Source organism: Cypionkella sp. (assembly GCF_036782355.1).
Taxonomy (GTDB): Bacteria; Pseudomonadota; Alphaproteobacteria; order Rhodobacterales; family Rhodobacteraceae; genus Cypionkella.
Window position 1 is genome coordinate 1 of record NZ_DAIPZF010000016.1, and the last position, 57,376, is coordinate 57,376.

Here is a 57,376-nt window from a genome sequence, read left to right on the forward strand (position 1 = left end):
ACTACAGTTATTGTTGAGGGCAGCTTCTCTTGTGTTCGGGACAGCAGCAACAAACCTATCCGCTTTATGTTGCTGGGCCGTGACATCACGCTTCAACTCGCAGAAATGCAAAGCACCCGCACAGCCAGAGAGGCTTTGGAGCATGAGCAATCTCAGGTTGTCGATGCACTGCGCGTAGGCTTGCGACAGCTCAGTGGGGGCGACCTAACTTCGCTAATCGAAAAGCCCTTCGCAGGTGCTTACGAAGACTTGCGGCTGGATTATAACCAGACGGTTGAGACGCTTGGTTCTGCAATGCGCGAAATCGCCGAAAATGCCGAGAATATCAAAAATGAGTCTGGCGATATCTCGAACACAGCGGATGGCCTATCACGGCGGACCGAGAATACCGCCTCGACCCTCGAGCAAACAGCAGCAGCCCTTGACGAGTTGACTTCCTCCGTAAAAATCGCAGCTCAGGGCGCGGCCGAAGCGGATATGGCCGTCAGAGATGCCAAGCAAAATGCCGAACAAAGCGGCGATGTGGTTCTGGAAACCGTATCTGCGATGGATCAAATCTCTGAAAGTTCTGAGAAGATCACGTCAATCATTAAAGTCATTGATGATATCGCATTCCAAACCAACCTTCTTGCTCTGAACGCAGGCGTTGAGGCTGCGCGTGCAGGCGATGCGGGTCGCGGCTTTGCCGTGGTCGCCTCCGAGGTGCGGGCCTTGGCTCAAAGGTCTTCAGACGCCGCACGCGAGATCAACGAATTGATCGCCAAAAGTGGCGGGCAAGTAAAAAAGGGCGTCGATCTGGTCGGAAGGACCGGCAATGCGTTGCGCTCGATCGTGAGTTCTGTGTCGCAAATCTCTGGGCTCGTCTCCAAAATTGCCGAATCCTCGCAACAACAGTCGCTAAATTTGGCTGAAATCAACCAATCAGTAAATCAGCTCGATCAATCGACACAGCAAAACGCCGCGCGTCTAGAAGAGACAACGGCCGCCAGTGAAAGCCTGCGTAAAGATGCCGTTGCACTTGTAGAAACAGTTTCCCATTTCAAACTGGTCTCAGAAGGTGGCAGAAATCTCAGCGTCGTGCCGATGCGGGCAAAAGCCCCAACAGTTGTGCCGCAGCAATCGCACCCGAATTCCGCGCGACCTGCAAAAATTGCAGCACAATCAGTGGCAGCAGGGTGGGAAGATTTCTAGATGACCACGCCCCACCCTGCGCAAAATGCCTCCATCTGAATGACAGGACCTATCCCAGTGCCCTCTCCACCACCGCCACATGACCCGTCTAAGGCCAACACAATACATGTAATCCAGGGGTCATTCAAAACCTCGGGCGATCCCGATGCCATCATGATGACGATCTTGGGCTCTTGTGTCTCAGCCTGTATTTGGGATGATGTTGCGCAAGTTGGCGGGATGAACCACTTTTTGCTGGCAAATGAACCAGACAAATGTGCAGAGGGCTATCGCCATGGCTTGCATGCGATGGAACTGCTGATCAACGATCTTCTGAAAATTGGCGCACAAAGACATCGGCTAAAGGCAAAAATCTTTGGCGGCGCTATGATGCAAAATAGATTTGGGCGCATTGGGAAAGCGAATGCAGAGTTCGCGCTGCATTTCCTAAAGGCAGAAGACATTCCAGTTCTTGCCCAAAGCCTAGGCGGCACAATGGCGCGGCGGGTCCGATTTTGGCCAACAACCGGCTTTGCCCAACAAAGGCTTTTACCAGAGGACGACGCACCACAAGTCTCGCAATCGCCTCAATTTTCGCAAGATATCACATTGTTCAAGGATTAGATCCATGCGTTCAAATATAATCCTGCCGGCCAAGGCCGATACCGCTGCGGCAAGCACTCTGCTGGAGCAGATCCGCAGTCTTCAGGGCAGCGCACTGAACATCGATGCGCAGCATTGTCAAAGCATCGGGGCGCTTTGCGCCAATATTCTGGTCTCGGCACAACAATCCTGGATGCGCTCTGGCCTTGGCTTCGAAATCATCGGCAGCGGCGAAATTGCCAATGACCTGATGCTTTTGGGGGTCAGTGACCTTCTTATGAAAATGGAACCTCTGCAATGACGCTGAAAATCCTTGCTATCGACGACTCTCGTACCATCAGAGAAATGCTTAGGCACGCATTGGGCAATGCAGGGTTTGAGGTCCACCTCGCAGACGATGGCGTCGCAGGGATAGAGGCCCTAGATCACTGCCACCCCGATCTGGTGATCACTGATATCAATATGCCGCGCCTTGACGGTTTTGGCGTTCTGGAATCGATCCGACAAAGCGAGGCCTTCAAAACGCTTCCTGTTCTGATTTTAACAACGGAAAGCGCCCAAGACTTGAAAAACAGGGCGCGCGAAGCTGGGGCAACTGGCTGGATCGTAAAGCCCTTTGACGATGGCAAATTGGTCAGCGCCATTCGTAGAATCGCAGCCATTTGAGGGAAGCATGAGTACACTCGATGATATCCGGCAAACATTCTTTCAGGAATGTGATGACCTTCTGGAATCGCTGGATGACGGCCTCCAAAACTTAAGCGAGGCTCTGGAAGCAGGGGAGCCGCAAGACAGTGAAACCGTCAATGCGGTTTTTCGCGCCGTCCATTCCATCAAAGGTGGTGCTGCGGCATTTGGCCTTGAAACATTGGTGCGTTTTGCCCATCGGTTCGAAACCGCGCTGGATGATGTACGCTCGAACAGGTTGGAAATGACCACCGATGTGGCAACGGTCTTCTTGCGCGCGGCAGATCAGCTTGCCGATCTGGTTGGCGCCGCGCGCGAAAACCGGCCACCCGCAAGTGAGAGTGTTGCACAGATTCTCTCTAGGCTCGAAGCTTTGGATATGTCTCGACAGCGCGCCGCAGTTACGACGACGCCCGACCCTGAGCCAGATGGAGATCTGGCTTTCGCTCCGATGGCGATGTCCTTCGATTTTGCAGTGCCCTCTGATCCGGCGGGCGAAGTCACCTATCTGATCCAATTTTTGGCACAGGACCAACTTTTCGCAAATGGCAGCGATCCGGTGCATCTTTTTCGCGAATTGTCAGATTTGGGCGAACTACACGTCAGCGCAGACAAAAGTAAAATTGAAGGCATTGAGAGCCTTGATGCCAGCCATTGCCAGCTTTCCTGGGCGATCGAGTTAACCACTGCAGAACCCGAAGCCGCGATCTGGGAGATTTTTGAATTCGTCGATGGGCTTTGCCAGTTGAGCATCACGCTGCGCGAAAGCGAAACAGAATACGACCCAATTGCCGTTCCAGGGCTGTTCAATCTTACAGAAGCCGCCGCCGAGACCAATGCCGAGCCAGACCCTCAGGATCAACCGCCCCCAGCCCCAAAGACCAAGCAGACCGAAGCAAATGCAGAGGGCACTGGCGCGAAAGCGACGGTCCGCGTTGACCTTGATCATGTCGATCGCATGATCAATGTGGTTGGCGAATTGGTGATCAATCAAGCAGTGCTGACCCAGGGTATCAAGGCCGCAAATATTCCGCTGACCAGCGCGCTAAGTTCAAGTCTGGATGAATTCATGTCGCTCGCGCGGGAAATTCAGGAAGGCGTGATGGCGATCAGAGCGCAATCGGTCAAACCTCTGTTTCAACGGATGGCGCGGATCGCACGCGAAGCAGGCGATCTCGCTGGAAAAGCCGTGCGCTTTGATACCGAAGGCGAAGCGACCGAAGTTGACAAGACGGTTATCGAGCGTTTGGTCTCTCCGCTGACCCATATCATCCGAAACTCGGTGGATCATGGGATTGAACCCCCCGAAGCGCGTAAAGCCGCCGGCAAAACCGAAGTGGGAAATCTGCTGTTGCGCGCGGCCCATCGCTCTGGACGGGTGATCATCGAGGTTGTCGATGATGGCGCAGGAATTAACCGCCCAAAAGTTCTTGAAATCGCAATAAAAAAGGGGCTGGTTGCGCATGATGCTGTGCTGTCCAATTCAGACATCGACAAGCTTTTGTTCATGCCCGGCTTCTCAACCGCACCAAAAGTTACAGATCTTTCTGGCCGAGGCGTCGGCATGGATGTGGTGCGCAGTTCCGTGCAAAAGCTGGGTGGCCGGATTGCAATCACTTCTGAACCAGGCAGTGGCACGACAATCTCGATCAGCCTACCGCTGACACTTGCGGTCTTAGATGGCATGGTCGTGGATGTCTCAGGCCATACGATGGTGGTTCCGATCGCGACAATCGTGGAGACGATCCGGCCCAAGGCCAGTGATGTTCATCGGATGAGCGGCGGACGACATGTCTTATCGGTGCGCGATCGCTTTATCCCGATCATCGATTTGGGCCAGGTCTTTGGCTATCGCGACCAACCCAGCGACCTGGCCGATCTGGTATATTTGCTGGTCGAAAATGATCATGACAAGCTTTGGGCTTTGGCTGTCGACCATATCCATGACCAAAGACAGGTCGTTATTAAAGGCTTGGAAAACAATTACGGGCAAGTTCGCGGCGTTGCGGCAGCCACAATCCTTGGCGATGGCAAAGTTGCGCTCATCATCGATCCAGAGGAAGCGGCGTTGCACAGCGGCACCGCCTCCGATCTCACACCCTTTGCTGAGGAGATTTAATCCATGCAGCCCGCCGCTATACAAAACCAAGATGAAGAGCTTGAACTCGTGGCATTTCGGGCAGGTGCACAGGATTTTTGCTTGGACATCAGCTATGTCCGCGAGATCAGAAGCTGGTCACCCGCAACCATCTTGCCGCATGCCCCTGACTTTGTCTTGGGGGTGATCAATCTACGCGGTGCGATTGTGCCTATTGTAGATTTTGCCAGCCGATTGGGTCTGGGCGCCACGCTGCCAAGCGATCGACATGTCATCGTCATCGCCGTTGTGGGCCTGCAAACCGTTGGTTTTTTGGTAGAATCTGTTGCAGATATCATCGGTGTTGCCCCAAGCTCGATACAGCCCACACCCGAAGTGACGTCAAAATCGACAATTATGTTCATCAAAGGGGTCATCGCAATCGATGACCGGATGCTGCGCCTGATTGATATTTCAACGATTCTCCCCCCGATTCTGAAGGACGACTCCGAATGAGCCCTGCCTCTAAGTCGCAGGTACATATGAAATCGGCACCAAGCTGTGCGCCGGAGACTTATGCAGAAATTGCCCGCATCCTCTATGCGAAAACCGGAATTAATCTGCCCGCCGATAACGGCTCTTTGGTGGTGTCGCGGCTGGTCAAGCATCTCAGAGCCTTGCACCTGTCCGATTTTGAAAGCTACCTCAGATGGGTTGGTCAGCCAGAGCACAGTGACGATCTCAACACGATGATTTCGTCGCTGACCACAAACACCACGCGATTTTATCGCGAGCCCTATCACTTTGATATTTTCGTAGAGCAACAGCTGCCAGAGTTGATGCGCAAAGCGAAGAATGGCGAAAGAATTCGACTTTGGTCTGCGGGCTGCTCTTCGGGGGAAGAACCCTACAGCCTTGCCGCGACATTGCTCTACCACTGGCCCGATGTTGCCAATTATGATGTGCGCATCTTGGCAACCGATATCTGCGCCCCAGCACTGCAAACGGCTGAGTCTGGCCGCTATCCAAAGGGCAGGCTTGACGCCGTTCCCGAACCGATCCGCAAACTGATGCTGGCAGAAGCTCATGAGAACGACGAGATGTTCACCATGCCGCAGGCGGTTCGCCAGCTGATCACCGTGCGCTATTTGAATTTTATGGAGCCCTGGCCGACGAAAGGCCCTTTCCAGACAATTTTCTGTCGCAATGTCGCAATCTACATGGATGACAAAGTCCAGCTGACGATCTGGAGCGGGCTGATCGACCTTTTGCCGCCGCAAGGGCTGCTGTTTATCGGCCATTCCGAACGCCTGCCCCCCAGCCAAACTGATCGGGTCAAATTGATCGATCGCACCACGTTCCGGCGCGGCTAACCCACCCTGCCCCTTACCTGAAAGAATTGCCATGTCTCTTAAAGAAACCCTATCAATCATGGTCGTCGATGATATGTCGACCAGCAGAGGCTTGATCACCATGGCCCTGGAAGAAATTGGTCTTAAAAAGGTTGATTTTCAAAGCAATGGCCAAGATGCGCTTAAGGCTATTTCAAGCCGCCCAGTGCACTTGGTGATTTCAGATTACAACATGCCTGGTTTGGATGGCCTGCAATTGCTGCAAGCCTTAAGGGCGAATAAATTGACCTCGCGCATTGGTTTTATTCTGGTCAGCGGCAGGCTAGACGAGACGATCATCGCCACCGGCCGCAAACTTGGGATGAACAACTTTCTGCGCAAACCCTTTTCGACGCCACAGATCCGCCAATGTATCGAAGCCGTCGTAGGTCGCCTATGAAAGATATGCTTGGGGAGGTTCTTGCCCGCATCGGGCAGGAAATGGCCACGATTGCCGAGACGAGCGCCGCGCTAGAGGCGATTATTCAGCACACGATGGCCGCCTCGCAATCACCACTGGATCTTGAAACCTTCCATTCTTTGCAGGGCATGGATTTGATGACCCAGAAAATCGGCGACCTAGGCCGGTTCTTAGCGCATATCTCCTCGGCCTATTGCGATGTTCCCATCGAAATGTCCGAGGCTTTGGCAGTGCTGCATCTGCAAGATGTGGCCAATAGCATTTCTGGAGAAGGATCGGGGCAACCGCCCGAGACGGGGACTATCGAAATTTTTCTTTAACCTAAAAGGCGTCGTGTAAAATCTCTAACAACTCCGCCTGCGACAGCACGAAAGGATTGCCCTTCATTGAAGAGGCATTTGCCGCAGCCGTTGCAATCTGCGGGCCGTCAGACAGGGCAAGACCGATTTCGCGCAACCCCGGTAACCCCATATTTTTCGTCCAAAGCTGCAAAGTGGCCAGGCCGTCATCTGCGGGTGTTTGCGAAAACTGGGCGTTAATATGCTGCAAAATCCAGTGCAGACGCTGCGCCACCTCGCTACGGGGCTCGGCTTTGCGGAAATGCGAGCGTAAAACTGCGGGCAAAAGCGCGCCGCAAATCTCGCCATGCGGCGCTTTGGTTTTGCCGCCGATCACCCCCGCCAGACCGTGCACGGCCCCCAATCCGGCATTTGCCAAGGCAAGACCGCCGCAGGTGCTGACCCAAGCCATTTTGTCCCAAGCCAGTGGCGCATCTTTTTCAACCAGATCACGCAGAGCCCCAAGAGCGGTTGGTATCGCTGCATGACACAAGGCATCGGTCATCGGATTTGCGCGCAGACAAAGATAGGGCTCGATCACCTGCGTCAGCGCATCCAATCCGGCCGCCAAAGCCACGCGCTTTGGGGCACCTTGCATCAGATCTGGATCGACAATCGCGATCTGCGGCACCATCCGCGGATCACGCAGGCTGACCTTGATGCCGAATTCAGGCACCAAAATCACCGCATTTTTGGTCACCTCGGCCCCCGTACCCGCCGTGGTTGGCAGCGCGATGAGCGGGATTGGCGCCACATCAAGCGGACGCCCAAGCCCCACCACCTCGAGATAGTCGCGCGGCGCGCCGGTGCAGCCGATCAGCGCAGCCAGAGCCTTGGCAAAATCCAAGACCGAGCCGCCACCAAGCCCGATCACCACATCTGGCGAAAACCCAGCGATCTGCTTCAGCGCCAGTTCCACATCAGGCAGGCTAGGCTCTGCCGCGCAGCTAAGCGTTTTCATCGTCAAGCCCGCGTCACGCCCAGATTGCAGCAGCCATTCGGCCCGCGCGGGTCGAGAGCCGTGAACCAATAAGACATTGGTGCCAAAAGATTTTGCCAAAGCTGCGGTTTGCTGGCTTTGGCCGCGACCGAAATGAAGCACTTGCGGGCTGAAAAAAGAAAACATTGGCGCGCTCACCCCGCGACCAAGGCGACATAGCGCTTGGCCATTTGGGACAGTGGCAAGGGCACGATTTTGCTGGCCATTCCGGCTGCGCCAAAACGTTCAAACCGATCTCGGCAGACCGCAGCCATCGCCTCGACGCCGGGCGCCAGATATTTACGCGGATCAAATTCAGCAGGATTTTCAGCAAAAACCTTGCGGATCGCGCCCGTCAGCGCCATGCGCAAATCGGTGTCGATGTTCACTTTGCGCACGCCAAACTTGATGCCACGCTCAATTTCCTCGACTGGCACGCCCCAAGTGGGCGCGATTTTGCCGCCATAAGCGTTGATCTTATCCTGCAACTCTTGCGGCACCGAGGACGAGCCATGCATCACCAGATGCGTGTCGGGAATGCGGGCGTGAATTTGCTTCAACGCCTCCATCGCCAAAATCTCGCCATCAGGGCGGCGCGAAAACTTATAGGCGCCATGCGAGGTGCCAATCGCCACCGCCAAAGCGTCAACCCGCGTCAGCCGCACGAATTCGGCCGCCTCCTCGGGATCGGTCACGAGCGAGGCGCGATCAAAGCTGCCCTCATATCCGTGGCCATCTTCGACCTCGCCCTTGCCAGTTTCAAGCGAGCCAAGATGGCCAAGCTCGCCTTCGACCGAGACGCCGACCAGATGCGCCATCTCGGTGACTTTGGCAGTGATCGCGACGTTATAGGCAAAATCGGCAGGGGTCTTGCCGTCGGCTTGCAGCGACCCATCCATCATAACCGAAGAAAAACCGTTTGTTATCGCAGACATACAGGTGGCCGGCGAATTGCCGTGATCTTGATGCATACAAACGGGGATCTGCGGGTAAAGCTCGATCGCGGCGCGGATCAGATGCGACAGCACGATGTCATTGGCAAAGGCGCGCGCGCCGCGACTGGCCTGCATGATCACAGGACTGTCGGTTGCCGCAGCAGCAGCCATAATCGCCAGCATTTGTTCCATATTGTTGACGTTGAAAGCCGGCAGCGCATAGCCGTGCTCTGCCGCATGATCAAGAAGCTGACGCAGCGAAATAAGGGCCATGGGTTACGCCTTTTCGGTTTCGTGATAGGCAATCAGCCGCGCGACTTCGGCCTTCGAGCCCAAGATAACCGGCACGCGCTGGTGCGGCCCAGTGGGGGCGATGTCCAATATCGGCGCAAGGCCAGTCGTCGCCGCCCCGCCCGCCTGCTCGATGATCATCGCCATCGGGTTGGCCTCATACATCAGCCGCAATTTGCCGCCTGCTTTGCGATTTTCGCGGTCAGCCGGATACAAAAACACCCCGCCGCGCGTCAAAATCCGGTGAATTTCCGCAACCATCGACGCCGTCCAGCGCATGTTGAAAGACCGCCCACGCGGCCCCTCTTCGCCCGCCACGCATTCATCGACATAGCGGCGAATGGAGGCATCCCAGTGGCGGTAGCGCGAGGTGTTGATCGCGAATTCCGACGTTTCTTCAGGCACTTGCATCTTTGGATGCGTCAGCAAAAAGTCGCCCGTGCCATGTTGGCAGGTAAAGCCTGACACCTCGGTGCCATCGGTCAGCACCAGCATGGTCGAGGGGCCATAAAGCGCATAGCCCGCGCAAAGCTGCCGCCTGCCCGCGTGCAAAACATTGCGATCACCGTCTTTTTCCACCTGCATCACCGCAAAGATCGAGCCGACCGACAGGTTCACATCCAGATTGGACGAGCCATCCAAAGGGTCGAAATAGAGCAGATAATCGCCGGCCTCGGGCTCTTTCAACCAGGTCACTTCCTCGACCTCTTCCGAGACCAGCGCTGCCAGACGCGGGCTGTTTGAACAGATCCGCTCAAAGGCGTCATTGGCCAAAATATCCAGCGTTTTCTGGGTCTCGCCCTGCACATTGACCGCGCCAGCCGAGCCAAGATTGCCGGCAAAAGCCCCCTCTCGCACCAGCGTTGCGATCACGCGACAGGCGCTTGCGATGTCTTCCAGCAGAAAGATCAGGTTGGCGGGTTGCTCGCTTGCCGTCAAATAGCGGCGCAGTGTCATATCGGTCATGGTCGTCCTTTAGACGCTGAGGGTGGCCTGCACGGCTTTTTTCCACGCAGCGTATTTTGATTGGCGCAGGGCATCGTCCATTTGCGGAGTAAATTGAGTCTCGCGCGCCCAAGTTTGCGCAAAGCCCTGCTGATCGGGGTAAATCCCCGCCCGCATCCCCGCAAGCCACGCCACGCCAAGCGCTGTGGTCTCGTGGATATTCGGGCGGTCAACTGGCGCTGCGATGATGTCGGATAAAAACTGCATCGCCCAATCGCTGGCCGCCATGCCGCCATCGACGCGCAACACCGGCTGCACGCCCTCGGCCTGCCAATCGGCCGACATCGCATCCAGCAGATCGCGGGTCTGATAGCCGACACTTTCCAGCGCCGCCTTGGCCATTTCCGCGGGCCCAGTGCCACGGGTCAAACCAAACATCGCGCCGCGACAATCGGGGTTCCAATAGGGCGCACCAAGGCCGACAAAGGCCGGCACCAGAATGACATTTTGCTGCGGGTCGGCCTGATCGGCCAGCACCTGCGTCTCGGCTGCGGCCTTGATCAGGCCAAGCCCGTCGCGCAGCCATTGCACCGCAGCCCCCGCCACAAAGATCGAGCCTTCCAGCGCATAGGTCGGCTTGCCGTCCAGCTGATAGGCGATGGTGGTCAATAGCCGATGCGTCGAGGTCACCGGCGTGTCGCCGGTGTTCAGCAGCGCAAAGCAGCCCGTGCCATAGGTCGATTTCAACATGCCGGGCTGAAAGCAAGCCTGCCCAACCGTCGCCGCTTGCTGATCGCCCGCCACCCCGTGGATCGGGATCGCAGCGCCAAAATACGCAGGCAGAGTTTCGCCAAAATCATCGGCGCAATCTTTGACCACCGGCAGCATTTGCATCGGAATGCCCAAAAGATCGCAGATTGTCTGGCTCCAGCGGCCCTTGCGAATGTCGTAAAGCATGGTGCGCGCGGCATTGGTGGCGTCGGTGGCATGCACGGCCCCGCCGGTTAGTTTCCAGATCAGAAAGCTGTCAACGGTGCCGAACAACAGCTCGCCCTTGGCGGCACGGTCGCGCGCGCCGGGGGTGTGATCAAGGATCCATTTCAGCTTGCTGGCCGAGAAATAGGGGTCCAGCAGCAGGCCAGTGCGGTGGGTGATCATCGGCTCGTGGCCAGCCTCGCGCAGATCACGGCACAGATCCGCAGTGCGGCGGTCTTGCCAGACAATTGCGTTATGCAGCGGCGCGCCGGTGGCTTTGTCCCAGACGATCACGGTCTCGCGTTGATTGGTGATGCCGATGGCCGCAATGTCTTGTGGGCCAATCCCGGCCTGAGCAATCGCGGCGCGACAGGTGGCCAGCGTGGTCGCCCAAAGGTCGGCGGGATCATGTTCAACCCAGCCAGACTGCGGGAAATGTTGGGTGAATTCTTCTTGAGCTTGGGCCGTCGCACGCATCTCGGCATCGAATAAAATCGCGCGGGTCGAGGTGGTGCCTTGGTCTATTGCAAGGACGTAACGCATGCAAATTCCCCATCTTGGGCTGAAAGAGGCGGCCACACCGGGGTGCAGCCGCTGTATCGAATACCGAAAATCCGATCTTAACTTAAGCAGAATTTCGCATTTGGTGTTCGCATTTGGTGTCTGGGGCCAAGATCTGGCCCCAGACGTCAGGCTTATTGCCAGGACTTGATCAGGTCTTCATAGGCGATGGTCTGCCCCTGTTCCTTTTCATTTTCCAGCATCATCTGCGGCGCAAGCGAGCCGTTTTTGACAGACTCGGCATTCCACCAAGCCAGATCATGCTCTTCGGCCATTTTCGGGCCGATATCACCCTGCACGCCCGAAGCCTCGATGCGGCTCATGACCTTTTCCTGTTCAGCACAAAGGCTGTCCATCGCTTCTTGCACCGACTTTGCCCCCGAAGACGCATCGCCGATGTTCTGCCACCACAGCTGTGCCAGCTTTGGATAGTCAGGCACGTTGGTGCCGGTTGGCGTCCACTGCACGCGCGCCGGCGAGCGGTAGAATTCGATCAGGCCACCCAGCTTTGGCGCACGCTCGGTAAAGCTTTTGTCGCGGATGGTGGATTCGCGCACGAAGGTCAGACCGACTTGCGATTTCTTGACGTCAACCGTCTTCGACACGATGAACTGGCCATAAAGCCAAGCGGCTTTTGCCCGATCTTCTGGGGTGGATTTCATCAAAGTGAAGGAACCCACATCTTGGTAGCCCAGCTTCATGCCGTCTTTCCAATATGGCCCGTGTGGCGAAGGTGCCATCCGCCATTTTGGCGTGCCGTCTGCGTTCACGACTGGCAAGCCATCCTTCACCATATCAGCGGTGAAAGCGGTGTACCAAAAGATCTGCTGAGCGATTTCACCCTGCGCAGGCACGGGGCCTGCTTCACCAAACACCATGCCAGCGGCGGCAGGTGGCGCATAGGCTTTCAGCCAATCGACGTATTTCTGCACCGCATAGACCGAAGCCGGCCCGTTGGTGTCCCCCCCGCGCGAGGTGCAAGACCCGACAGGGCGATCATTGGCATCAACGCGAATGCCCCATTCGTCAACCGGCTTGCCGTTTGGCAGGCCCTTGTCGCCGTTCCCAGCCATCGAAAGCCACGCATCGGTGAAACGCCAGCCCAGCGATGGGTCTTTTTTGCCATAGTCCATATGACCATAGACAGCCTTGCCGTCCTGCTCGCGCCCGGTAAAGAAGGCCGCGATGTCTTCATAGGCCGACCAGTTGATTGGAACGCCCAGATCATAGCCGTATTGGGCTTTGAAATCGGCCATATTTTTCGGATCGGTGAACCAGTCTTGACGGAACCAGTAAAGGTTGGCGAATTGCTGAACCGGCAGCTGGTAAAGCTTGCCATCTGGCGCCGTGGTGAACGAGGTGCCGATAAAGTCCGCAAGATCAAGGCCCGGATTGGTGACGTCTTTGCCCTCATTCGCCATCCAGTCGGTCAGGTTGCGCACCTGCTGATAGCGCCAATGGGTGCCGATGAAGTCCGAGTCGTTGATATATCCGTCATAGATATTCTCGCCCGACTGCATCTGGGTTTGCAGCTTTTCAACCACATCGCCTTCGCCAATTAGATCATGGGTGATCTTGATGCCGGTGATCTTGGTGAAGGCATCCGCCAAGACTTTGGATTCGTATTCATGCGTGGTCAGCGTTTCCGAGGCCACCTTGATTTCCATGCCCGCAAAGGGCTTGGCAGCGTCCATAAACCACTGCATTTCCGCTTCTTGATCAGCGCGGCTGAGGGTGGACAGATCGCCGATTTCCGCATCTAGAAATGTCTTGGCAGAGTCCATATCGGCCATGGCCGGGCCCGCCAGCAGACCCAGCGCAAGCGCCAGAGCTGTTGAGGATTTTAGAGTAAGGTTCACTTGGTTTCCTCCCGTTAGAACCGTAGCTATACGGCCGGTGCAGATGCACCTGCCGCGGCGAAACTGATTACACCCAGCGAAAGACCGCTGCGGCGTAGATCAGGCAGGCAAGCATCGCATAGGGTTGCGGTGCTATCTCGAGCCCCAGCCATGCCAGATTGATAAAGGCAGAGCCGAGAAGTGTGATGAACAGACGATCCCCCCGTGTGGTCTCGATCCGCAGCACCCCTATGCGCGGCGTCTCGGGGTATTTGATCGCAAGCGTCGTAAAGATCACCAAAAGGCAAGCGATACAGACGAAAAAGGCAGCGGTCGCGGTGGTCCAAGCCATCCAGTCGAGCATGATAAATCCCTTTTATACGCGGCCCAGGGCAAAGCCCTTGGCGATGTAATTGCGGACAAAGTAGATGACCAAGGCGCCGGGCAAGATCGTCAGCACGCCAGCCGCCGCCAGCACGCCCCAATCCATGCCACTTGCAGACACCGTGCGCGTCATCGTCGAGGCAATTGACTTGGCCGCCACCGCCGTCAGCGTGCGCGACAACAGCAGCTCCACCCAAGAAAACATAAAGCAGAAGAAGGCTGCCACCCCGATGCCACTGGCGATCAGCGGCATAAAGATCTGGATGAAGAAGCGGCCAAAGGAATAGCCATCGATATAGGCGGTCTCGTCGATCTCTTTGGGCACGCCGCGCATAAAGCCTTCCAAGATCCAAACCGCCAAAGGCACGTTGAACAGGCAATGCGCCAGCGCCACGGCGATATGGGTGTCAAACAGGCCGATGCTGGAATAAAGCTGAAAGAACGGCAGCGCAAAGACCGCAGGCGGCGCCATCCGGTTGGTCAGCAGCCAAAAGAACAGATGCTTGTCGCCCATAAACGAATAGCGGCTAAAGGCATAGGCGGCCGGCAGCGCCACGGTCAGGCTGATCGCCATGTTCATGACCACATAGATCAGGCTGTTGACATAGCCCATATACCAGCTTGGGTCTGTCAGAATGGTGGCGTAATTGGCAAAGGTCAGATCACGCGGCCACAGTGAGAATTCGCCCAAAATCTCGGTATTGCTCTTCAGGCTCATGTTCACCAACCAATAGATCGGCAGCATCAGAAACAGGATATAAACCGCCATCACCACGGCTGCGCCATTGATCTTGAAGCCGCGGGTTTGGGCTTTGGCGCTTGGCTTGAAGGCAATTGTGCTGTCGGTCATCACAGGCCATCCCTTTTGTCGATATTGGTCATAACGGTGTAGAACACCCATGAAATCAGCAAGATAACCAAGAAATACATCAGGCTGAACGCAGCTGCTGGGCCAAGGTCAAACTGGCCAAGCGCCATCTTCACAAGGTCAATCGACAGGAAGGTGGTGGCATTGCCAGGCCCGCCGCCGGTCACCACAAAGGGCTCGGTGTAGATCATAAAGCTGTCCATGAAGCGCAGCAGAATGGCGATCATCAGCACGCCCATCATCTTTGGCAGCTCGATAAAGCGAAACACGTTCCAGCGGCTGGCTTGGTCGATCTTGGCGGCTTGATAATAGGCGTTGGGAATGGATTGCAGCCCGGCATAGGCCAGCAAAGCGACAAGCGAGGTCCAGTGCCAAACATCCATCGCAATCACCGTGACCCAAGCGGCAAAACTGTCTTGGGTGTAGTTATAGGCGATCCCCAGCTTGGTCAGCGTATAGCCCAAAAGCCCAATATCGACGCGGCCAAAGATTTGCCAAATCGTGCCAACAACGTTCCAAGGGATCAGCAGCGGCAGCGACATCAGCACCAGACAGACCGAGGCCCAAAAGCCCTTTTTCGGCATGTTCAGGGCAACGAAGATCCCCAAAGGCACCTCGATCGCCAAAATGATTGCCGAGAACAGCACCTGCCGCCCCAGCGCATCCCACATCCGTTGCGATTGCAGCATGTCGCGAAACCACTCGAGCCCCGCCCAAAAGAATTTGTTCTGGCCAAAGGTGTCTTGCACCGAATAATTCACCACTGTCATCAAGGGGATAACAGCAGAAAACGCCACCAGCAGCAGCACCGGCAGTACCAAGAACCACGCTTTTTGATTGACTGTCTTATTCATCATGCGGCCTTGTCTTGCGGCGCGACGCGCCAATCATTGCGATAGACATTGATCCCAGCCGGATCAAAAACGACGCGGTTCATGTCGGCTGAAATCTCGGCACCCTCGGCGGCGATCAGATTGATCTCTTGGCCGTTCAGGCTGGCCCGCACGATCTTGTGGCGGCCCACATCCTCGACGCGGCGGATCTGCACCGGCAGGCCCGCGCTGCCCGTGCCCAAGTGAATGAACTCGGGCCGCACGCCGATCTGCACTTTGCCATCAAGCGGCGCGTAGCCCGCCGCCAGATCCATCTGCACCCCCGCCACCAAAGCCAAAGTGCCGTTGATCTGCGCGTCAATCACATTCATCCCCGGCGAGCCGATGAAATAGCCAACAAAGGTATGCGCGGGGCGTTCAAACAGCTCTTGCGGCGTGCCGATTTGCACAACACGGCCATCATACATCACCACCACCTTATCGGCGAAGGTCAGCGCCTCGGTCTGATCATGCGTGACGTAAATCATCGTATGGCCAAACTCGTGGTGCAGCGATTTCAACTGCGTGCGCAATTCCCACTTCATATGCGGGTCGATCACGGTCAGCGGCTCGTCAAACAGCAAGGCGTTGACATCCTCGCGCACCATGCCGCGGCCAAGGCTGATCTTTTGCTTGATATCCGCGGTCAACCCGCGGGCCTTTTTGGTCAGCATGTCTTCCATGCCGATCATCTTGGCAATCTGCTGCACCCGCGCGGCGATATAGGCCGGTTCGGCCCCCCGGTTGCGCAGCGGAAACGCCAGATTGTCATGCACCGTCATCGTGTCATAAACCACTGGAAATTGAAACACTTGCGCGATGTTGCGCTCGGCTGTGGGCTGATTGGTGACGTCTTGGCCATTGAACAAAATCCGCCCCTGCGAAGGCTGCAACAGGCCCGAGATGATGTTCAGCAAGGTAGATTTGCCGCAGCCCGAGGCCCCCAAAAGCGCATAGGCCTCGCCATCGGTCCAATCGTTGTTCAGCTCTTTCAGCGCAAAATCATCTTCGGATTGCGGGTTTTTGACATAGGAATGCGCCAGATTATCAAGCGTGATTTTCGCCATGTTACGCGGCCTCCGCATAGGGCGCAGCGGCGACCAATTGGCCATCCTGCGCGAAAATATAGATATGAGCGGGGTCGAGATAGACTTTGATATCTTGCCCAAGCGCCAAATTCCGCACGCCGTGGATCAGCCCGACCCAGCGCGCACCCATATGTTCCAGATGCACAAAGGTCTCGGACCCGGTGATCTCGGTCACCGAAAGCCGCGCGGTAAACTCTAGACTGGCCTTGGATTGCGGTTCTAGCGCCAGATGGTTCGGGCGAAAGCCTGCCAGATATTGGCCATTTGGCAGGCCAGCATTGGCCGCCGTCACGCCATTGCCGAAATCCATGCGCCCCCCCGATGCCACCATCTGCACAAAGTTCATCGGCGGATCGCTGAACACCCGCGCGGTCACAGCGTTGACGGGCTTGCGGTACACCTGCGGCGTCAGGCCAAATTGGGTGACGCGGCCTTCCCAAAGCGTGGCAGTATTGCCGCCCAGCAACAGCGCCTCTTCAGGTTCGGTTGTGGCATAGACAAAGATCGAGCCTGCTTCTTCAAAGATCTTCGGAATCTCGGCGCGCAATTCTTCGCGCAGCTTATAGTCAAGGTTCGCCAAGGGTTCGTCCAACAAAACAAGGCCCGCGTCCTTCACCAAGGCCCGCGCCAAAGCGCAGCGTTGCTGCTGGCCGCCCGATAATTCCAGCGGTTTGCGCTGCAACATCGGGCCCAGCTGCATCAGATCGGCGGCCTTGTGAACGGCGGCGTCAATCTCGGCCTTGGTCTTGCCCATCAGCCGCAAGGGCGAGGCGATATTGTCGTAAACGCTCATGCTGGGATAGTTGATGAACTGCTGATAGACCATCGCCACCTTGCGATCTTGCACCCGCATGCCGGTGACATCCTTGCCGTTCCAAAACACCCGGCCGGTGTTTGGCACATCCAGCCCCGCCATCAGCCGCATCAGCGAGGTCTTGCCCGAAGAGGTTTGCCCCAGCAGCACGTTCATCGTGCCGTTTTGCAGCGTCAAATCGGTTTTATAGATATGCGTCTGGCCGTTTACGACCTTCGAGACGCCCTCGAATACCAGTGTCATTCTGTCTCTCCCCGCCCTATTCCGCTGCCGAAATCTGGCGTTTGACCCCTTGGGCCTTCATCCAAGCATCCAATGTCGCGATCTGCTCGGGGCTTAAGCGCAGCCCCAGTTTTGTGCGCCGCCACACAACATCTTCGGCCACGCGCGCGAATTCCTTTTGCATCAGCCAATCGACTTCGCGCGCAGTTAGCGTCGCGCCAAAGTCTTGCCCCAGATCGGCGGCTGTCTTGGCATCGCCCAAAATCTGCACCGCCTCAGTGCCATAGCCGCGGATCAGGCGCTGCGCCCAAGCCTCTGACAGAAAACCATATTTCGCCTGCACTTCGGCAATCAACCGCGCGACATCTCCCACAAGGAAATCGCCACCCGGCAAAGCCACGCCAGCGGTCCAAGCCTTGGAGGGCGCACCGAAAAACGGCATGATCTTATCCAAGGCATGCTCGGCCAGCCGCCGATAGGTGGTGATTTTACCGCCAAAGACGTTCAGCATCGGCGCGCCACCGGTGGTATCGACCTTCAGCGTATAGTCGCGGGTCGCAGCCGTCGCCGAACTTGCGCCGTCATCATAAAGCGGGCGCACGCCGGAATAGCTCCAGACGATATCAGCCGGAGTGATCGGCTTTTTGAAATACTGCGAGGCAAAGGCACAAAGATAGTCCTCCTCCTCGGGCGTGCAGATAGGCTTGATCGAGGGATCGGCCTGTTCGGCATCTGTGGTGCCGATCAGGGTAAAATCGGTCTCATAGGGAATGGCGAAAATGATGCGCCCGTCAGTGCCTTGAAAGAAATAGCATTTGTCGTGATCGAACAGCTTTTTCGTCACGATATGGCTGCCGCGCACCAGACGCACGCCTTCGGTTGAATTCAGCCGCACCGTGTTGTGAATGATGTCGCCAACCCAAGGCCCACCGGCATTCACCAACATTTTGGCGCGGATCACCCGGCTGGCTTCGGTCTCGCGGTCCTGAACTGTCACTTCCCAATGGTCAGCCGCGCGGTGGGCCGAGATCACTTTGGTTTGCACATTGATCTGCGCGCCGCGCGCCTCTGCGTCGCGGGCATTCAGCACAACCAGCCGCGAATCCTCGATCCAGCAATCGGAATATTCAAAGGCATGCTTGAACTTGTCTTGCAGCGCCCGCCCTGCGGGATCTGTGGTCAGATCCAGCGTACGGGTCGGCGGCAGAATTTTCCGCCCGCCCAGATGGTCATACAAAAACAGGCCAAAGCGGATCAGCCAAGCCGGCCTGCGCCCGCGCATCCAAGGCATCAGCACGCCCAAAACCTTGGAGGTCGGCGTATCACCTTCGAACCGCATATCTTTATGATAAGGCAGCACAAATCGCATCGGCCAAGAAATATGCGGCATCGCAGTCAGCAGCGTTTCGCGCTCGATCAGCGCTTCGCGCACCAGACGCACTTCCCAATATTCCAGATAGCGCAACCCGCCGTGAAACAATTTGGTCGAGGCCGAAGAGGTCGCCGAGGCAAGGTCATTCATTTCAGCCAAAGCCACGCGCAGCCCGCGCCCCGCCGCATCACGCGCAATTCCACACCCGTTGATGCCACCACCGATGACAAAAACGTCGACGCTGTCGTGATGTTCACGCTGACCCAATGAAGCCTCCCCGCATTCACTCTTCCGCCGAAGCCCTTCGACTTTTGACGTTAGGGCAGTCAACAGCAAAGCACGCCAGAAATCAACAACGAATGTTCGTTTATGTTCGCTTTTGTTCAAACCTCTGAAATAGAAGCAATTTTATGTGAATTGGCTTCGTTTTTGCCATCGCAGACCGCTTCAGGTCCATCCAAGGCTTGACGCCCCGACGCGAGTGTTGCTTGTTAGAAGAGCGGCTTGGTCCGCGCAGATCAGACGGCAAAGAAGACTGGAGCAGGCCGTGGCCTCAAATTTCAGACAGCGCGAAATCCTTGAACTTGCCCGCAAAGACGGCAAGGTCACGGTGGACGATCTTGCCGAAAGCTACGGCGTCACGGTGCAAACAATCCGCCGCGATTTGGCCGATCTGGCCGAAAGTGGGCGACTAGAGCGCGTGCATGGCGGCGCGGTGGTGCCCTCGGGTGTGGTGAATATTCTTTACAAAGAACGGCGTCGGCTGAACGAGGCCGGCAAGAAAGCCATCGCGCAAAAATGCGCGCAAACGATCCCGGATGGCGCTTCGGTCTTCATGAACATCGGCACCAGCACCGAGGCCGTGGCGCAAGAGTTGCTCGACCATGAAAACCTGCTGATTGTGACAAATAATTTGAACATTGCCAATATCTTAGCCGCCAACAAAAGCTGCGAGATCATTCTGGCGGGCGGGGTCTTGCGCCGATCGGATGGCGGTATCGTGGGCGGACTGACGGTTGAAATGGTCAAGCAATTCAAATTTGATTATTCGGTTCTGGGATGCTCGGCGATTGATGCAGATGGCGATTTGCTGGATTTTGACGGCCAAGAGGTGATGGTCAGCAGCACCGCAATCAAGCGTTCGCGCGTGGTGATGGTGGTGGCCGATCATTTAAAATTCGAACGCAAAGCCCCGATGACGATCTGCTCGCTTAAGGATGTCGATCTGCTGTTCACTGATGCTGCGCTCAGTGACGCTTTGGTGCAAGATTGTCAGACTTGGTCCACCGAAGTTGTCATCGCCTAAGGCAGCGCAGCAAAAACCTTAAGCGGCCAGCCAGCCCCAAAACGGGCATTCTGGCCGCCCAACATCGCGGAAGCCTAGGCGGTAAAGGCGCGGCGCAGTTCGTTTTTCTGTACTTTGCCCATGGTGTTGCGCGGCAAAGCGGTGACAAAACGAATATGATGCGGGTGTTTAAAGCGCGCAAGCTCTGGGCCGATCTGCGCCAAGATCTGCTCGGCTGTCAGATCAGAGCCTTCGGCGCGCACCACCGCAACCGCGACGCTTTCGCCAAAATCAGGATGCGGCACGCCAAAAGCAGCGCTTTCGACCACGCCTTGCACGGCATCAATCAGAACCTCGATCTCTTTGGGGTAAATATTATAGCCCCCCGCGATGATCAGATCCTTTGAACGCCCAACGATGGTGAAATAGCCGTCCTCATCCATCTGCCCAAGATCACCGGTGGCAAACCAGCCCTCGGGGCGCATGTCTTCGGCGGTTTTTTCTGGCATGTTCCAATAGCCCTTGAACAGATTGGGCCCGCGCACCTCGATGCCGCCAACTTCGCCCTGCGCGCAGGTCTGGCCCGCGCCATCGACCAGACGCACCTCGACCCCCGGCAGCGGCAGGCCAACCGTGCCAGCCTTGCGCGCCCCCACATAGGGGTTCGAGGTGTTCATGCAGGTTTCGGTCATGCCGTAGCGTTCCAAAATCTGCTGGCCGGTCGCGGCCTTCCATTGCGCGTGGGTGTCGGTCAGCATCGGGGCAGAGCCCGAGATGAACAGCCGCATGTGGCGCGCGGCTTCGGGCGTCAGGCCCGGTTGGCCCAGCAGGCGGGTGTAAAAGGTTGGCACCCCCATCATGGTGGTGGCCGTGGCGAAATTCGCCAAGATCTTTTCAGGGTTAAAGCCGCGATGCAGCGCAACCGCCCCCCCCGCCAAAAGTGTGACATTCAGCGCCACAAACAGCCCATGGGTGTGGAAGATCGGCAAGGCGTGGATCAGCACATCTTGCGCGGTGAACTGCCACAGATCGCGCAGCGCCTCGGCGTTCGAGGTCAGGTTGCCATGCGTCAGCATCGCCCCCTTTGAGCGGCCCGTGGTGCCCGAGGTATAAAGAAAAGCTGCAAGATCATCAGGCCCACGCGCCACAGCTTGGGCAATGGGGGCAACCTTAGCCGCCGCATCCGACAAACTGCCCGCACCCTGCGCATCCAAGCTGAGCACGCATTGCACGCCCGCAGCCTGCGCCACCGGCGTCAGGGCTGCAAGCTTGGCAGGGTCGCCTACAAACACCCTTGGGCTGGCGTCAGTTAGAAAATACGACACCTCGGCCGAAGTATAGGCGGTGTTCAGCGGCAGATGAATGGCGCCGCACAGCACCGTGCCCAGATAAAGCGCAATCGCTGTAACCGACTTTTCAATCTGCACCGCCACCCGATCTTGCGGCTGCACGCCCAAAGCCACCAGCGCGCTGGCGATCCGCTCGGCCTCGTTCCACAGCGCGCCATAGGAAATGCTTTGCTGGCTGTCCTGATCGATGGCAAAGGTAGCCTCTTCGCGCCCCACAGAGGCTGCGCGAAGGGCTTGGGCCAGAGTGTTTCCCTGATACATTGGTCGTCCTGACTAGCTTGATTTCAGAAGTTTTTGCACCACCACCGAGGCGATGACATCGTTTGCGTTGGTATAGGCTTCGTGATTGCGCTCGATGGTTTGCAGATCGTAAAGATAGTTCACCATCACCCCCCAAGAGGCCTTTTGCCCCCGCGCGCTTGCATCGGCGTTTTCGTGGATCTTTTCAAGCCTTGCGCCATTGCCAAGGTGAAACCGCGCCACGGGGTCCGTCGCCGCCCCATTCGAGGCCCGCGCCACCAGCATGTAATGCGCGCACAGCTCGGCAAGGCCGCTGCGGGTCTCGCTTTTCTCTGCCGCTTCGACGATCTTGGCCAGACGCTCGGGCAGACTGCCCGCCGCCTGTTGCTGCAACGCCCATTTGCGCAGGCCCGGCACCGGCGACAGCGTGACAAAGGCGTTCAGCGCCGAAAACTCGCGGCGCAATTCTTCCACCACTTGTTTGATCAGAAAATTGCCAAAGGAAATCCCGCGCAGACCTTCCTGACAATTCGAGATCGAATAAAACACCGCCGTCTGGGCCTTTTTCGGGTCCAAGCTGGGGCGGTCTGCGGCAAGAATGGCGCCGATATTGCCCGGAATGCTTTCGTTCAGCGCCACTTCGACAAAGATCAGCGGATCATCTGCCAGCGCTGGATGGAAAAACGCGTAAAGCCTGCGGTCGGGGGCTGCCACGCGGCGGCGTAGATCGTCCCATCCGGCGATTTCATGCACGGCCTCATAGCGGATGATCTTTTCCAAAATTGCCGCAGGCGTTGACCAGTCAATGCGCTGCAAATCCAGAAAGCCACGGTTGAACCATGACGAAAACAGATGCTGGAAATCGCTATCCAAGCCCTTGAGGCTGGCATCTTCGGCGACAAATTGCAGCAAATCTTGCCGCATCGACACCAGCTTGCGCGTGCCACCGGGGGCACGGTTCAGCCTGCGGATCATCTCTTGCGACCGCGGTTCGGATGCTGCGTGCAACTGGCGCAGCCCCGTGCCGGTGGCGCCATCCCATTTTGCCAAGGCCGCATCCAGCTTTGGCTTATCGACGCTGAATTGATCCTTCAGCATCAGGAAAAACGCCAGCTTTTTGGCCTTGGACAGCTGCGCATAGCGCTCGAAGATCGCACTTGCGGTGGCAAGCCCCGTCGCCTCGCCGCGCCCGCTCAGCAGGCTTTCACAAAGCTCGGCGATCGACTTTTCTTGGGGTGCGCTGATCAACCCACGCCCGACTTCGGTGATGCGCAGCGCAAGATCGTTCAGCAGATTACGCGCGATATTCATCGCACCATCTCCGGCCCCATAATGGTGTCGGGCAACCATGTCACGATCCCCGGGAAGGCCGACAAAATCGCAATTGCCAACACCATGCACAGTACAAACGGCATCGAGCCCACAAGGATTTTGCGCAGCGAAATATCGGGCGCAATGCCGTTGATGACGTAAAGGTTCAGGCCGACCGGCGGGGTGATCAGACCGATTTCCATATTGATCGTCACGATCACCGCAAACCAATAGGGGTCAAAGCCAGCGGCTGTGATGATCGGCAAAAGGATCGGCGCTGACATCAAGATCACTGCCACCGGCGGCAAGAAAAAGCCTGCAACCAGCAGAAACAGGTTGATAATCCCCATCAAAACCCAACGGTTGACGTCCAGCTCGGCAATCCAGCCCGCCACCGATTGGGTGACAAACAGCGATGACAGCATATAGGAAAACACCCCAGCCGCGCCGATGATGAACAAGATCATCACGCTTTCACGCGTGGAATCGCGCAGCACCACCCAAAGGGCTGCCGGTTGCACCATGCGGTAGACCACAATCGCCACCACGATGCAGAACAGCGCCCCCACCGCCGCGGTTTCCGAAGGCGTCGCGATGCCGCCATAAAGCGCATACAGCACGCCAAGGATAATCACGACGAAGGGCAGCACGCGCGGCAAAATCTCGAACCGCTCTTTCCAGCTGTAGTTAATACCCGACAGCGCCACGCCAGCAGCCCCACGCCGCCATGTGTCAAAAATGGCCCAAGCGATGAACAAAGACACCAGCAAAATCCCCGGCATCACTCCCGCCAGAAACAGACGCCCGATGCTGGTTTCGGTGGCAATACCGTAGACGATCATCGTCACCGATGGCGGGATCAAAATCCCCAAGGTGCCGCCGGCGGCAATGGAACCTGCGGCGACCTCGTCGGGATAGCCGCGCTTGCGCATCTCGGGGATGCCCATCTTGCCGATTGCGGCGCAGGTGGCAGGTGAAGACCCCGACATCGCCGCAAACAGCGCACAGGCACCAAGGTTTGACACCACCAGCCCGCCCGGCACTTTGGTCAGCCAGCGCTCCAGCGCCTCGTAAAGATCGGGGCCGGCACGGGTGGAGGAAATCGCCGATCCCATGATGATGAACATCGGAATCGACAGCAACGCAAAGGAATTCAGATCGCCGTAGAACAGTTCCGGCAGCGCTTGCAGGCTGCGCGGCCCATCAAACACATACATGAAAAAGGTGGCGACAATCAGCAGCCCAACCCCGACAGAAACGCCCGAGAACAGAATGATAACAGTGGAAAGGGCGACAAGGCCGCCAAGTGCAAGCGGGTCCATCAGATGTCCTTTGAAGCGAGGGGGGTGTCAACAACAGGCATGCCAGAGCTATCGAGGCTTGTGTTGGTAAGTGTCATCCACAGATCGCCCAGCACCTGCACCAAGAACAGCCCAAAGCCCAGCGGCACGGCCAGATAAGGCACCCAAAGCGGGAAGGACATCACGGTCTCAGACTTCCAGTTTCGCGCCCATGCCAGATGCCACATATCCCAGCCGTGCCACAGCATGATTGCCACCATGCCTGCGGTGACCAAAAGCGTAAGCGCCGCAAGCCCGCGCCGCATCCGCTGCGGCAACAGCGTTGGCAGCAGATCAACGCCAACATGGCCGCGCAGCTTTTGCACATAGGGCAACCCGATCAAGGTGGCCGCGATCATCAGATAGATCACCACCTCGGTTTGCCAGATGGTGGATTGGTTCAACACCGAACGGACAAAGATCATCTGACAAGTGATCAAAACCGACGCAAAAATCATCAAAGAGGCGATCACGCCGCAAAGAGTCGAAATTGCATGAATAACCCGAATGAGAAGGGGCATTTGACGTCCATCAATAGAAGGATTGGCGGGAAATGGGCCAGCGGGCCTCTGCGGGCAGAAAATCGGCGGGGGGCAGAAAAGCGGCGGCGGTGTGATCCGCCGCCGCATCCGATCATTCTACCGACAGCGCCAGATCAAGCAGACGCTGACCGTCCGGCGTTTCTGCCACAAAAGCCGGATAAGATGTGGTTTTCGCCAGATCACGCCATGCGTTGAAATCGGCTTCCGTCATCTGAGCAAGCTCGACACCCGCATCCGAAAACGCTTTGGCAGCAACCTCATCACCAAGTTTTGCTTGCTCGAGATAAAAGGCTTCGGCCTTAGCCGAGGCTGCCATCAAAGCGTCTTGCTGGGCTTGGTTCAGGGCCTCGAAGGTCGTTTTGTTCATCAGCATCGGCTGATACATGAACCAAAGCGCATATTCGCCAGCGGGGGTATAGCACTTAAGCTGTTCGTAAAGGCGGTAGCTGACAAAGCTTTCCGACGAGGTGTTGGTCGCATCCAGCACGCCGGTTTGCAGCGCTGGGTAAATCTCGGACGAGGCCATCGACGAAATCGACGCGCCAGCACCGGCCAGCATCTGCTCGAAGGATTTGCCAGCCGCACGAATGCTGATCCCGGCAACATCAGCAGGCTTGGTGATGCAGCCTTTGTTCGAACCAAAGCCCCCCGCCAGATAGCCATGCACCAGCGTGATCACATCATCGCCCGCCATGATCTTTTGCACTTCATCCATGAAGGGCGAATGCGACAGGCGGTTGCCGTGGTCGTGGTTTTTCACCAGGCCTGGCATCAGCGTCAGGTTATAGGCAGGCTGTTGGCCGCCCGCATAGCTGAGCGGCAGCACGGTCATATCCAACTGGCCACGCGACAGCGGCGTGTATTGCTCGCGGGCTTTGAACAGGGTTTGGTTTGGAAAAATCTGGATTTGCAGATCGACGCCAGCCGCTGCCACATCATCGGCCACCATCTGCGCAACCTGATGGCGCACATCGCCTTCAGACCACTGGTGGCTCAGTTTCAAGGTTTCCGAAAAGGCCGCCGACGACAGCAGCGAAGACGAGACCGCGACCGCAATCGCAAGGCTAGAAAATTTCATAGTGGTTCCCTCCCAAGAACAAAAAGACAGCCGATGCTCCCCTCCAGAAATGCCGGCTCCCCGAAATCGGTAACACTGCATGTGTTCCAGCGCAAACAAATTGTATACAAGAATTTCCTTTTGGTATCGCAAGTCCTGCGATAAGCAGAGGGGACAGGAGACGAAGCGATCATGAAAAAACCTGAAACAAGCCTGCGCGACGCCCTTGAAGACCGCATTCTGACCGGCATGATCCGCCCCGGCGAGCGGTTGGACGAAGCCGCCCTTGCGCATGAATTCAACGTCTCGCGTACCCCGATCCGGCAGGCGCTGTTTCAACTGGCAGCCACAGGGCTTGTCGAACATATCCCGCGCCGCGGCGCTTTTGCAGCCGAGGTGGGGCCGCAAAAACTTAGCGAAATGTTTGAAGTTATTGCCGAACTTGAATCGCTTTGTGCCCGCAACTGCGCCCGCCGCGCCACGGCTTTGGATGTGCAAGAGCTGACAGCGCTGCACCGCGCCTGCGCGCAGGCCGCAGGCTCTGGCGACAGTGATGCTTATTACTATGCCAATGAAGAATTTCACGCAGCCATCCGCAGCATCGGCGGCAACGGCTTTTTGCATGGCGAGATTGATCGGCTGCAAAAACGGCTGCAAGCCTACCGTCGCCTGCAATTGCGCGCGCGCGATCGGATGTCTTCCTCGCTTGAGGAACATGAAACCATCGTCACTGCGATCAAATCGGGTGATTCGAACGCCGCCGCCGCCGCAATGCGCGGCCATGTCTCGATCCAAGGCGACCGTTTCGCCGATCTTCTTGCCACGCTGTCGCGCACTCAGGCAGGCCACGCCGCCTAACCCCAGATAGGACCAAAGACCATGACCAAAGCCCCAGATCAGATGAACGCGATGCAGGCGACGGCCTTTTCAATCAACGCGCTTCAGATGGCGCAGGTGCCACGCCCGCGCGCGAAACCGGGCGAGATCGTGCTGAAGGTGATTGCCGCCAGCCTGAACTACCGCGATCTGTCGATTGTGACGGGGGCCTATTTTCCAGACCTTGCCCTGCCCTATGTGCCGGCCTCGGATTGCGTTGGCACGGTGGTCGAGCTGGGAGAAGGCGTGACGCGCTTTGCGCTCGGCGATCGGGTGATCCCTTGCTATATCCAAGGCTGGCGCGACGGGCTTTTGACGCAAGAACAGCGCAAAACCAAAACGCTTGGCGCGCCGATGACGGGGGTGTTGCAAGACTATGTCGCGGTGCCCGCCGAAGACGCCGTTGCAGCGCCTGCGGGCCTAAGTGATGAAGAGGCCGCCACCATGCCGATTGCAGCGCTGACCGCTTGGCACTGCCTGCAAACCGGAGGTGTGGCTGCGGGCAAGACCGTGCTGACGCAAGGCACCGGCGGCGTGGCGCTGTTTGCGCTGCAATTTGCCAAGGCCTTGGGCGCGCGGGTTGTGGCGCTGACCTCGACCCCGGAAAAGGCCGAGATGCTGCGGGCCATGGGCGCTGATCATGTGGTGAACTACCGCGAGACGCCGAACTGGGCTGCGGCGGTGCGCGCGGCCACCGGCGGCAAGGGCGTCGAGATCGTGGTCGAGACGACCGGCCACACGCTGTCACAGTCTTTGGACGCCTGCGCCTTTAACGGCTTTGTCGGCATCATCGGCTTTGTGGGCGGCACCGAGGCCACGGTCAGCATCCGCCAGATCATCGGGCCAAAAATTCGCATGGAGGGGATCGTTGTCGGATCGCGGGCGATGATGGAAACCATGATGCAGGCGATTGGCGCTTTGGGCATTCGCCCAATCATCGCGGGGCGCTATCCGCTGGCGCAGGCGGCAGAGGCGTTTCGCGCGCTGAAAGCGGCCGAAAACCCCGGCAAGATCATCATCAACCTAGGTTAAACCGCTGAAAAAGCTGGCCGCCTGCCCCGCATCTCGCGGAGAGGCGGCCAAAGTCTTATTCGCTGTCGCGCTTGGCCGAGGTGACCATATCATAGCCCGCCAGACCCAAGGTCAGCACCAAAACCATCACCAAATCGAGCGTTGGCACCCGAAACCCCAGAATGCCCAAGAAGCCAACAAGCGTCGCAAGTGCCGCGAAAGCCATCAGTTTTTTCATCTCAATTCCCTCCCTCAGGGGCTTGTGCCCATTCTGTCAACCACCGCGCAGACCGCAGCAAGCGGCCATCCATGTGACGGGCGGCGACAAGCTGCACCCCCATCGGCAAACCTTCTTCTGACTCGAACAGCGGCACCGTCACCGCAGGCGTGCCCAAAAGGCTCCACAGCCCGTTGAAAACAGCACTGCCGGTGCTGGCAAGACCCGCAGGCGCAGGCCCCAAAGCGGCAGGCGTCAGAATGACGTCGGCCCTCTCGAACACCTTATCCAAGCCGCCTGACAACACCCGCTGCCAATCCAGCGCCGCCAGATAATCGCGCGCCATCGTGGCATTGCCCTTTTTCAGCGCCTCGAGCGTTTCGGGTGCCAGCAGATCAGAGGCTTGGCCATAGCGATAATAGGCCCGCGCCATTTCGGCAAAATTGATCACCTCGCGCATGGCATTGCCACGGGCGAAATCTTCGGGCAGCTCGATCTCAAAGCAACGCTCACCCAAGGCCTCGGTCAGCTCGGCAAAGGCTGCATGCAGCTGCGGATCGGCCTGATCCCAGCCAATGGGGCGCAAAAACGCAAACGTCGGTGCCACAGGCGGCGGCGTCAGAGTCAGATCCAACAGGCGCGGGAACGGCCCTGCCACCGACTGCGGATCGCCGGCATCGGCCCCGTAAAGCACCTCGGCCAGCAGGGCTGCATCCGCGGCACTGCGGGCAAAAACCCCAACCGTATCCAAGGTTTGCGACTGCGGCAGAATGCCAGTGCGCGCAATCGCGCCAAAGGTCGGTTTAAACCCAACCACACCGCAAAACGACGCTGGCCGAATGATCGACCCGCCGGTCTGCGTGCCAACCGCAAGCGGTGCCATAAAGGCCGCAACCGCCGCGGCAGAGCCCTGCGAAGACCCTCCGGGCGTATGGGCGGCGTTTACGGGGTTGGTGGTGACACCGGGGGCAAGAAAGGCAAGCTCGGTCGTCACGGTCTTGCCTAGGATAATCGCGCCGGCCTGTTTCAGCCGCGCCACAATCACCGCGTCTTTCGACGGCACCCGGCCTTTGTCGAGTGCTGCGCCGTTTTCGGTCGGAATGCGCGCGGTGTCGATAATGTCTTTCAGCGCAATCGGCACCCCGTGCAGCGGCCCAATCGGGCGGCCCGCGCCACGAAAGCGGTCGGCTTCGGTGGCCTGATACATCACATAGGCAGGGTCATGCCACGCAAAGGCCTGCACTTGCGGTTCGCGCAGACGGATCTGTTCTAGATAGGCTTCGGCCACTTGCTCTGCGCGCAGCTCGCCCGAGGCAATGCGGTCGCGCAGTTCAAGCGCCGAGAGCGCCACAATAGGCACAGACCCCACCGCACGCGGCGGGGTCTGTTTAACGGGATTAGCTGCCATAAAGCACACGCGGCAGGTAGAAGACGATCTCGGGGAACATGTACATCAAAAGCATGCACAAGAAGACGCAGCCCAAGAAAGGCATCACGCCGCTGAAGATTTGCGTCAGCTTCAGCTCTGGCGGGGCAATGCCTTTTAAATAGTAGGCAGACATGGCCATCGGCGGAGTAAGGAAGGACGTTTGCAGGTTCAGCGCCACAAGGATGCCGAAGAACAGCGGATCGATGCCAAAATGCGGCAACAAAGGCAGGAAGATTGGCACGAAGATAATGATAATCTCGGACCATTCCAACGGCCAGCCCAGCAAGAAGATGATCAGCTGCGCCACCAACAGGAATTCCAGCGGAGACAGGTTCAGACCGGTGACAAAGTTCGACACCACCTGTTCGCCGCCCAAGTAACTGAACACCGAGCTAAAGGTGTAAGAGCCCACGAACAGCCAGCACACCATCGCGGTTGTGCGCACCGTCAGATAGACGCTTTCGCGCATCCGCTGCCATGTCATCGCCTTGTAAGCAAAGGCCAGGAACATGCCGCCAAGCGCGCCAATCGAAGCCGCTTCGGAAGGTGTCGCCAAACCAAACAAGATCGAACCAAGCACCGACAGGATCAAGAACGCCAATGGGAAGAACGAGGTCATGATCATCATCAGCAACTTGCCGCGCGGCACATCGGGCACTTCCTCATCCGTTGGACGCGGAGCGACCGACGGCTGAAGGATCGAGCGACCGATGATATAGACAAGATAAAGGCCAACCAGCGTCAGGCCGGGCAGCAAAGCGCCGACATAAAGCTTGACGATCGAGACACCCGATGCTGCCGCATAAACGATCAACATGATCGACGGCGGGATCAGAATCCCCAGCGTGCCGCCCGCGCAGATGATCCCTGCCGCAAAAGAGGGGTCGTAGCGGGCTTTCAACATCGCCGGCAGGGCCAAAAGGCCCATCAAGGTCACAACGGCGCCAACGATGCCCGTCGCTGTTGCAAACAAGGCGCAGGTGAACAGCGCAGCCACACCCATCGAGCCCGGAACGTTCTTAGAGGCGATGTTCAGCGTGGTGAACAGACGGTCGACGATATTGGCGCGTTCAACGATATAGCCCATGAACAAGAACAAGGGGATCGCAGTCAGCACTTCGTTCGACATCACCGAATAGGTCTGGTTGATAAACAAATCGAATATTCGATTGTTGAAAAACCCGTTGACCCATTGCGAGGTGCTTTCCCACCAGCTTGCGGTCTCGTCCAAACGATCAAAAGCGCGCCACATCCGCGATGCGTCGAAATAGGCGTAGTAGCCAAAGCCAATACCCATCGCCATCAAGGTGAATGCGATTGGGAAGCCAAGGAACACGATCACGATGAAGAGACCCAACATCATGATCGCAATTTGCGGATCGGTCATACATGCCCCCCGGTTTCGGCTTCTGCGGCCTTTTTCATAAGAAGTTCCTCGGTTTCGAACACGTCCTCATTGGCCGTGATCCAATAGTTGTGGCGGATGCAGTGCAGGCAGCGGCAAATCTGGCCAATACCTTGAATAAACAGTAACAAACCGGCAGCAACCATCACCATCTTGAACTGATAGATCGGCACGCCTGCGGGGCTGTTGATCGAGACCTCACCGTAGCCCCAGCTTTTCGAGGCATATTTCCAGCCCGAAAAGATCAGCGCTGTCACGCCGGGGAAGAAGAAGATGATGTAAAGAAACAGGTCAACCTTGGCTTGGGTTCTGGGCTGCCACAGGCGATAGATGAAATCGCCCCGTACATGGCCGCCGCGCGACAGGGTATAGGCGCCCCCCATCATGAATAGCGCGCCATAGCCGATAAACGACACATCAAGCGACCAGGCCGGAGGATGGTTCAGCACATAGCGCGAGAACACGCTCCAGCCGGTGCCAAAGGCCATCAGAACAATCAGCCAGGCGAACGCCTTGCCGAACCATGCCGACAGATCGTCAGCAAATCGGATAATACCGACCATTTCGGGAACCCCACCATGTTAGATGTAAATAGTTCCGGCGCTTATGCGCCGGAACCATATTGACGTTTCGCAGACAGATTAAAGCTTAACTTTGCCTGGGAAGTAATGCTCGTAAGCCAAACCGAAGTCAGGCGCGTTCATCAGCTCGTAGTAGGACACGCGCTCAACCCAAGCGCGCTGGCTGTCCAGAACGCGCTTCATGAAGTCGTCCTTTTCCAAGTCGGGGATCAGCTTGTCCCAACCCGAGATCTCTGCGTCCAAGATCTCTTTCGAGGTGCGGTGAACCTGCACGCCGTCTTCGTTCATCAGCTTTTGCAAGTCGGCCGAGTAGTTGTCCATTGCAAGCGCTGTGTTCGAGGTCGAAGCCGCTTCAACGCCATACTTCAAGATCGCAGCCAGATCTGGGTCCAGATCCGTCATGACGTCTTTGTTGAAGATGAATTCAAACGCCTCGGACGCTTGGTGATAGGACGACAGATAGTAGTTCTTCGCCACATCCTGTGCGCCAAAACGCATATCCGACGATGGGTTGTTGAACTCGAAGGCGTCGATCACGCCGCGCTCCATTGCGGGAACAATCTCGCCGCCGGGCAGCTGTGCCACCGACATGCCCATGCCCTGCATCAGGTCAGCTGCCAAGCCAACGGTGCGGTACTTCAGGCCCTGAAGGTCGGCAACGGTGTTGACCTCGTTCTTGAACCAACCCAAAGGCTGCGCAAACATCGGGAAGCCAAGGTAGCCCTGAACGTTCAGGCCCAGGATGTCTTGGGTCAGCTCGTTATAGAACTGCATCCCGCCGCCCTGATAGAACCACGACAGCATGGTGGTCGAGGATCCGCCGAAAACGGGGCCGGTGCCGAACAAGGACGCGCCCTTGTGCTTGCCATACCAATAGGCCGAAACCGAGTGCGCCGCGTCGATCACGCCGTCGCTGACAGCATCCATAACCTGAAACGCCGCGACAACTGCGCCAGCTGGCAGCAGGTCGATGGTCAGACGGCCACCGGACATTTCTTCCACGCGGGTGGTGTATTGGCGCGCAAAATCCATCCAGATGTCAGATGCCGACCACGAGGTCTGCATTTTCAGGATCTTTGGCGCCTGCGCCAGAACAGCAGGAGCAGCCAGAACGCCAGCAGCGCCGCCGCCCAGAACAGCCGTTTTCTTCAGAAACGACCGGCGGTCGTATAACGTATTTGTCATGTATAGCCTCCCAGGGTTGTAGTCTTGTCGTTGATCTCTTCCAAGGATCTGCCTGACACCGCTGACAAAGCGCACCCGCCTGACATCCCTCCTCCGGACCTCAAGACGAATATTTCGCACCCTGCCTAAACCATCACGCAACACGGGGTTAATCCTTGTCGTGAGAAAACTATAACAAGGCATCCCCAATCGGACAATTGGTAAAAATAAATTACCAAATAAAAGTTTCAACCTCGGGACTAGTCACAAAATAGTGCAGGAATTCAGCACCCTAGCCTGCCCTGCCCCCGCGACATATGGCAAGATCAGACAGGGACTGGCGGTTGTAGTGGCCGCGCGTCTCGCCACAACCACTCGAAACCCGTGACAGTAAATCTGGGGAATCGCGCGACTATTTGCGCGAGCCTCTGATCCTCGGCCTAAGCTGTGGCGCTATCAAAGCCTTGCAAGACCGCAGTCAGATTGGCGCCCAGCTCGTCACACAGATAGCCACCCTCTTGCACGAAGAGGCAAGGCACGCCCAGCGCTGCAATCGCCGCAGCAATCCTGCCAAAACCCGCCTCGGTGATCGCAAGCCCTTTGAAGGGATCGCCAATAAAGGCATCCAGCCCCAGCGCCACAACCACCACATCCGCGCCAAAGGCCTTGATCCGCTGCAAGGCCACCGCCAGCGTTTGCAGATAGGCCTCATCCGCCGTGCCACGCGCCAGCGGCAGGTTCAGGTTATAGCCCAGCCCCTCGCCCGCGCCGCGCTCATGTGCCTGCCCCCAAAAGAACGGATAAAACCGCTCGGGGTCGGCATGGATCGACACGGTCAGCACATCTTTACGGCTGTAAAAGATGCCTTGGGTGCCATTGCCGTGATGCACATCCACATCCAAAATCGCTGGCCGCAAGCCTTGGGCGCGCAAACGCTCGGCTGCGATGGCCGAATTGTTCAAAAAGCAAAATCCGCCCGCCATATCGCCAAAGGCATGATGGCCCGGCGGACGCGACAGCACATAGGCGGATTTCTCGCCAGCCAGCAGCAAATCTGCCCCGGTGATCGCTGATTGCGCCGACCAATAGGCGGCCTCCCATGTGCCCGCCGCAATCGGACAAGCCGTATCGGCCTGATGATAGCCCGCCTGCCCCACCGCAGATTTCGGATAGCTGTCGCTGCGGTTGATCGGGTGGATATTGGGAATAACCTCGTCGCCCGCGCCCTCGATCCGCTGCCAACGGCTGTGGATGGTCTGCAAGAACACCAAATATTCGGGCGAATGCAGCGCCGCAATCGGTCCAAGGCCTGCGTCCTGTGGCGCTGCAACCGTGCAGCCCGCAGCCGCAGCACCGGCCAGCAAACGCGTGATCCGCTCGGCCTGTTCGGGGTTGGGCAGGGTTTTGCCATTGGCCATAAAGTGGCGCGGTTGATGCTTCCACTGGCGGTCGTCAAAGATGGCTTTCATGGTCGTTCCTTGCCAAGTTTCAGGCGCGCGCCCAAGTGCATATCTGTGTCGCACGCGAATTTTCTGTCAACCGCCTCAGATCGCGGTCAGCTCTGCGCCCTTAAGATGCAGCATCTGGCGGGCCTCGGCGGGGGTGGCGATGCTGCGGCCCAGCGCCTCGACAATGCCACGGATTTTCTCGACCTGTTCGGCATTGCTGCGCGCTAAAGTGCCGCGCGCGATCATCAGGCTATCCTCTAAACCCACCCGAACATGGCCGCCCAAAATCGCCGACAGCGTGATCAGCGGCATCTGGTGCCGCCCCGCCGCCAAGACCGAAAACGCATAGCTGTCGCCAAAAAGCTTATCGGCGATCAGTTTCATATGGCTTAGGTTTTCAGGATCAGGCCCCATGCCGCCCAAGACGCCAAAGACAAACTGAATGAACAACGGACCTTGAACCAAGCCGCGATCAACAAAGTGCTTCAGCATGTAAAGATGGCTGACATCATAGCATTCAAACTCGAAGCGCGCGCCGCGCATCGTGCCCATTTCGTGCAGGATATGCACCATATCGCGCGGGGTGTTTTTGAACACCAGATCGTCAGTGCCCTCCAAAAACGGCTTTTCCCAGTCAAATTTCCAATCCGTAATCCGCGCCGCAGCGGGATAAAGCGCAAAGTTCATCGTGCCCATGTTCAGCGAGCACATCTCGGGGGCGGCGCGTTTGGGGGCGGCAAGCCGCTGGTCCAGCGTCATCGTCGCACTGCCGCCGGTGGAAAGGTTCAGCACCGCGTCGCAGCCCTGCTTAATCTGCGGCAAAAACGCCATGAAATGCGCAGGGTCCGCCGAGGGCCGCCCGTTTGCGGGATCGCGCGCGTGCAGGTGCAAAATCGCAGCCCCCGCCTGCGCGGCGGCAATCGACTGCTCGGCAATTTGCGTGGCCGTGATCGGCAAATAGGGCGACATCGAGGGCGTATGGATCGAGCCGGTGATGGCGCAGGTAATGATGATCTTTGACATAAAGGGTCCTTAGGCTACGCCAGAAAACTGCGGGATTTCGGCCATATAGCTGGCAAGTGATTGGTCCAGCCGCTGGATGATATCATCAAGCTGCGCTTCGGTCACAATCATCGGTGGGCAGACAAGAAAATGATCGCCCGAGGTTCCGCCGCGTGTGCGGCGCGAATAGATGATCAGCCCGTTATCATAGGCAATATCGACCAGCCGCGCATGGGCGTTCAGATGCGCGGGCAGCGGGTCTTTGGTGTGGCGGTCAGCCATCAGCTCAAAGGCCGCAAGCAGGCCCTTGCCGCGCACATCGCCAATCAGCGGATAGCGCTGCATCAATCCGCGCAGACGCGTGGCAAGCGCCTCGCCCATACGCGCAGCATTCGCGGTCAGATCCTGCGCTGCAATCTCGTCCAGCACGGCACAGCCCGCCGCACAGGCCAGCGGGTTTCCTGCATAGGTAAAGCCGTTGATAAAGCCGCCCCCCTGCATCACGGCTTCAACAATATCATCGCGGGCAATCATCGCGCCCAGCGGCACATAGCCGCCGCCAAAGCCTTTAGAGATTGCGATGATATCGGGCACCACATCCCAATGCTCGGCGCCAAAGAACCGCCCCGTGCGCCCGCCGCCGGTCATCACCTCGTCATGGATCAACAGCACACCGTATTGGCTGCAAATCTCGCGGATGCGGCGCATATAGCCCGCAGGCGGCACCAGCGCGCCAGTCGATGCCCCGCCGACTGGTTCAACAATAAAAGCCAAAACGGTTTCGGGGCCTTCCTCTAGGATCTTGGCCTCGAGCATATTGGCGTAATGCAGCCCCGTGGCCGGATCATCGGCGTCTAATCCGTCTAAATAGGCGCGAGGGGCGGGCACCTTGGGCATGCGCTGCATCATCGGATCAAAGGGCGCGGACATCGGCGCATATCCAGTGATCGCAAGCGCGCCCAAAGTGCTGCCGTGATAGCTGGGATAGCGCGAAATCACCTTGAACCGCTGCGCTTGGCCTTGGGTCAGCACATATTGTCGCGCAAGTTTAAGGCAGCTTTCCACCGCCTCTGACCCGCCCGAGACGAAAAACACCTTATTCATCGCCGCAGGCGCAAGCTCTGCCACCTTTGCCGCCAGTGTTTCCGAGGCTTCGGTCTGGAAATGCAAGCGGTAGCCGAAGGTAGATTTCTCCATCTGCGCGCGCATCGCGGCCAACACCTTGGGGTTGGAATGGCCAATATTGCTGACCATCGCCCCGCTTGATCCGTCAATATAGCGTTTGCCGCTTTTGTCCCACATATAGATGCCTTCGGCGCGGTCGAGCATCGGGCGGGGGGATTTGGTCTGATAAAACAGGTTTGACATCTGGCTTGGCTTTCAGCGGCTAAGGTGTTTGCGCAGGAAATTGCGGGTGCGCTCTTGGGTCGGGTTTTGGAACATCACCGAGGGCGGGCCTTCTTCGACCACAACGCCTTGATCCATAAACAAAACCCGATCACAGACCGAGGCCGCAAAATCCATCTCATGGGTGACGATGATCATGGTCATATGGTCCTCGGCCAGCTGCTTCATCACCTGATTGACCTCTTCCACCAGCTCGGGGTCAAGCGCCGAGGTCGCCTCGTCAAACAGCATCACCTTGGGTTTCATCGCCAAGGCACGCGCAATCGCCACCCGCTGCTTTTGCCCGCCCGACAGCCGCGAGGGGTATTCGTCGATCTTGTCGGAAAGCCCCACTTTGGCCAATTGCTCGACCGCCAGCGCATTGGCCTGCGCCTCGCTCAGCCCTTTCAGCATGCGAGGCGCAAGCGTGATATTGCCGCGCACGGTCAGATGCGGGAACAGGTTGAAATGCTGAAACACCATGCCGATGTCTTGGCGCACCTGATTGACATGCGCCTCATATTGGCGCGGCGGCAGTTTGCGGTTGATCTGCACGCCTTCCAGCCACACCTCGCCCGAAGTCAGCGGGTCCAACTCGTTGATCGCACGCAAAAGCGTCGATTTCCCCGAGCCCGAAGGCCCGATGATCGCCACGATCTGCCCGCGCTCGACCGAGAGGTTGATGTTTTTCAGCACCTCGAGCGTGCCGTAGCTTTTCGCGGCATTCTTAATCGTGACAAAGGCTTGAGCGGCGGTGTGATCGAGCATGACAGCGGTCCTTTCTCAGCGCGAGGCGGCAATGCGGCGTTCCAGATGACGCAGCACCGCTTCAAGCGCGAGGTTGATGATGTAATAGCAAAGGGCAGCAGCAAGATAGAATTCAAACGGGCGGTAAGTGCGGCTGATCGCCTGCTGCGCGGCCAGCGTCAGCTCCATCACCCCGATCACCGAGACAAGTGCGGAATCTTTCAGCAGCGCGATCATATTATTACCCATTGGCGGGATCACCGCGCGCACCGCCTGCGGGATGACGATGCGGCGCAGGGTTTGGCCGCGCGACAGCCCCAAGGTGCGCGCGCCCTCATATTGGCCCTGATCCACCGCAAGGATCGAGGCTTGGATCAGTTCGGAGTTATAAACTGCAAAATGCAGCCCCAAACCGATCACCCCCGCCGCAAAGGCAGGCAGATCGATGCCAACTTGGATCAGACCAAAATAGATCAGGAACAATTGCAACAGCAGCGGCGTGCCCATAAACAAAAACGCAAAGACCCGCACCGGCAGGCGCAAGGCCCAATGGCCATAAAGCGCGATCACCGCAAAGACGATGCCGCCGAAAAAGCTAAGGATCCCAGCGCAAAGCGTGATGGCGATGGTCCAGCCCGCGCCAGTTAAAAGCGAGCCAAAAAAGCCAGGCACGACGGAAAAATCAAGTCCCATGGGGGTGTCCTGTCATGGCGTAAAGCTGTGTCATTGGATCCGCGCCCGCCGGTCCAGCCAAGCGATGCCTTGGCCGACCACATAAATGATCACCATGTAAAGCAGGCCCGCGACCAGAAACATCTCGAAGGGTTTATAGGTTGATCCGATAAAGCGCTGCGCGGTATAGGTTAGCTCGATCACCGAAATCGGCGCGACAAGGGCAGTGCCTTTGATCAGCGCGTTGATGTTCACGCCCAAGGGCCTAATCATCATCCGCGCGGCCTGTGGCAGGATGACTTTGCGCATGGCCTCCCACCGACTTAGCCCCAAAGTGCGCGCAGCCTCGGTTTGGCCTCGATCCACCGAAACGATCGCGCCGCGAATGGTTTCCGTCATATAGGCGCCAATATTGACGCCCAGCGCGATGGTGCCTGCGGCAAAGGAATCCAGTTGGATGCCGATTTGCGGCCCGCCAAAATACAGGATAAAAATCTGGATCAGCGCCGGCGTGCCGCGAAACACACTGACATAGGCCGCCGCAATCCAGCGCAAGATCGCCAGCCGCGACATCCGCGCCGCAGCCCCCAAGGCGCCACAGGTCAGGCCAAGAATGGCCGTCAGCACCGACAGCTCGATGGTCAACCAAGCCGCCTGCAAAAAGAACGGATAGACGCGCAGGATCAGGTCAATGTCCAAATCAATGGCCCTTCAAAGTCAGAAAAGATCAAGGCCTGTTGGCCTGCCGAACCGGGTCCGGCAGGCCAAAGATCAGCGGATGTCGCCGCCAACCCATTCTTTGGCAATCGCAAGATAGGTGCCATCGGCCATCATCTCGTCCAGCGCCTTTTGCATCGCCGCTGCCAGATCTGGGTTGCCTTCCCGGATCGCAATGCCTGCGCCGATGGGCTCTGCGGTTGGATCTTCCACCACCGCCAGATCGTATTGTCCGGCCTTCATCGCCAGCATCACTGGGATCGAGTCGTTGACAATCGCGTCAACCCGGCCGTTTTGCAGTTCCAGCAGCAGCTCGGGCAAGCCTTTGTAAGTGTTGATGTTATAGCCCTGATCACGCGCCCATTGCTCATGCGTTTCGCCCAAGGTCACACCGACTTTGGCGGTGGCAAGCTGCGCCACGCTGGTGATCGGCGATCCGGCCTTGGTGAAAATCGCGCGTTTGGTGTTGTAATAGGGGCCGACGAAATCAATCACCTTGTCGCGCTCGGCGGTGATCGACATCGAGCCTACAACCGCATCGTATTTATTGGCCAAAAGCCCGCCGATGATGCCATCCCATGCGGTGGTGACGATCTAGGTTTTCAGACCCATGCGCTTGGCGATTTCGGTGCCAATTGCGGGATCAAAGCCGACAACCTCGTTCTTTTCATTCACAAAGTTAAACGGCGGATATTGGCCGCTCATGGCAATGCGCAACACGCCGGCCTCTTTGATCGTAGCAAGCTCGTCGGCACTGGCGGCAAGCGGCGCAAACCCCAGCCCGAGCATAGCAACAGACCCCAAAAGCAGGCCGCGACGCAGGATGTTGATAGATGTCATGTTTCTGTTCCCTGTTGATTTCTTTGGCCAAGTCACGCGCGACTCGCATCCAAACCCATTTATTCAACACAGCTTGCGGCAAGCCCTAACATAGGGAAAATAGATAGCACAAATCTCAAAAATAGATTGCATCTATGCTAAAACCCCATGAACAACGCTTTCCTTGGAACCTCGATTGGAACCTGCTGCGCACCTTTATGATGGTGGTCGAGGCAGGCGGCATCACGCCCGCCGCCCATCTGCTGCGGCTGCGCCAGCCGACGATCAGCGCAGCACTTAAGCGGCTGGAAGACACCATGGGGCGTAAATTGGTCAACCGCTCGCCCAAGCATTTCAGCGTAACCCCTTGGGGCCGCGTGCTTTATGCCGAGGCCAGCGCGATTTTTGGCGCGGTCTCGCAACTGCCCGATCTGATGGGCGGCTTGCAAGAAGAGGTGACGGGGCAAATCAATATTGCGCTGGCAAGCCATGTGGTCGCCCCGCATTTCGACGCGGTGCTGGAACGGTTCAACACGCTATACCCCAAGGTCAGCTATTCGATCTCGACGATGGACAGCGTCGCGGTGGTTTCGACCCTACAACAGAACCGCGCCAGTTTTGGCGTGGCCTTGCTGCACCGCCCGCCTGCGGGGCTGGACACCAGCGTGCTCTATCGCGAGTTTTTCGGGCTGTTTTGCGGGCCATCGCATCGGCTTTATGGCCGCGCAAACATCGAGGAGTCTGAACTGCGCGACGAAGATGTGGTATCTTTTTGGACAGATGACCCCAATGGCGCGCTCTCGGGCGTGGCGCATCTGCGCGCAAGGTTGCGGATGCGCAGCGAGCCCCGCGGGCTGTCGTCGAACCTGCCAGAGGTGCGCCGGATGATCGTCGCCAATATCGGCATCGGCGCTTTGCCGGTGCATGTGGCGCGCAAGGATGTGCAATCGGGCCTTTTGTGGCAGATGCCGCCCTATCAGGGCCTGCCTGCGGTGGATATTCACCTGCTGACAAACCCAAAACGCAGCCTGCACAATGCAGAAAAAGCTTTTCTTGCGATGTTACAGGCAGCGATTGATGCAGTGCCGCTGGCCGAGCGAACTTATAGCGGCTGAGTCAGCGGTAAAGCAGGTTAATGCCATTGGCAAAGACATGCACCTTGCGCGGATCGGCCCCCAGGGCCAGCGTCGAATGCCGCAGGTCTTTGTGGATGCCCGGCAGTTTGGCCACCACCTGCGCGTCATCGCCCTGCTGTTCGTAATACAGCAAAGTCACTTCGCCCAAGGCTTCGGTGATCGCGACCTTGCCTTCAAAAAACGGCTCGGCCGAAGCCAGCAGGTCTTCGGGGCGCACACCGATATTGACCTTTAGACCGATGTCATCAGCGCGCGTTGGCACCGCGGATTTGACCATGCCGCCATTGGCCAGCTTGACGGTGGTGATCTCGCCGGTTGCCACCACTTCACCCGCCATCAGGTTCATAGCAGGCGAGCCGATGAACTGCGCGACAAATTCGTTCTGCGGCCGCTCGTAAAGCTCTAGCGGCGTGCCGACTTGGCTGATGCCGCCGCCGGCAAGCACCACAATGCGGCTGGCCAGCGTCATCGCCTCGACCTGATCATGCGTGACATAGATCATCGTCGAATTCGGCATCGACTCTTTCAGCTGCGCAATCTCGATCCGTGTGGCCACCCGCAAAGCCGCATCAAGGTTCGAGAGCGGTTCGTCAAACAGATAGACCTTGGGGTCGCGCACGATCGAGCGGCCAATCGCCACCCGCTGGCGTTGCCCGCCCGACAGCGCCTTTGGCAGGCGGTCAAGATAGGGTTCCAGCTGCAAGATCTTGGCGGCCTTGGCCACGGCGGCCTCGATTTCAGCCGCGGTTTTCTTGGCGATTTTCAGCGCAAAGCTCATGTTGTCGCGCACCGTCATATGCGGATAAAGCGCATAGGATTGAAACACCATCGCAATGCCGCGCTGCGCCGGTGGTACGTCATTCATCCGCGCGCCATCAATGCTGAAATCGCCACCCGAGATCTTTTCCAATCCCGCAATCATCCGCAAAAGCGTGGATTTGCCGCAGCCCGAGGGGCCGACAAAAACGATCAGTTCCCCGGTTTTGATGTCCAGATTGATATTGGACAGAACCTTGACCTCGCCATAAGATTTTTCGACATTGCTCAGCGTTAATTCAGACATATCAAATTCCCTTCATTCGCCCTTGCGCAGCAGGCTGTAACCCCAAGGCGCAAGCGCCAAGCTGTGGCCAAGCGGTGCTGTGGCGCCAAAATCCATCCCGATGTCCGTCCAAACCCCTTCGGGCAGATCCATCTCAACCGAAGCTTCGCCCAGATTGACCGCAAAGAGTAAGGTCTCGGTGCCCGCGCTGCGCTGGAACATCACCGCATCGCCCATGGCGCACAGCCCCGTCATCGCGCCATCGACCAAGGCGCGGTGGGTTTTGCGCAGCGCCAGCGCCCGCGTGTAATGCGCCAGCATCGAGGCCGGATCGCCGGTTTGCTCGGCCACCGCAAGGCCCAGATGCCCCGCCATCACCGGCAGCCAAGGCTTGCCCGTGCTAAAGCCGCCGCTGGCATTGTCTTTCGCCCAAACCATTGGCGTGCGACAGCCATCGCGGCCTTTGAACTCGGGCCAGAATTCGATGCCATAGGGGTCTTGCAGATCTTCAAAGGCAATTTCAGCCTCGGGCAGGCCCAATTCTTCGCCTTGATAGAGGCAGATAGACCCGCGCAGGCAGACCAGCAGCGCGATATAGGCGCGCGCGCCCGCATCCGTCAGGCCCCAACGGGTGATATGGCGCACGGTGTCGTGGTTGGAATAGGACCAGCAGGGCCAAGCATCCGGCGCCACCGCATTCATCCGCGCAAAGGTTTCAACCAGAAAATCCGCCGTCAGCCGCTTGGGTTGCAGCATCTCGAAGGGGTAGCACATCTGCACCTTATCCCCACCCGAGGTATATTCGGCCATAATCTCGAGCCCGCGCTGCGCGTCGCCCACCTCGCCCACCGCAGCCGCGCCAAAGGGGTTCAGCACGGCGCGGAATTTCTTAAGAAACTCCAGATTTTCCGGCTGGTTTTTGTCAAACAGATGTAGCTGATGGTTATAAGGGTTCACCGCCGGCGCAATGGTGTCATTGCGCAGCGCTTTGGGCAGCGGCGGGTTGTCGCGCAAATACTTGTCAGCAAAGTAAAAATTGATCGTATCCAAACGAAAGCCGTTCACGCCGCGCTCGAGCCAAAACTGCGCCACATCCAGCAAAGCCTGCTGCACGGGTTCGTGGTGCAGGTTCAGGTCGGGCTGGCTGGTCAGAAAGTTGTGCAGGTAATATTGCTGCCGCCGCGCGTCCCATTGCCAGGCACTGCCGCCAAAGATCGACAGCCAATTGTTGGGCGGCCCACCGTCGCCCTTTGGCTCGGCCCAGACATACCAATCGGATTTATCATTGCTGCGGCTTTTGCGGCTTTCTTGAAACCACGGATGCGCCGAGGCCGTGTGCGACAGCACCAGATCAATCATCACCTTTAGCCCAAGCGCTTTGGCCCGCGCGATCAGCGCATCAAAATCGGCCAATTGCCCAAACATCGGGTCAACGTCGCAGTAATCCGAGACGTCATAGCCGAAATCCTGCATCGGCGAGGTGAAAAACGGGCTGATCCAGATTGCATCTGCGCCAAGCTCTGCAATATGCGCCAAGCGCGCGGTGATGCCTTGCAGATCGCCGATGCCATCGCCATTGCTGTCTTGAAAGCTGCGCGGATAGATCTGATAGATCACTGCGCCACGCCACCAGTTCACATCCATATTCGTCACGGCCTGTTCCATCTTTATCATTTGTCGTTCACTTGACCGATCCGGCCAACAGGCCGCGGACAAGGTATTTCTGCATCGCAAAGAACACCATCAAAGGCACCGCAATCGACACAAAGGCCGCCGTTGCCAGAATCTCCCAATTGCCGCCCCGCGTGCCCAGCAATTCCACGATCTGCTTGGTCATCACCGTGGTCTCGCCACTGCTGTCGATCAGGAACACCAAGGCAACAAGCAGATCGTTCCAAGTCCAAAGGAATTGGAAAATCGCAAAGCTGGCAAGGGCCGGAAACGACAGCGGCAGCACGATCTTCATAAAGATCTGAAAATCGGTGGCACCGTCAATCTTGGCGCATTCGATAATATCACGCGGCAATCCAACCATGTAATTGCGCAGCAAATAGATCGCAAGCGGCAGGCCAAAACCGGTATGGGCCAGCCAAACCCCCAGATAGCCTTTGCCAATCCCCAAGGTCAAATGCAGCTTTAACAACGGAATAAGCGCCAATTGCAGCGGCACCACCAACAGCCCGACAATGGCAGCAATCAGCAAAGCCCGACCCGGAAAATCCATCCAAGCCAAAGCATAGGCAGCAAAGGCAGCGACCAGAATTGGAATAATCGTTGCCGGAATCGTCACCGTCAGCGTATTAAAAAACGCCTTGCCCATGCCATCGACATTCTTCGGGTCAAGCAAAAGCGATTTATAATTATCCAAAGTAAACTCTGGCGGCGTCGCGGCGGTGCTAAAAATCCGCGGCAGGCGCTGATCGCCAAAACTCACAGGGCCCGACAGATCATAGACGCCATCCGCCTGCACCGTCAGGCTGACGCCATCGCCCAGGTCGACCGTCTCGCCGGGGCCATATTTTGTCGGGGCCTGCGAGCTGGTACCCCAAGCGCTAACATCGGCATTCGTCGCCTCGAACAGACGCCCCTCGATTACAAAGCGTCCGTCTTTTTCCACCTCATCACCCGCCACGCGGATCGCGGGCAGTTGCCGCTCTTGGGTCGAAAGCGCCGACCACCAGCCCGAGCCCACAATTTGATCCGAGGTGCGGAACGACGAGACGAACAGCCCAAAGGTTGGCAGCAGCCACAGCGCCACCAGACAGGCCATCGAGATATGAACCGCCCAAGTCAGAGCCGATTTTTTACCAACAATGTTATCCATCTCAGCGCATCTCCTTACGGGCGTTATAAACGTTCCAGATCAGGATCGGCATGACCAAAAGCATGATCACCATCGCCGAGGCAGAACCGATGCCCCAATCATTGGCGCGAAAAAGCTTATCATACATATAGTTGGCAAGAACCTGCGTCTCCCACTGGCCGTTGGACATGGCGTAGACGATGTCAAAGACCTTCAGCACAACGATGGTAATCGTGGTCCAAACCACCACGATCGTGCCCATGATCTGCGGGACTTTAATTTTAAAGAAAATTTGAAACGGATTGGCGCCGTCCACAATAGCTGCCTCGATGGTGTCTTCGGGCACACCGCGCAGCGCGGCGGACAAGATTACCATGGCAAAACCGGTTTGGATCCAGACCAAGACCGCCATTAGGAAAAACGAGTTCCAAAACGGAATGGTCAGCCAGGTCTGCGGCTCGCCATAGGGCAAAGCGGCAAAGCCAAGGGTGAGGGCCGCGCGCAGCGACAGCCAAATCAGCCAGACGGCTGCACCCGCAGCACCAAGACGCAAGGGAATAGCCCAAGCCACCAGATTGCGCCCCGCCAGCATCGGCCGCAGCACCGCAAGCCCAACCAGTGCCGAGGCCGCCGCAAAGCCCAACAGGCCAACAATCGGCACAATCTGCAAAAACAGCACCGAAATTGCACCGCCGCTAAAATGCAGCCAGACCGCGTTTAAAATGCCAATTTGCTCTTGATCAACACCACGGGTGTCATAGACCAGCTTCCAGATCACAGCCGCCCCGACAAAAGAAATCGCCATCGGCATAAAAATCAGCGATTTCGCTAGATTGCCCCAACTGATGCGGTCCGACAATTGCGCCGCTAAAAGCCCAAAGGCGGTTGAAGCCGCAGGGACGACCAGCAACCACAACAGGTTGTTGTTCAGGGCCTCCCAAAACTTGGCCTCTTGCAACATCTTTTGATAATTTTCTAGGCCAACGAATTCATATCCGCCGCCTGCAACCCGCTGCATCAACGATAGCCGGAAGGTCTCAAAAACCGGATAGGCCAGATAAACGCCCATCGCAAAGATCGCAGGCGCTAAAAACAGCCATGGCCGGATCATATTTGCGCGGCTGATGTTTTTACCCGCATTCGTTCCACGAATAGGGAACAACACTTTGTCCAGAAACAAATTCGAGAAATAAAAATAGCTGATACATCCGCCGACGCCGACGATGATGGTGATCAGGCCCTGAAGTGCCGGATTCATGGCGAGGTCCTCCCTCTTATTTGTCCGTAAAACCGGTTAATCCATCCGGAAATGGTTGCACTGCCGTCGGCTTATTATGCAAAGGTGGCGCCCCCCGCTCAGGGAGGCGCCAATATTTAGCTGATTACTTCAGCGCGTCCCAAGAGGTTTGGATCGCATCGGCCACATCTTGTGCCGATTTTCCGCCGACATAATCCACCATGCCGGTCCAGAACGACCCAGCACCAACGCCGCCCGGCATCAAGTCAGAGCCGTCAAAGCGGAAGGTGTCAGCGCCCAGCAGGATCTCGCCCATTTTGCGCTGCGCATCATTGGCATACAAAGCCGGATTTGCAGATTTCAAGGGCGTCAAGAAGCCCGACTGTGCCATCCAGACTTCATGTGCCAATGGCACTTTCAGCCAGTCGATGAAGGCCCGTGCAGCGGGGCTGTCTTTGGTGATGCCAAAGACGGTGCCTGCGCCCAGAACGGGCTTGCCAAGGTCTTTGTCAGCATAGGATGGGAAGTAGAAGAAATCCGCATCGGTGCCAACCTGCGTGCCTTCTGGGAAGAACGACGGGATGAACGAGGCCTGACGGTGCATGTAGCACTGTGGTGGCGAAGTGAACAAACCCTTTGGGCTGTCGCGGAAGTCGGTGGTGGCAACAGCGCCACGGCCACCGGCGACGTATTTGTCATTGTTGGCGAACCAGCCGAATTCGTCGATGGCAGCCACAACTTTTGGATCGTTGAACTTCAGATCATTCTTGACCCATGCGTCATAATCCTGCGGCGATTGGGTGCGCAGCATCATGTCTTCCACCCAGTCGGTCGCAGGCCAGCCGGTCGCCCCGCCCGAACCCAGACCGATACACCAAGGGGTGCCGCCATCTGCCACAATCTGATCGGTCAGCGCTTTCAGCTCTTCCATCGTCGACGGCACTTTATAGCCTGCGTCGGCGAAGGTCTCTGGCGAATACCAAACCAGCGATTTCACATCAACTTTGTAGAAAAAGCCAAACAGCTTGCTGACGCCATCGGCGCCCGGAAAGCTGGCCAGATCAACCCAAGACTGACCGGCGGCATAGTTGTCCTTCAACCAGGCTGCATCAGCATCGGTCAAAGGCGCGACTTGCCCCAGTTTGGCAAGGTCTGCTTCCAGACCTGGCTGTGGGAACACCGAAATATTCGCAGCCGAGCCTGCTTCGGCGTCAATGCGGACTTGGGTCTCGAAGCTGTCGGATCCGACATATTTCACATCAACGCCAGTGGCAGCTTTGAAATAAGCCAGCATCGATTCGAACAATTCTTGGTCTGGGCCAAGCCACGGACCTGCGATGGTCAGCTCTTGACCGGCCAGATCGCCATGTGCAGCTTTGTACTCTTCCATCGAGCCCCAGCTAAAGGCGCCCTCACCGACGGGAAATTTCAAATCCTGCGCAAAAGCGCCACCAGCCATCATCGCCAACGCGGCTGCGCTGGCATACAGTTTAATCTTCATAGGTATATCCTCCCGATTTCCCCCGCCCCTCTGCTGGGCGTAATCCAGATAAGGTTTAACGCTTGAGATTCGCCTCAAACCGCTTTGGATGCTTCAACGTCGCAGATCACGCAAATCCAGTCAATCCAAAGCGCATTGAGAAGCGAAGATTTTGCTATGTTTTGCGCGCAGCCCATGCGCTAACGGTAAAGTGCTTCGCGGGCTGGCCTGATTCCTGCCCGCAAATCGACGCGGCCCACCGCCGTTTCCTTGGCTCTAGTGTAAAGAATGCGCATGGCACTTTCTCGTTTCGACTTTCCTGAAGGCTTTGTTTTTGGCGCAGCTACGGCCGCCTATCAGATTGAGGGCGCGCAATTTGGCGGCGCCGGTTCCTGCCATTGGGACAGTTTTGCGGCCACCCCCGGCAATGTGGTGCGCGCTGAAGATGGGGCGCGGGCCTGCGATCACTACCACCATTGGCCCGCCGATCTGGATCTTTTGCGCGCGGCCAATATGGACGCCTATCGGTTTTCAACCTCTTGGGCGCGGGTGATGCCCGATGGCGTGACAGTCAACCCAGAAGGGTTGGATTTTTACGACCGCCTTGTTGACGGCATGTTGCAGCGCGGGCTTAAACCGTTTCAGACGCTGTATCATTGGGAATTGCCCTCGGCTCTGGCCGATCGTGGCGGTTGGGCAAACCGTGACACCTGTTTTCATTTTGCCGATTTCGCCGAAACCATCACCCGGCGCATCGGCGACCGCGTGGCTTCGATTGCCACGATAAACGAGCCGTGGTGCGTGGCATGGCTGTCGCATTTTCTGGGCTGCCACGCCCCCGGCCACCGCGACATTCGCGCAGCTGCGCGTGTCATGCACCATATTTTGTTGGCCCATGGCACGGCAACCCAGCGCTTGCGCGACATGGGCCAAGGCAATCTGGGCATCGTGCTGAACTTCGAGGCTGTGCAGGCCGCAAGCGACACCCCCGCCGACGAAGCCGCCGCAGACCGTCAGGACGGCATCTTCAATCAGTGGTTTATTCAGGCCATCAGCCAAGGCAGCTATCCTGCGCAGGTGCTGCAAGGCCTTGGCCCGCATATGCCCGCAAATTGGCAAGACGACATGACGCTGATCTCGCAAAAGCTTGATTGGCTGGGGGTGAATTACTACACCCGCAATATCGTCGAACATGCCCCCAACAGCGCTTGGCCGCATCTGCGCAGCGTTGCAGGCCCGCGCCCAAAAACCCAGATGGGGTGGGAGATTTACCCCGAAGGTCTGCGCGCTACCCTGACACGGCTGCACCGCGATTATATCGGCAATCTGCCGATCTATGTCACCGAAAACGGCATGGCCAACGCTGATGAGATTGCAGGTGGCGAGATTCCCGACGCGGTGCGCGAGGCATTTTTGTTTTCGCATTTGCAGGCCACCAAGGACGCGATGGCAGAGGGCGCGCAGGTCAAAGGCTTTTTCTATTGGTCCTTGCTGGACAATTATGAATGGGCCGAAGGCTATGAAAAGCGCTTTGGATTGGTGCATGTCGATTTCGAAACCTTGGTCCGCACCCCCAAAGCCTCGTATCACGCCTTTGCGCGGGCCTTGGCGTCGAACGCTTAGACCGTGCAGGTGGTTTGCGGGCTGACCAAATAAGCGGCAGTCCAAATAGAAACTATTGTTACAAACCCCGCCGCAGAAGAAAACATCTTGACTAAAGCCCTTAGGGCGGAGGAACCTGTGAGCATGACTCACAGGTTGCCCCGCCCCGCTGCGATGATCTCTTGCCGTCAAAGCCGCGGGTTTTCTGGTGGCCACCCCCTCATTCAAAGGCGTAAAAGCTGAAGATGCCGAATTGGTGCCGAACCTATGTGCGATATGTCGAGGCGCTGAACTACCGCGTCGGGCGGTTCGCGATGTATCTGCTGTTTGTGATGATGGGCATTTTGCTGTGGTCTTCGATCACCAAGATCATCCATCTGCCCGCAATCTGGACGCTGGAAATGGCGCAATTCACGCTTGTGGCCTATTACCTTTTGGGCGCGCCTTATACCTTCCAACTTGATACCAACGTGCGGATGGATCTGCTTTATGCGCGCCAAAGCCCGAAAACCAAGGCGATTTGGGATGCGGTGACGGTGTTTGTGCTGATCTTTTATCTGGGCGTGATGCTTTACGGATCCTTTGGCAGCATGGTCTATTCCTTTGACGTTGGCGAGCGCGCGGCCTCGGGCTGGCGGCCCTATCTTTGGCCGATCAAGTCGATCATCTGCGCAAGCTTTGTGCTGATGATCTTGCAGGCGGTGGCGCATCTGTTCCGCGATATCGCGATTTGGCGCGGCGAGGAAATCTGATGTCTTACGAACTGATCGCCATTTTGATGTTCTCGACCATGCTGCTGATGATGCTGACCGGCCAGCGCGTTTTCGGCGCGATTGGCTTTGTGGCGGTGGTTGCGGCGATCCTGCTTTGGGGCCCGGGGGGCTCTGATATGGGGTATTCCTCGATCCTCAAGCTGATGAAATGGAACGCGCTGCTGACGCTGCCGATGTTTGTCTTCATGGGCTATGTGATGAGCGAAAGCCGTCTGGCCGAAGATTTGTACAAAATGTTTCATGTCTGGTTTGGCCCACTGCCCGGCGGGCTGGCGATTGGCACCATTTTGCTGATGGTGATGATTTCGGCGATGAACGGGCTTTCGGTGGCGGGCATGGCGATTGGGGCGACGATTGCGCTGCCCGAATTGGTCAAGCGCAACTATGACAAGCTGATGATTTCAGGCGTTATTCAGGGTGGATCAAGCCTTGGCATTCTGATCCCGCCTTCGGTGGTGCTGGTGCTGTTTGCGCAAATCGCCCGCCAGCCGGTCAGCCAGTTGTGGTTGGCAGGCCTGTTGCCCGGCCTGCTGATGGCGGTGCTGTTCATCGGCTATATCGTGATCCGCTGCTGGTTCAATCCAGCACTTGCGCCCGCAATGTCGGCCGAAGAACGCGCCCAGATCACTTGGGCCGAACGCTTTCGGCTGCTGCGGGCAGCGCTTTTGCCGATCATCATCTTTGCCTCGATGATGATCCCCTTTGTCAAAGGCTGGACAAGCCTGACCGAAGCCTCGGTGATCGGCGCGCTGACGGCGGTGGCGGCCGCGGTGCTAAAGGGGCGCTTCACGCGGCAGGTGTTTGAAACTGCCACCCGCAACACGCTGGCGATCACGGTGATGTTCATGCTGATCATCATGGCAGCGCTGTCTTTTGGCGCGGTGTTTGACGGCTTGGGCGCAGGCCGCGCGATTGAGAACTTTTTCGTGCGCGATCTGGGGCTGACGGCTTGGCAAGTGCTGATCCTGATGCAGCTGAGCTTTCTGGTGATGGGGATGTTTTTGGACGACACCGCCATGCTGGTGATCGTCGCCCCCATCTATGTTGGCCTTGCCAAGGCCTTGGGCTTCGATCTGATCTGGTACGGCGTGCTTTACACCATCACCTGCCAAATCGCCTATCTGACGCCGCCTTTCGGCTATAACCTGTTCTTGATGCGCGCGATGGCACCGGATGATTTCACCCTGCCGATGATTTATCGTTCGGTCTTCCCCTTCGTTCTTGTCATGATCCTGACCTTGGTGCTGGTGATGGTCTTTCCCCAGATCGCACTTTGGCTGCCTGCGACACTGCTGTGACTTTGTAACCAGACCCCGGTTACGGGGCGTCCCCTTTCAACATGGAGTAAGACAATGACCACAAGACGTACCTTTATCACCACCGGTGCCATTGGTGCCGCTGCGGCTGCCGTAGCCTCGCCTGTTGCAGCCCAAGCGCCGATCAAATGGCGGATGCAGACCTATGCCGGAACCGCCCTTGGCGCCGAGGTTGTGAAGCCCGCCGTTGACGCTTTCAACCTGATCGCCCAAGGCCAGATGGAGATCGAGCTTTACTACGCCGATCAGCTTGTCCCCACCGCTGAACTGGCGCGTGCGCTGCAAAACGGCACCATTGACGCGGTGCAATCGGATGACGACTCGATGGCCTCGCCCACAGAAGTCACGGTGTTTGGCGGCTATTTCCCGCTGGCGCTGCGCTATTCCTTGGATGTGCCGGCGCTGTTCAACCACTATGGTTTGGACGAGATCTGGAAAGAAGAATACGCCAAGATCGGCATCAAGCATATCTCGGCAGGAAGCTGGGATCCGTGCCACTTCTCGATGAAAGATCCGATCACCAAACTGTCTGATCTGGCAGGCAAGCGCGTCTTCACCTTCCCAACCGCAGGGCGGTTCTTGGCGCAATTTGGCGTGGTGCCGGTGACGCTGCCATGGGAAGACATTGAAATCGCGCTGCAAACTGGCGAGCTTGATGGCGTGGCATGGTCGGGCATCACCGAGGTTTATACTGCCTCTTGGGCGAAACTTGCGCCGAACTTCCTGACCAACAATATCTCGGGCGCTTGGATTGGCCACTTCTTTGCCAATATGGACCGCTGGAATGAAGTGCCGCCGCATCTGCAAGAATTGATGCGCGTTTGCTTCGAGCAGTCGCATTACTATCGCCAACATTGGTATTGGGCAGGCGAAGCGCGTCTGCGGGTTGAAGGCGCCGATACCAAGCTGACCTCGATTTCGGACGAGGAATGGACCACCGTCGAAGAGGCCGCGCAAAAGTTCTGGGACGAGATAGCAGCCGAAAGCGAAACCAAGGCCAAGGTCGTTGGCATCTTCCGCAAATATAACGAAACCATGGTCAAGGCCGGACGCCCCTACCGCAACGTCTGATCTGCCCAAAACCAGCCACGGGCGGGCGCGCTTGCCCGTGGTTTTCGCAAATTTTGCGCAATCAAACCTTGATCTGGCGCGGCTCATCTGAGAAGAGGCGGGCAATAAGGCGGCCGTTCGGGTCGCCTTTTGCATTTGGAGCCGCGCGATGACCCTGAACTTTCTTGTCACCCATTCCGGCGGCTTTCACGCAGACGAGCTGCTGTCTTCGGTCATTCTGACGCGGCTTTTCCCGCAAGCAGACCTGCTGCGCAGTCGCGACAAACAGCTGATCACGCCAAGCGCTGATAAGATCATCTATGACGTCGGCGGCGCCTATGATGCCGAGGCGCAGATTTTCGACCACCACCAGCGCCCCAGCCCCTTGCGCGAAGACGGCCAACCCTTCAGCTCGTTTGGCCTGATCTGGGCGCATTATGGCCGCGCCTATCTTGCAGCCCTGCAGGTGCCAGAGGCCGACATCGACCCGATCCACGCCAAGTTTGACGCCAAATTCGTGCTGCCGATTGATCTGTTGGACAATGGCGCGATTGAACCTTCGGTTGCGGGTGTGCTGTCGATCCTGACGCTGCCTTCGCTTTTGGGCAGCCTGAAGCCGTCTTATGATGATCTGTCGCCTTCGGCCGATGACGATGCCTTTCACGCCGCCCTGCCGGTGGCGCGGATCTTTGTCGAAGCGCAGATCCGCAATCTGGCGGCCAGCGCGCGGGCGCAAACTGCCGCCCTTGCCGCGATTGCAGCCGCAGGGGCCTCACCGATCCTAGAGCTGCCGATGGGCATGCCCTACCGCGCCGCACTCGATAAAGCAGGCGCGGATCATATTTTGTTCGTGGTGGTGCCGCGCGGCGGCGATTGGACTTTGGGCGGCATCAAGCTGTCGAATGACACCTTCGAGCAGCGTGCCGATCTGCCCGAAGCTTGGGCAGGGCTGAGCGACGCCGCTCTGGAAGCCGCAAGCGGGGTCAAGGGCGCGAAATTCTGTCACAAGGCCCGCTTTATCGCCGTTGCCAGCACGCGCGAGGCGATCTTGCAGATGGCAGATCTGGCGATCAAAGCGCTCTGATCAGCGACCTGCCGCTCGAAAAATCCACGGCCCAATGCAATATGTGCAGCGCAGCTTTGGCAGGGCTGCAATAGCTCTTGCAGTGCAAAGCCCGCCGCGCCACCATCAGCCAAAGCGATTTGGCGCGGCACATGGCCTGCGCTGCAAGGGGGGATTATGACACTGACCATTCGACGCAGGGTGACACTTGGCGTAGTGATCGGAAGCCGCGCGTTCTTTAGCCCCGCCCCCTGCCTGACTGCGCGAACCGAGGTTCTGGCGCATCTGGCGCGCTTGGGCATCGATGTGGTGACCCTGCCCTATGAGGCCACAGCGAATGGCGCGGTACAAAGCCTTGCAGATGCTGAACTTTACGCCGCCCATTTCAAAGCCCATCGCGACCAGATCGACGGTCTGGTGATCTGCCTGCCGAATTTTGGCGATGAAATTGCCATCGTCGAATTGGTCAACCGTGCCAAGCTGGGCGTGCCGATCCTGTTGCAAGCCAGCAATGACGAGGTTGACAAGGTTGATATCCACAGCCGCCGCGATGCCTTTTGCGGCAAGATTTCGGTCAGCAACAACTTTTGGCAATATGGCGTGCCCTTTACCGAAACCACCACCCACACCTGTGACACCGGTGGCGCGGAATTTGGCCGCGACCTAGAACGGTTTTCGCGGGTCTGCCGCACCGTGCGTGGCCTGCGCGGGGCGCGGCTGGGGGCGATTGGCGCGCGTACCGGCGCGTTCCAGACCATGCGCTATTCCGAAAAGCTGTTGCAGGCCTCGGGGATCACCGTCGTCACGGTCGATCTTTCCGAGATGATGGGCGCGGCGGGCAAGATCAAAGATGACGAGCCCGCGCTTTTGGCCAAGATGGAAAAGATCAAGGCCTACGGCACCATAGCCCCCCATATCACCGCGCAGCAGATCTTAACCCAAGCGAAATGGACGCTCGCGGTCAATCGCTGGATCGAGGAAAACGAATGCGATGCCAGCGCCATTCAGTGCTGGCGGTCTTTGCAAGACAACTTTGGCTGCGCCACCTGCGTCACCATGTCGATGATGGGCGAAGAGCTGATGCCCTCGGCCTGCGAGGTCGATATCATGGGCGCGCTGTCGATGTATGCGCTGGCGCTGGCCTCGGGCGCGCCGCCGGCGATTCTGGATTGGAACAACAACTACGGCTATGAGCCCGATACCTGCGTTTGCACCCATTGCGGCAATTTCCCCAAAAGCTTTATCGGCGACACGCCGGAAATCGGCGAATTGGATGTTCTGGGCGAAAGCATTGGCCGCTCGAAATGCTTCGGCGCGGTCAAGGGCAAGGTCAAGCCCGGCGATATGACCTATTTCCGGCTGTCCTCGGACGACCGCGCGGGCAGGCTGAAATGCTATCTGGGCGAAGGCAGCTTTACTGATGACCCCTTCCCGATGGATGGCGGCATCGCGGTTACAAAGGTGACGCGCCTGCGCGAATTGATGCGCTTTGTGACGCAAAACGGCTTTGAGCATCACGTTGCAATGGTGCGCGGCCATCACGCCGATGTGGTGCAAGAGGCGGTCGCGCGCTATCTGAAGTGGCCCTATTACCACCACAACGCGCCCGATGCGGGCAAGCTGATCCTGCCAGATCAGTTTTGACGCCGCGACGGTGAATTTTTCGTAAAAACCGCCACCTGTCATCGCGGTGTTATATTGCTTGGCTATGTGAACACGTGTGCAGAATCGGCGGCAAGAGCAGAGGCTCGGCCCACGTTTCCTGGACGTCGTGGACGGGTCTGCATGGACCCGTTTGTATCCGCCGGCGCTGATCCCTTATGGGCTGGCGCGGGCCATCGCTGTCTGCCCGTTTCGGGCATTCAAATGACCGGAGAAAAACAATGACAAGATTCTCGCTCGCAACGGCAGCAGCCCTGTCTTTGATGGCAGGCGCGGCTTCGGCTCAGACCGAAATCACTTGGTGGCACGCTATGGGCGGCGCTTTGGGTGAAACCGTCAACAAAATCGCAACCGACTTTAACGCAAGCCAGACCGATTATAAAATCACCCCAGCCTTCAAGGGCACCTATGAAGAGACCCTGACCGCAGGCATCGCGGCTTTCCGCGCCGGCGAGCAGCCAAACATCCTGCAAGTTTTCGACGCAGGCGCTGCGACTGTGATCGGGGCCAAGGGCGCAACCGTGCCCGTGCAAGACCTGCTGACCGAAAACGGTGTGCCGTTTGACATCAACGACTATATCTCGGGCGTGCGCTATTTCTACGCCGACAGCGCTGGCAAAATGATCGGCATGCCGTTCAACTCTTCCTCGCCGATCATGTATTACAACGTCGATGCGCTGGAAAAGGCCGGCGTGACCGCGCCAAAAACCTATGAAGAATTTGAGGCTGTGACCGCACCTGCGCTGATGAAAGCGGGCTACATTCCTTTGGCTGAATCGCATTCGCCTTGGATCTGGGTCGAAAACTTCATGTCGCGCCACAATCTGCCGTTTGCCACCAACAACAACGGCTATGACGGCGTCGACACCAAGATCTTGGTGAATTCGCCCGAGATCAAAATGCATTGGAGCCATGTTAAAGACTGGCTCGATAAGGGCTGGTTCGGTTACTACGGCGCTGCTTGGAACGACAACCAAAAGCCGTTCGAAGAAGGCAAAGTCGCGATCTGGATGGGGTCTTCGGGCTCGTTCGGCGGTCTGTCCAAGCTGGACCTGCCGTTCAAATTCTCGGCCACCTATCTGCCCTATTGGGAATCGGTGACCAAAGAGCCAACCCAGACCTTTATCGGCGGCGCGTCGCTGTTTGCGATGTCGGGCAAATCGGCAGAAGAGAACAAAGCCACCGCGGCCTTCTTCAAATATCTGACCTCGCCCGAAGTGCAGTACATGTGGCACCGCGAGACCGGCTATGTGCCGATCACCACGGCCGCCTATGAGATGGCAAAGGCTGATGGCTATTACGCCAAGGCCCCTGCTGCCGAAGTTGGTATCCAGCAGCTTTCCTTGCCAGCCGGCGCCAATACCAAGGGCTATCGCATGGGCTTTTATGTGCAAATCCGCGACGTGATGAACCGTGAATTCGGTCGCATCTTGGGCGGTGAGACCACGGTTGATGCAGGCTTTGCCACCATCGAAACCGAAGCCAACGACCTGCTGGCCAAGTTCGCACAGACCCAAGCGCAGTAATCGTAACACCTCGGGTGGCCGCAGCTTGCGGCCACCTATCTTTTAAAGGACAGCCCCATGAAACGCGCCGCTTTTACCAACCGTTGGCTGCCGATCCTGCTGCTTTTGCCGCAGATGGCGATCATCGTGGTGTTCTTTTATTGGCCCGCATGGCACGCGCTGACCTCGTCTTTTTATCTGCAAGACCCCTTTGGCTTTAGTGAGACCTTTGTCGGCTTTGCCAATTACACCTCGCTGTGGAAGTCTGCCCCCTATGCGCGCGCGGCAAGCTTTACGGTGGTGTTTTCCCTGCTTGTAACGTTTCTTTCGCTGGCGATTGCGCTGTTGTTGGCGGTCAAGGCCGATAAGGTGATCAAGGGCGCCAAGGCCTATCGCACCGCGCTGATGTGGGTCTATGCTGTCGCCCCACCCGTGGCAGGGGTGATGGGAATTATCCTGTTCAACCAAAGCTGGGGGCCGCTGACGCGGTTTCTGACCATGCTGGGCTGGGATTTCAAACTGGGCGTCAACTACTATGACACCGCCTTTGCGATGGTTCTGGTCTCGGTTTGGAAACAGATTCCGGTGAACTTCATCTTCTTTCTGTCCGGCCTGCAATCGATCCCGAAGTCGGTGCGCGAGGCGGCGCTGATCGACAATCGCTCGGCCTCGGGGCGGTTTTGGGACATCACCTTTCCGCTGCTGGCACCGACAGGATTTTTCCTGCTGATCACCAATATCACCTATTCGCTGTTCGACACCTTTGGCGTGATCGACACTTTGGTCAAAGGCGAGCCGGGCAACAACCCGATGACGCTGGTCTATAAAGTCTATGTTGACGGCTTTCGCGGCAACGACATGGGCGGTTCTTCTGCGCAATCGGTGATCTTGATGGTCTTGGTGCTGGCGATGACCATCGCGCAGTTCCGGCTTGTCGAACGCCGCATCCATTACACCTAAGGATCTGCCATGCAAAAGCCCCGCCTGCGCCTGTCGACCGTGCTGGATCATGTGATCCTGATCATCGGATCTTTGTTCATGATGCTGCCGGTCTTGATGCTGTTGCAGATGACCTCGATGCCCGATCTGGTGAATATGAAAAACGGGCCGGGCCTGAGTTTTGGCAGCCAATTGGACGACAACTTTTTGAAAGCGATGCTGAAAGCTGACGGCTTTGCCGGTGCCAATACTGGTCTGAATATGCTATGGAATTCGCTGATCCTTGGCTTTGGCTTTGCCATTGGCAAGATTGTGCTGGGGATGATGGCGGCCTATGCC

General features: G+C 57.6%; 54 protein-coding genes and 1 pseudogene (1 of these 55 cut by a window edge). 22 read left to right on the forward strand and 33 right to left on the reverse strand.

The features are described from left to right. From V7Q10_RS07895 to V7Q10_RS07935, 9 genes are all read left to right on the forward strand, one after another. The coding region (locus V7Q10_RS07895) for a methyl-accepting chemotaxis protein (RefSeq protein WP_333868529.1) at positions 1-1,191 on the forward strand (1,191 nt) is incomplete at its 5' end. Positions 1,192-1,344: 153 nt separating this feature from the next. Continuing rightward, positions 1,345-1,794: a chemotaxis protein CheD gene (locus V7Q10_RS07900; RefSeq protein WP_333868530.1), complete on the forward strand. Its 450-nt coding sequence runs from the start codon at positions 1,345-1,347 to the stop codon at positions 1,792-1,794. Between the two features lie 4 nt (positions 1,795-1,798). Further along, positions 1,799-2,074, forward strand: coding sequence for a hypothetical protein (locus V7Q10_RS07905; RefSeq protein ID WP_333868531.1), 276 nt, complete (start codon positions 1,799-1,801; stop codon positions 2,072-2,074). Then, the gene (locus tag V7Q10_RS07910) at positions 2,071-2,439 is read left to right on the forward strand and encodes a response regulator (RefSeq protein WP_333868532.1); all 369 of its coding nucleotides are present in this window, start codon (positions 2,071-2,073) and stop codon (positions 2,437-2,439) included. The genes V7Q10_RS07905 and V7Q10_RS07910 overlap by 4 nt, the downstream gene beginning before the upstream one ends. A gap of 7 nt (positions 2,440-2,446) precedes the next feature. After that, positions 2,447-4,579, forward strand: coding sequence for a chemotaxis protein CheA (locus tag V7Q10_RS07915; RefSeq protein WP_333868533.1), 2,133 nt, complete (start codon positions 2,447-2,449; stop codon positions 4,577-4,579). Between the two features lie 3 nt (positions 4,580-4,582). Then, a complete protein-coding gene (locus V7Q10_RS07920) occupies positions 4,583-5,053 on the forward strand; it encodes a chemotaxis protein CheW (protein WP_333868534.1) in 471 nt (156 codons plus the stop codon). Next, positions 5,050-5,910 (forward strand): CheR family methyltransferase, encoded by an 861-nt coding sequence (locus V7Q10_RS07925; protein WP_333868535.1) that lies wholly within the window; start codon positions 5,050-5,052, stop codon positions 5,908-5,910. Before V7Q10_RS07920 ends, V7Q10_RS07925 begins: the two co-directional genes overlap by 4 nt. A 31-nt stretch (positions 5,911-5,941) precedes the next feature. Then, positions 5,942-6,328, forward strand: a complete 387-nt coding sequence (locus V7Q10_RS07930) for a response regulator (protein ID WP_333868536.1) — start codon at positions 5,942-5,944, stop codon at positions 6,326-6,328. Continuing rightward, positions 6,325-6,669: a hypothetical protein gene (locus V7Q10_RS07935; protein ID WP_333868537.1), complete on the forward strand. Its 345-nt coding sequence runs from the start codon at positions 6,325-6,327 to the stop codon at positions 6,667-6,669. Before V7Q10_RS07930 ends, V7Q10_RS07935 begins: the two co-directional genes overlap by 4 nt. A 1-nt stretch (position 6,670) precedes the next feature. On the opposite strand, the gene V7Q10_RS07940 is transcribed toward V7Q10_RS07935, so the two are convergent. The 11 genes from V7Q10_RS07940 to glpD form a co-directional block, all read right to left on the reverse strand. Next, complete coding sequence (locus V7Q10_RS07940; RefSeq protein ID WP_333868538.1) at positions 6,671-7,813, reverse strand: iron-containing alcohol dehydrogenase; 1,143 nt, start codon at positions 7,811-7,813, stop codon at positions 6,671-6,673. Positions 7,814-7,821: 8 nt separating this feature from the next. Beyond that, on the reverse strand, positions 7,822-8,874 hold the full coding sequence (gene fba / locus V7Q10_RS07945) for a class II fructose-bisphosphate aldolase (protein ID WP_333868539.1): 1,053 nt from the start codon (positions 8,872-8,874) through the stop codon (positions 7,822-7,824). A gap of 3 nt (positions 8,875-8,877) precedes the next feature. Further along, positions 8,878-9,858, reverse strand: coding sequence for a class 1 fructose-bisphosphatase (locus V7Q10_RS07950; protein ID WP_333868540.1), 981 nt, complete (start codon positions 9,856-9,858; stop codon positions 8,878-8,880). 9 nt (positions 9,859-9,867) lie between these two features. After that, a complete protein-coding gene (gene glpK, locus V7Q10_RS07955) occupies positions 9,868-11,355 on the reverse strand; it encodes a glycerol kinase GlpK (protein ID WP_333868541.1) in 1,488 nt (495 codons plus the stop codon). 152 nt (positions 11,356-11,507) lie between these two features. Further along, a complete protein-coding gene (locus V7Q10_RS07960; RefSeq protein WP_333868596.1) occupies positions 11,508-13,166 on the reverse strand; it encodes an ABC transporter substrate-binding protein in 1,659 nt (552 codons plus the stop codon). 133 nt (positions 13,167-13,299) lie between these two features. Beyond that, positions 13,300-13,575 carry a DUF2160 domain-containing protein gene (locus V7Q10_RS07965; protein WP_333868542.1) on the reverse strand — a complete coding sequence of 92 codons (276 nt, stop codon included), beginning with the start codon at positions 13,573-13,575 and terminating at the stop codon, positions 13,300-13,302. 12 nt (positions 13,576-13,587) lie between these two features. Continuing rightward, the gene (locus V7Q10_RS07970; protein ID WP_333868543.1) at positions 13,588-14,445 is read right to left on the reverse strand and encodes a carbohydrate ABC transporter permease; all 858 of its coding nucleotides are present in this window, start codon (positions 14,443-14,445) and stop codon (positions 13,588-13,590) included. Next, the gene (locus tag V7Q10_RS07975; protein ID WP_333868544.1) at positions 14,445-15,317 is read right to left on the reverse strand and encodes a carbohydrate ABC transporter permease; all 873 of its coding nucleotides are present in this window, start codon (positions 15,315-15,317) and stop codon (positions 14,445-14,447) included. Before V7Q10_RS07975 ends, V7Q10_RS07970 begins: the two co-directional genes overlap by 1 nt. Beyond that, entirely contained in the window at positions 15,317-16,402 is a 1,086-nt protein-coding gene (locus tag V7Q10_RS07980; protein ID WP_333868545.1) for an ABC transporter ATP-binding protein, read from the reverse strand. Before V7Q10_RS07980 ends, V7Q10_RS07975 begins: the two co-directional genes overlap by 1 nt. A gap of 1 nt (position 16,403) precedes the next feature. Further along, positions 16,404-17,480: an ABC transporter ATP-binding protein gene (locus V7Q10_RS07985; RefSeq protein ID WP_333868546.1), complete on the reverse strand. Its 1,077-nt coding sequence runs from the start codon at positions 17,478-17,480 to the stop codon at positions 16,404-16,406. 16 nt (positions 17,481-17,496) lie between these two features. Continuing rightward, positions 17,497-19,098: a glycerol-3-phosphate dehydrogenase gene (glpD, locus tag V7Q10_RS07990; protein ID WP_333868547.1), complete on the reverse strand. Its 1,602-nt coding sequence runs from the start codon at positions 19,096-19,098 to the stop codon at positions 17,497-17,499. 280 nt (positions 19,099-19,378) lie between these two features. Between glpD and V7Q10_RS07995 the strand changes: the two genes are divergently transcribed. Further along, complete coding sequence (locus V7Q10_RS07995) at positions 19,379-20,137, forward strand: DeoR/GlpR family DNA-binding transcription regulator (RefSeq protein WP_333868548.1); 759 nt, start codon at positions 19,379-19,381, stop codon at positions 20,135-20,137. Between the two features lie 74 nt (positions 20,138-20,211). On the opposite strand, the gene V7Q10_RS08000 is transcribed toward V7Q10_RS07995, so the two are convergent. The 5 genes from V7Q10_RS08000 to dctP all read right to left on the reverse strand — a co-directional run bounded on the left by V7Q10_RS08000 (position 20,212) and on the right by dctP (position 25,976). Then, positions 20,212-21,726, reverse strand: a complete 1,515-nt coding sequence (locus V7Q10_RS08000) for a malonate--CoA ligase (protein ID WP_333868549.1) — start codon at positions 21,724-21,726, stop codon at positions 20,212-20,214. A 12-nt stretch (positions 21,727-21,738) separates the two neighbouring features. Next, the gene (locus V7Q10_RS08005) at positions 21,739-23,016 is read right to left on the reverse strand and encodes a malonyl-CoA decarboxylase (RefSeq protein ID WP_333868550.1); all 1,278 of its coding nucleotides are present in this window, start codon (positions 23,014-23,016) and stop codon (positions 21,739-21,741) included. After that, a complete protein-coding gene (locus tag V7Q10_RS08010) occupies positions 23,013-24,338 on the reverse strand; it encodes a TRAP transporter large permease (RefSeq protein ID WP_333868551.1) in 1,326 nt (441 codons plus the stop codon). The genes V7Q10_RS08005 and V7Q10_RS08010 overlap by 4 nt, the downstream gene beginning before the upstream one ends. After that, positions 24,338-24,877 (reverse strand): TRAP transporter small permease, encoded by a 540-nt coding sequence (locus V7Q10_RS08015; protein WP_333868552.1) that lies wholly within the window; start codon positions 24,875-24,877, stop codon positions 24,338-24,340. Before V7Q10_RS08015 ends, V7Q10_RS08010 begins: the two co-directional genes overlap by 1 nt. Before the next feature lie 112 nt (positions 24,878-24,989). After that, complete coding sequence (gene dctP, locus V7Q10_RS08020; protein ID WP_333868553.1) at positions 24,990-25,976, reverse strand: TRAP transporter substrate-binding protein DctP; 987 nt, start codon at positions 25,974-25,976, stop codon at positions 24,990-24,992. 171 nt (positions 25,977-26,147) lie between these two features. Here dctP and V7Q10_RS08025 point away from each other — a divergent pair, with 171 nt between their 5' ends. Together V7Q10_RS08025 and V7Q10_RS08030 are read left to right on the forward strand one after the other, a co-directional pair. Further along, a complete protein-coding gene (locus tag V7Q10_RS08025) occupies positions 26,148-26,813 on the forward strand; it encodes a GntR family transcriptional regulator (protein WP_333868554.1) in 666 nt (221 codons plus the stop codon). 21 nt (positions 26,814-26,834) lie between these two features. After that, complete coding sequence (locus V7Q10_RS08030; RefSeq protein ID WP_333868555.1) at positions 26,835-27,863, forward strand: zinc-dependent alcohol dehydrogenase family protein; 1,029 nt, start codon at positions 26,835-26,837, stop codon at positions 27,861-27,863. 55 nt (positions 27,864-27,918) lie between these two features. Here the strand turns inward: V7Q10_RS08030 and V7Q10_RS08035 are convergent, their stop codons facing one another. From V7Q10_RS08035 to V7Q10_RS08090, 12 genes and pseudogenes are all read right to left on the reverse strand, one after another. Further along, on the reverse strand, positions 27,919-28,080 hold the full coding sequence (locus V7Q10_RS08035; RefSeq protein ID WP_333868556.1) for a hypothetical protein: 162 nt from the start codon (positions 28,078-28,080) through the stop codon (positions 27,919-27,921). Between the two features lies 1 nt (position 28,081). Further along, complete coding sequence (locus tag V7Q10_RS08040) at positions 28,082-29,467, reverse strand: amidase (protein ID WP_333868557.1); 1,386 nt, start codon at positions 29,465-29,467, stop codon at positions 28,082-28,084. Further along, positions 29,457-30,875: a TRAP transporter large permease gene (locus V7Q10_RS08045; protein ID WP_333868558.1), complete on the reverse strand. Its 1,419-nt coding sequence runs from the start codon at positions 30,873-30,875 to the stop codon at positions 29,457-29,459. Before V7Q10_RS08045 ends, V7Q10_RS08040 begins: the two co-directional genes overlap by 11 nt. Beyond that, positions 30,872-31,456, reverse strand: coding sequence for a TRAP transporter small permease subunit (locus V7Q10_RS08050; protein ID WP_333868559.1), 585 nt, complete (start codon positions 31,454-31,456; stop codon positions 30,872-30,874). The genes V7Q10_RS08045 and V7Q10_RS08050 overlap by 4 nt, the downstream gene beginning before the upstream one ends. Before the next feature lie 78 nt (positions 31,457-31,534). Beyond that, positions 31,535-32,659: a TRAP transporter substrate-binding protein gene (locus V7Q10_RS08055; RefSeq protein WP_333868560.1), complete on the reverse strand. Its 1,125-nt coding sequence runs from the start codon at positions 32,657-32,659 to the stop codon at positions 31,535-31,537. Between the two features lie 419 nt (positions 32,660-33,078). After that, positions 33,079-34,107 (reverse strand): histone deacetylase family protein, encoded by a 1,029-nt coding sequence (locus V7Q10_RS08060; RefSeq protein ID WP_333868561.1) that lies wholly within the window; start codon positions 34,105-34,107, stop codon positions 33,079-33,081. A 75-nt stretch (positions 34,108-34,182) separates the two neighbouring features. Continuing rightward, positions 34,183-35,109, reverse strand: coding sequence for a 3-keto-5-aminohexanoate cleavage protein (locus V7Q10_RS08065; RefSeq protein ID WP_333868562.1), 927 nt, complete (start codon positions 35,107-35,109; stop codon positions 34,183-34,185). A 9-nt stretch (positions 35,110-35,118) separates the two neighbouring features. After that, positions 35,119-36,456 carry an aminotransferase family protein gene (locus V7Q10_RS08070; RefSeq protein WP_333868563.1) on the reverse strand — a complete coding sequence of 446 codons (1,338 nt, stop codon included), beginning with the start codon at positions 36,454-36,456 and terminating at the stop codon, positions 35,119-35,121. Between the two features lie 12 nt (positions 36,457-36,468). Then, complete coding sequence (locus V7Q10_RS08075; protein WP_333868564.1) at positions 36,469-37,242, reverse strand: amino acid ABC transporter ATP-binding protein; 774 nt, start codon at positions 37,240-37,242, stop codon at positions 36,469-36,471. A gap of 15 nt (positions 37,243-37,257) precedes the next feature. Continuing rightward, positions 37,258-37,914: an amino acid ABC transporter permease gene (locus V7Q10_RS08080; RefSeq protein WP_333868565.1), complete on the reverse strand. Its 657-nt coding sequence runs from the start codon at positions 37,912-37,914 to the stop codon at positions 37,258-37,260. 30 nt (positions 37,915-37,944) lie between these two features. After that, positions 37,945-38,592 (reverse strand): amino acid ABC transporter permease, encoded by a 648-nt coding sequence (locus tag V7Q10_RS08085; protein ID WP_333868566.1) that lies wholly within the window; start codon positions 38,590-38,592, stop codon positions 37,945-37,947. Positions 38,593-38,664: 72 nt separating this feature from the next. After that, a pseudogene (locus tag V7Q10_RS08090) lies at positions 38,665-39,450 on the reverse strand (transporter substrate-binding domain-containing protein). A gap of 134 nt (positions 39,451-39,584) precedes the next feature. On the opposite strand from V7Q10_RS08090, the gene V7Q10_RS08095 reads away from it, so the two are divergent. Further along, complete coding sequence (locus V7Q10_RS08095) at positions 39,585-40,544, forward strand: LysR family transcriptional regulator (protein WP_333868567.1); 960 nt, start codon at positions 39,585-39,587, stop codon at positions 40,542-40,544. A gap of 1 nt (position 40,545) precedes the next feature. Here the strand turns inward: V7Q10_RS08095 and V7Q10_RS08100 are convergent, their stop codons facing one another. The 5 genes from V7Q10_RS08100 to V7Q10_RS08120 all read right to left on the reverse strand — a co-directional run bounded on the left by V7Q10_RS08100 (position 40,546) and on the right by V7Q10_RS08120 (position 47,148). Continuing rightward, positions 40,546-41,628, reverse strand: a complete 1,083-nt coding sequence (locus V7Q10_RS08100) for an ABC transporter ATP-binding protein (protein ID WP_333868568.1) — start codon at positions 41,626-41,628, stop codon at positions 40,546-40,548. Positions 41,629-41,640: 12 nt separating this feature from the next. Beyond that, a complete protein-coding gene (locus V7Q10_RS08105; RefSeq protein ID WP_333868569.1) occupies positions 41,641-43,281 on the reverse strand; it encodes an alpha-amylase family glycosyl hydrolase in 1,641 nt (546 codons plus the stop codon). A gap of 7 nt (positions 43,282-43,288) precedes the next feature. Continuing rightward, a complete protein-coding gene (locus V7Q10_RS08110; RefSeq protein ID WP_333868570.1) occupies positions 43,289-44,431 on the reverse strand; it encodes a carbohydrate ABC transporter permease in 1,143 nt (380 codons plus the stop codon). 1 nt (position 44,432) lies between these two features. Then, positions 44,433-45,668, reverse strand: a complete 1,236-nt coding sequence (locus V7Q10_RS08115; RefSeq protein ID WP_333868571.1) for a carbohydrate ABC transporter permease — start codon at positions 45,666-45,668, stop codon at positions 44,433-44,435. A gap of 124 nt (positions 45,669-45,792) precedes the next feature. Then, positions 45,793-47,148, reverse strand: coding sequence for an ABC transporter substrate-binding protein (locus tag V7Q10_RS08120; protein WP_333868572.1), 1,356 nt, complete (start codon positions 47,146-47,148; stop codon positions 45,793-45,795). A gap of 273 nt (positions 47,149-47,421) precedes the next feature. Between V7Q10_RS08120 and V7Q10_RS08125 the strand changes: the two genes are divergently transcribed. The 9 genes from V7Q10_RS08125 to V7Q10_RS08165 form a co-directional block, all read left to right on the forward strand. Beyond that, complete coding sequence (locus V7Q10_RS08125; RefSeq protein WP_333868573.1) at positions 47,422-48,750, forward strand: GH1 family beta-glucosidase; 1,329 nt, start codon at positions 47,422-47,424, stop codon at positions 48,748-48,750. Positions 48,751-48,974: 224 nt separating this feature from the next. Next, positions 48,975-49,481, forward strand: a complete 507-nt coding sequence (locus tag V7Q10_RS08130; RefSeq protein ID WP_333868575.1) for a TRAP transporter small permease subunit — start codon at positions 48,975-48,977, stop codon at positions 49,479-49,481. Beyond that, complete coding sequence (locus V7Q10_RS08135) at positions 49,481-50,800, forward strand: TRAP transporter large permease (protein WP_333868576.1); 1,320 nt, start codon at positions 49,481-49,483, stop codon at positions 50,798-50,800. The genes V7Q10_RS08130 and V7Q10_RS08135 overlap by 1 nt, the downstream gene beginning before the upstream one ends. A gap of 54 nt (positions 50,801-50,854) precedes the next feature. After that, entirely contained in the window at positions 50,855-51,889 is a 1,035-nt protein-coding gene (locus V7Q10_RS08140) for a TRAP transporter substrate-binding protein (RefSeq protein ID WP_333868577.1), read from the forward strand. 148 nt (positions 51,890-52,037) lie between these two features. Continuing rightward, positions 52,038-52,952, forward strand: a complete 915-nt coding sequence (locus V7Q10_RS08145; RefSeq protein WP_333868578.1) for an MYG1 family protein — start codon at positions 52,038-52,040, stop codon at positions 52,950-52,952. Between the two features lie 156 nt (positions 52,953-53,108). After that, positions 53,109-54,575 (forward strand): L-fucose/L-arabinose isomerase family protein, encoded by a 1,467-nt coding sequence (locus V7Q10_RS08150; protein WP_333868579.1) that lies wholly within the window; start codon positions 53,109-53,111, stop codon positions 54,573-54,575. 239 nt (positions 54,576-54,814) lie between these two features. Then, positions 54,815-56,119 carry an extracellular solute-binding protein gene (locus V7Q10_RS08155; protein WP_333868580.1) on the forward strand — a complete coding sequence of 435 codons (1,305 nt, stop codon included), beginning with the start codon at positions 54,815-54,817 and terminating at the stop codon, positions 56,117-56,119. Between the two features lie 57 nt (positions 56,120-56,176). Further along, positions 56,177-57,058, forward strand: coding sequence for an ABC transporter permease subunit (locus V7Q10_RS08160; RefSeq protein ID WP_333868581.1), 882 nt, complete (start codon positions 56,177-56,179; stop codon positions 57,056-57,058). 9 nt (positions 57,059-57,067) lie between these two features. Then, positions 57,068-57,376 carry the 5' portion of an ABC transporter permease subunit gene (locus V7Q10_RS08165; RefSeq protein WP_333868582.1) on the forward strand. 549 nt of this gene lie beyond the right edge of the window, so only the first 309 of its 858 coding nucleotides appear in the window; its start codon is at positions 57,068-57,070; the stop codon falls past the right edge of the window.

What these genes read in the sequence shown, in the direction of transcription:
- V7Q10_RS08105 (WP_333868569.1), bottom strand. Translation starts at nt 43,281, where the DNA reads ATGATAAAGATGGAACAGGCCGTGACGAATATGGATGTGAACTGGTGG.
- V7Q10_RS07965 (WP_333868542.1), bottom strand. Translation starts at nt 13,575, where the DNA reads ATGCTCGACTGGATGGCTTGGACCACCGCGACCGCTGCCTTTTTCGTC.
- V7Q10_RS08030 (WP_333868555.1), top strand. Translation starts at nt 26,835, where the DNA reads ATGACCAAAGCCCCAGATCAGATGAACGCGATGCAGGCGACGGCCTTT.
- V7Q10_RS08130 (WP_333868575.1), top strand. Translation starts at nt 48,975, where the DNA reads ATGCCGAATTGGTGCCGAACCTATGTGCGATATGTCGAGGCGCTGAAC.
- dctP (WP_333868553.1), bottom strand. Translation starts at nt 25,976, where the DNA reads ATGAAATTTTCTAGCCTTGCGATTGCGGTCGCGGTCTCGTCTTCGCTG.
- V7Q10_RS08070 (WP_333868563.1), bottom strand. Translation starts at nt 36,456, where the DNA reads ATGTCAAACCTGTTTTATCAGACCAAATCCCCCCGCCCGATGCTCGAC.
- V7Q10_RS08115 (WP_333868571.1), bottom strand. Translation starts at nt 45,668, where the DNA reads ATGAATCCGGCACTTCAGGGCCTGATCACCATCATCGTCGGCGTCGGC.
- V7Q10_RS08120 (WP_333868572.1), bottom strand. Translation starts at nt 47,148, where the DNA reads ATGAAGATTAAACTGTATGCCAGCGCAGCCGCGTTGGCGATGATGGCT.
- V7Q10_RS07940 (WP_333868538.1), bottom strand. Translation starts at nt 7,813, where the DNA reads ATGTTTTCTTTTTTCAGCCCGCAAGTGCTTCATTTCGGTCGCGGCCAA.
- V7Q10_RS07975 (WP_333868544.1), bottom strand. Translation starts at nt 15,317, where the DNA reads ATGAATAAGACAGTCAATCAAAAAGCGTGGTTCTTGGTACTGCCGGTG.
- V7Q10_RS07905 (WP_333868531.1), top strand. Translation starts at nt 1,799, where the DNA reads ATGCGTTCAAATATAATCCTGCCGGCCAAGGCCGATACCGCTGCGGCA.
- V7Q10_RS08040 (WP_333868557.1), bottom strand. Translation starts at nt 29,467, where the DNA reads ATGGCAGCTAATCCCGTTAAACAGACCCCGCCGCGTGCGGTGGGGTCT.
- V7Q10_RS07925 (WP_333868535.1), top strand. Translation starts at nt 5,050, where the DNA reads ATGAGCCCTGCCTCTAAGTCGCAGGTACATATGAAATCGGCACCAAGC.
- V7Q10_RS08075 (WP_333868564.1), bottom strand. Translation starts at nt 37,242, where the DNA reads ATGCTCGATCACACCGCCGCTCAAGCCTTTGTCACGATTAAGAATGCC.
- V7Q10_RS07915 (WP_333868533.1), top strand. Translation starts at nt 2,447, where the DNA reads ATGAGTACACTCGATGATATCCGGCAAACATTCTTTCAGGAATGTGAT.
- V7Q10_RS08015 (WP_333868552.1), bottom strand. Translation starts at nt 24,877, where the DNA reads ATGCCCCTTCTCATTCGGGTTATTCATGCAATTTCGACTCTTTGCGGC.
- V7Q10_RS08045 (WP_333868558.1), bottom strand. Translation starts at nt 30,875, where the DNA reads ATGACCGATCCGCAAATTGCGATCATGATGTTGGGTCTCTTCATCGTG.
- V7Q10_RS08005 (WP_333868550.1), bottom strand. Translation starts at nt 23,016, where the DNA reads ATGAATATCGCGCGTAATCTGCTGAACGATCTTGCGCTGCGCATCACC.
- V7Q10_RS08125 (WP_333868573.1), top strand. Translation starts at nt 47,422, where the DNA reads ATGGCACTTTCTCGTTTCGACTTTCCTGAAGGCTTTGTTTTTGGCGCA.
- glpK (WP_333868541.1), bottom strand. Translation starts at nt 11,355, where the DNA reads ATGCGTTACGTCCTTGCAATAGACCAAGGCACCACCTCGACCCGCGCG.
- V7Q10_RS08065 (WP_333868562.1), bottom strand. Translation starts at nt 35,109, where the DNA reads ATGTCAAAGATCATCATTACCTGCGCCATCACCGGCTCGATCCATACG.
- V7Q10_RS08060 (WP_333868561.1), bottom strand. Translation starts at nt 34,107, where the DNA reads ATGAAAGCCATCTTTGACGACCGCCAGTGGAAGCATCAACCGCGCCAC.
- V7Q10_RS07985 (WP_333868546.1), bottom strand. Translation starts at nt 17,480, where the DNA reads ATGACACTGGTATTCGAGGGCGTCTCGAAGGTCGTAAACGGCCAGACG.
- V7Q10_RS08095 (WP_333868567.1), top strand. Translation starts at nt 39,585, where the DNA reads ATGCTAAAACCCCATGAACAACGCTTTCCTTGGAACCTCGATTGGAAC.
- V7Q10_RS07960 (WP_333868596.1), bottom strand. Translation starts at nt 13,166, where the DNA reads ATGGCCGATATGGACTCTGCCAAGACATTTCTAGATGCGGAAATCGGC.
- V7Q10_RS08110 (WP_333868570.1), bottom strand. Translation starts at nt 44,431, where the DNA reads ATGGATAACATTGTTGGTAAAAAATCGGCTCTGACTTGGGCGGTTCAT.
- V7Q10_RS08025 (WP_333868554.1), top strand. Translation starts at nt 26,148, where the DNA reads ATGAAAAAACCTGAAACAAGCCTGCGCGACGCCCTTGAAGACCGCATT.
- V7Q10_RS08150 (WP_333868579.1), top strand. Translation starts at nt 53,109, where the DNA reads ATGACACTGACCATTCGACGCAGGGTGACACTTGGCGTAGTGATCGGA.
- V7Q10_RS07980 (WP_333868545.1), bottom strand. Translation starts at nt 16,402, where the DNA reads ATGGCGAAAATCACGCTTGATAATCTGGCGCATTCCTATGTCAAAAAC.
- V7Q10_RS08155 (WP_333868580.1), top strand. Translation starts at nt 54,815, where the DNA reads ATGACAAGATTCTCGCTCGCAACGGCAGCAGCCCTGTCTTTGATGGCA.
- V7Q10_RS07935 (WP_333868537.1), top strand. Translation starts at nt 6,325, where the DNA reads ATGAAAGATATGCTTGGGGAGGTTCTTGCCCGCATCGGGCAGGAAATG.
- V7Q10_RS08055 (WP_333868560.1), bottom strand. Translation starts at nt 32,659, where the DNA reads ATGACAAATACGTTATACGACCGCCGGTCGTTTCTGAAGAAAACGGCT.
- V7Q10_RS08145 (WP_333868578.1), top strand. Translation starts at nt 52,038, where the DNA reads ATGACCCTGAACTTTCTTGTCACCCATTCCGGCGGCTTTCACGCAGAC.
- V7Q10_RS07930 (WP_333868536.1), top strand. Translation starts at nt 5,942, where the DNA reads ATGTCTCTTAAAGAAACCCTATCAATCATGGTCGTCGATGATATGTCG.
- V7Q10_RS07900 (WP_333868530.1), top strand. Translation starts at nt 1,345, where the DNA reads ATGATGACGATCTTGGGCTCTTGTGTCTCAGCCTGTATTTGGGATGAT.
- V7Q10_RS07970 (WP_333868543.1), bottom strand. Translation starts at nt 14,445, where the DNA reads ATGACCGACAGCACAATTGCCTTCAAGCCAAGCGCCAAAGCCCAAACC.
- V7Q10_RS08080 (WP_333868565.1), bottom strand. Translation starts at nt 37,914, where the DNA reads ATGGGACTTGATTTTTCCGTCGTGCCTGGCTTTTTTGGCTCGCTTTTA.
- V7Q10_RS08135 (WP_333868576.1), top strand. Translation starts at nt 49,481, where the DNA reads ATGTCTTACGAACTGATCGCCATTTTGATGTTCTCGACCATGCTGCTG.
- V7Q10_RS08000 (WP_333868549.1), bottom strand. Translation starts at nt 21,726, where the DNA reads ATGTATCAGGGAAACACTCTGGCCCAAGCCCTTCGCGCAGCCTCTGTG.
- V7Q10_RS08100 (WP_333868568.1), bottom strand. Translation starts at nt 41,628, where the DNA reads ATGTCTGAATTAACGCTGAGCAATGTCGAAAAATCTTATGGCGAGGTC.
- V7Q10_RS08140 (WP_333868577.1), top strand. Translation starts at nt 50,855, where the DNA reads ATGACCACAAGACGTACCTTTATCACCACCGGTGCCATTGGTGCCGCT.
- V7Q10_RS08050 (WP_333868559.1), bottom strand. Translation starts at nt 31,456, where the DNA reads ATGGTCGGTATTATCCGATTTGCTGACGATCTGTCGGCATGGTTCGGC.
- V7Q10_RS08160 (WP_333868581.1), top strand. Translation starts at nt 56,177, where the DNA reads ATGAAACGCGCCGCTTTTACCAACCGTTGGCTGCCGATCCTGCTGCTT.
- V7Q10_RS08010 (WP_333868551.1), bottom strand. Translation starts at nt 24,338, where the DNA reads ATGGACCCGCTTGCACTTGGCGGCCTTGTCGCCCTTTCCACTGTTATC.
- V7Q10_RS07910 (WP_333868532.1), top strand. Translation starts at nt 2,071, where the DNA reads ATGACGCTGAAAATCCTTGCTATCGACGACTCTCGTACCATCAGAGAA.
- fba (WP_333868539.1), bottom strand. Translation starts at nt 8,874, where the DNA reads ATGGCCCTTATTTCGCTGCGTCAGCTTCTTGATCATGCGGCAGAGCAC.
- V7Q10_RS08035 (WP_333868556.1), bottom strand. Translation starts at nt 28,080, where the DNA reads ATGAAAAAACTGATGGCTTTCGCGGCACTTGCGACGCTTGTTGGCTTC.
- V7Q10_RS07920 (WP_333868534.1), top strand. Translation starts at nt 4,583, where the DNA reads ATGCAGCCCGCCGCTATACAAAACCAAGATGAAGAGCTTGAACTCGTG.
- V7Q10_RS07950 (WP_333868540.1), bottom strand. Translation starts at nt 9,858, where the DNA reads ATGACCGATATGACACTGCGCCGCTATTTGACGGCAAGCGAGCAACCC.